We start from the raw sequence: 55516 nt of genomic DNA, 5'->3' as shown, positions 1-55516 counted from the left end.
CCTAGCCTGGCCGAACGCCGCCCAGGAGGATCGATCGTGACCAAGGACAATAAAGATACGCCGCGGCTCGACGAGCATCCCGGCGAAGGGGCCGTGCGCGGAACGCAGCGGATGGAGATTTTCGCAGACGCGGTGTTCGCGATCGCCTTCACGCTGCCGCTGCTGGAGATCAAGCTTCCCGAAGCCGGGCCGGATTTCGCCAACGAGCTGTTGACGCTGTGGCCCGCTTATCTGGCTTATCTTCTCTCGGTGCTGGTGATCGGCATCTATTGGGTGCACCACCATTTTTCAGGCGCCATCTACCGTACCACCGGGCATCATTTTCTGCTCGCGACGCTGCTGTTCCTTGCAATCATCGCCTTCATAGCATTTCCCACGCGCGCGTTTGCCGAGCGCTTGAGTGATCCCGGCTCCCGGGAAGCCGGCGCGATCTTCTATGTGGTCGCGCTGGCTGCGCTGTCGCTGGCCTGGTTGCTCAAGTGGCGAACCGGTTGCGCGACCCGCGACATCGACGACCGGCTCGATCCTGCTTATGTCGGCAGACTCACGCGGCGTTACCAATGGTCGACGGCGCTGCACGCGGCTTCGGCGGCAATCGCGTTCTTCATCTGGGAAGCCGGGCTTGCCCTGGCGGCGATCGTCACCCTGGCCAAGCTTCGCGCACCGGAGACTCCGAAATATCTCGACGAAGCGCCGGAGATCGACGGCGAGAGCTGATCTGCTCCCGCGCTCAGGCGGGCAGCGGCGTCCATGGACGCTCGCGATACCATTTGGTGATCACATATTTGACGCCCGCCTCGACCGGCATGCCGCTGTGCAGCGAATAGGGATTCGGTTGCCCGTATTCGTCCATGTTGTTCCACAGCAGCAGATTGCCCTGGCGGGGCGTGACCCGGACGTTGGCGTCCGGGAACCAGGTCTGGCCGCCGGCTTCGACGTCGTTCAGGAATACCATTGCCGTCCAGGTGCGCTGGCCGCCGCTCAGCTGCATGTCGTCCCAATAATCGGTGCCGGGATGGAAATAATCGTTGTGCGGCTTGAACTGCTGGCCGGGCGCGTAGCGCTGCCCCTGGATGGTCTCCCCATGCGCAGGCTGGATGCCGGTGAGATGATTGATCTTGTTCTGCACCTGCACGTTGATCGGATCGCTCATCCTCAGATGACAGCTCTCGCTGGTGCGGAATTCCGGATCGCCGCTCGGGGAGAGCAGGCCCGAGGGAATGCGATCCTTGTCGATCAGCTTCATCACCTGCTCGCACTCGCTGCGGGTCAGCAGATCGCGCACGACGAAGATGTCGAGGCCCTTCGCCGGGATCTGGAGGACGTTGGCGGTCCGCTTCATCCGATCCTTCACCCACGCGCCGATCTGCATCCGATAGAGCGCGTAGGGATCTCCAACCACGCTGTTCATTGGATCGTCCGTCCTCTCACCATCACGAAGTCCACCCTCTCCAGCGCATGCACGTCGCGGAGCGGATCGCCGCTCACCGCGATGATGTCCGCCGAATAGCCCGGCGCGATCCGCCCGATCTCGTTGTCCATGCCGAGCAACCGCGCCGCCCCCGTGGTCGCGGACGCGATCGCCTCGGCCGGGCTCATCCCGGCCTGATCGACCAAAAGGCCGAACTCCTGAGCGTTGCGGCCATGTTCGAACACCGCCGCGTCGGTGCCGAACACCACCGGCACGCCGGCGGCCCGCGCCGCGCGCGCCGCCTTGCCGACTTCGCTCAGCGTCTCGCGGACCTTGGCCTCGACCGCCGGCGTGTAGACGCCCTTGCCGAGCCGCTCACGAATGCCGGTGAACGCCATCAGGGTCGGCACCAATGTCGCGCCGCCGGTCTTCATCGCCTGGATCGCCTTGGCATCGGCGAAGGTGCCGTGCTCGATCGAATCGACGCCGGCGCGGGCGGCGGCCTCGATGCCGCGGGCGCTGTGGGCATGCGCGGCCACCTTGAGGCCAAGGCCGTGGGCGGTGTCGACGATCGCCTTCATCTCGGCGTCGGTGAAATGCTGGCCGAGGCCGCGCGCCTGCTGGGACAGGACGCCGCCGGTTGCAGTGATCTTGATCAGGTCGGCGCCGGCCCGGGAGAATTCGCGCACGCGGGCGGCGCATTGCTCCGGACCGGTGCAGGTGTTGTTCGCGCCCAGCACCGCGACCACTTCGGGCCGGAACCCGGAAACGTCACCATGGCCGCCGATGGTCGAGATGGCAGGCCCCGACGACACGATCCGCGGGCCTGGGATGGCACCTTCCGCGGTTGCGCGGCGCAAGGCGAAGCCGACCAGCGGCGGCGATCCGAGATCCCGGACTGTGGTGAAGCCGGCCAGCGCGGTGATCCGCGCGTTCCTGGCCCCGACCAGGGTCGCATATTCGTCGCTGTTGACCGCTTCGTCGCGATAATCGGATCCGGGATCACCGGAGAGATGGACATGGGTGTCGATGAGGCCCGGCAGCACCGTCTTGGACGAAAGATCGATCAGGCGGGCACCGGCCGGCGGCGGCGTCAGCCCCGCATCGATCGCTGTGATCCGGCCGTCCGCGACGGTGATCGTGGAAGGTCCGGCGACGGCGCGCGCCGGATCCGAAAGCAGATGGCCGGCATGGATCACGAGGATCTCGGCCGCAGCGGGCGAGGCGATCAGGCAGGCGGCGGCGAAAGCGAGAAAGCGCATCAAGACCCTCCGGAAACGCTCTTTTCATGCTGGCGCCGCCCGGCGCTGGCAAGCGAAAAGCCCGGAGCGCATGCGCCCCGGGCTTCCGATCCTTCGATCTGCGGCGTGACCGCTTACCAGAAGAAGTCGTAGATCGCGTCGATCACCTCGCCGGTATACATGTCGACGAGCAGCACGTCGTCATAATAGCGGACCCAGCGCGTGCCGGCATAAGCCGGCGGCAAGCGATACTGCCAGGGATCGCTGATCCAGTAGCGATCGCCGTAGAAGCCGGAGCCGAGCGAGAAGCCGATCGACAGACGGCTGTAGCTGTGATCACGATAGGGCGAGTAATAGCGTCCGATCCGGTAGAGATCGCGGTGGGCGTAGCGATAATTCTGCCAATCGTACCGCCGATCGTTGCGCCACTGGCGGTCCCAACGCTGCGCCTGCCGATAATCCCCGCGGTCGTTCTGCCAACCCCGGCGGTCGTCCCGGCGGTCGTTGCGCCAATCGCGGCGATCGTCGCGGCGGTCGCGGCGCTGGTCGCGAAGCCGCTCCTCGTAGCGCTGCTGGTTCCGCGCCGCCTGCCGCTGATAGCGGGGATCCAGACCTTCCGCGCTGCGCTGCGACGCTTCGCGAGTCGCGTCGATCCGCTGACGATAGGCCTCGCGCCGGGCGCCCCCTTCGCCACGCCGCCGCTCTCCGCTCTGCCAGTTGGACGCCGAGCGCTGGTCGACGCCCTGGTTGCCCTGCACCTGCACCGGCGCCTGCCGAGGCGCTTCGACGCGCTGCTGCCGCACGTCCTGACGTTCCTGGCGGACCGCCTGCCGTTGCTGCCGGGCCTCGACGCGTGCCTGATTGCGCTCGCCCTGCCGCTCGTAACGTTGCTGGATGCGCTCGGCCCGGCTGCCGCCGTGATTTTGCGCTTCCGCGGCCACGGGGGTAAGCACCGTTGCCGACATCACCAATCCGATCAATGCCTTACGCATCGAACACTCCTGTCTCCGCCCGGCGAAAAGCCGCCCTGCGATAATGACGACTTGTGCCGCAATGTCGATGAGCCGTGGCTGAACCGGTTCGACAACGTTCCGAAAGCTACCGCCGCCGTGCCGGGGCACCGCCGGCATCGAGCGCCGGCACCCGGCGCGCGGCGTCGCAGGGATCGATGTCGGGCGGCGGTGCCGCCGAAATCTGTTCCTGGCCGCCGCGCACCCGCGCCGCCCTGCGAATCGCCTCGCGGATCCTGGGATAGGTCCCGCACGGGCAGAGGTTGGTGATCGCCGCGTCGATGTCGGCGTCGCTCGGCGCGCCATTCTGCTCGAGCAACGCGGCGGCGGCCATGATCATTCCCGGCTGGCAGAAGCCGCATTGGGGCACCGACTCGGCAACCCAGGCCTGCTGGATCGGGTGCGAACGATCGGGCGACAAGGCTTCGATGGTGGTGACGAAGCTGCCTTCCAGTCGTCCGATCGGCATCTGACAGCTGCGCACCGCGCGGCCGTCGACATGCACGGTGCAGGCCCCGCACTGGCCGGTGCCGCAGCCATATTTGGTTCCGGTGAGATTGGAAGCGTCGCGCAGCGCCCAGAGCAGGGGCGTGTCCGGATCCAGCCGGTATTCGATGGGCTGGCCGTTCACCGTGAAGCGCGTCATGACAGGCTCTTAACGGGAGAGAGCAGGCGATGGGAAGCGAAAGGATCCGGGTCGATCGGCAGGGCGGGGTCGCCGCGGTCGAACTGGCACGCGGCGACAAGATGAACGCCATGGACGAGGCCATGTTCACGGCGATCGGCGAGACCTTCCGCAGCCTCGGCAGCGATGCCACGGTGCGTGCGATCGTGCTTTCGGGCGAGGGACGTCATTTCACCGCCGGCATCGACCTTCAATACGCGATTACCCAGTTCGGCCATGGCGGCGATCATGGCCGCGGCACCGAAAGGCGGCTGCGCGATATTCAGCGCCTGCAGGATGCGTTCAGCGCCATCGAAGCGGCGCGGCCGCCGGTGATCGCGGCCGTGCATGGCGGTTGCATCGGCGCCGGTGTGGACCTCGCCAGCGCCTGCGACATCCGCCTCGCATCGGCCGACGCCTATTTCGCGATTGCCGAAGTAGACGTCGCGATCACCGCCGATCTCGGCACGCTGCAGCGCCTGGGCCATCTCATCCCGCACGGCATCGTGCGGGAACTCGTCTATACCGGCCGGCGCGTGGAAGCGGCCGAGGCAGCGCGGCTCGGCCTCGTCAACCGGCTCTGCGAGAGCCGCGACTCGGTGCTCGCCGCTGCGCTCGATATGGCCCGGACGATTGCCGAGAAATCGCCGCTCGCCGTCGCCGGCGCCAAGATGAGCCTCAATTACAGTCGCGGACGGACGGTGGAGGACGGGCTGCGCCATGTCGCGATGTGGAATGCAGGCGCCCTCGTCAGCGCCGATCTTGGAGTCGCGCTCGAGGCGCGGCTCGCCAGGTCCGCGGCCCGATTCGAGGATCTCGATCCCTGATCGGGCGCTTTCCGGAGCGGTCCGACTCTCTTATCAAGGGGTTGCGCCTGGAATCGAAGCTTGAAATCGGGCGGCCCCGCTGGTAACGGGCGGCCCGTGCGGCGCAGGCTATGTCCTGCGGCGAACCTTATTTAATGCTTTGATGGCTTGATCTGGAGGCGCGTCGTTGAGGGCCGCCGCCTTGACCCATTTAACGGAGAGTGACGACCGCTTATGCAAATCCTCGTTCGCGACAACAATGTCGACCAGGCGCTGCGCGCCCTCAAGAAGAAGCTGCAGCGTGAAGGCGTCTATCGCGAGATGAAGCTGCGTCGTCACTACGAGAAGCCGTCCGAGAAGCGCGCGCGCGAGCGTGCCGCTGCGATTCGCCGGGCGCGCAAGCTCGAGCGCAAGCGGGCCGAGCGCGACGGCGTTCGTTAAGTCCGGCTCAGCCCGGGCTGCCGATTGCAGGCTTGCCAAGATCAGGGGCGGCGATAGTGGGTAGGTGAGAGCTGCGCGGCAGCTCTCCGTCGTGCCGGGCACGACGACCTTCCACCGCCGCCCCTTTTTTCATTTTCGAGGGAATCGTCATGTCGGTCACCGCCGTTCCGCTCCGTCCGATCCGGAAGGGCTCGGTCCTGAAGCTCTGGCTCGGGCTGATCCTGCTGTCGCTGCTCGCGGCCGGAGTGGCCTGGGCGGGGACCGCGCACCAGGTTCTCCAGAAAACGGCTTCGGGCCTCCAGTACCGGGTCATCAAAGAAGGCGAGGGCGCAAGCCCGACCTCCACAGACATCGCGTTGGTCATTTATACCGGTCGACTGTCCGACGGCACGATTTTCGACAGCAATGAGGGCCGCCAGCCGACGCCGATGCCACTCGCCGACGGCGCGCTCGTCAAGGGCTTCACAGAAGGCCTCAAGCTGATGCGCAAGGGCGCCAAATATCAGTTCCGCATCCCGCCCGAGCTTGGCTACGGCAGCGAAGGGCAGGGCGCGATCCCGCCGAACTCGACGCTCGAGTTCGATGTGGAGTTGCTCGAGTTCCTGCCGGAGGCAACGGTCCGCCAGATGATGATGCAGCAGCAGATGCAGCAGATGCAGGGCGGCGCCCCAGGCGGTGGCGGCGCGCCCGGTGGAGGCATGCCGGGCGGCCCCGGCGGCGAGTGACGGCGGATGGGGTGCCCACCGGGCGCCCCAGATACGCCCGTCCGCTGACCGCCGAGGCAGGCGTTCCTCGGCCGCCACGACTCGGCCGGTAATCCTTTGAACCGGGTCGAATCGCAGGTCGGATGAACGCTCCAGCCTAGATGATTAGCGCCGTCGCGCGATGAGGCCGTGGCCTGACCCGCCTCACGAGATCCGGTTCACGATCAGGATTCCCTGTCGGATTTCTCTTCCGAGTGGCGCTCGAGCGCGACCTTGATCATCGCGACGATCGGGTCGGCCAGGGCCAGGCCCATGAGCCCGAACAACGCGCCGAGCAGAAGCTGGGCGCCGAGGACAAGGGCCGGGGCGAGATCGACCGTCCTGCGCGCGACGTACGGCACGATCAGATAGCCGTCGACGAGCTGCACGATGAGGTAGACTGCGATCGCCCAAAGGCCGGCATTCATGGAGACGCTGAAGCCGGCCAGCACGATCAGGGCGCCCGAAACGATCGCCCCGATATTGGGGATGAAGGCGAGCAGGCCGGTGAGGATGCCGAGCAAGGCGGCCATCGGCACGCCGCCGACCATCAGCAGCAGCCAGGTGCCGACGCCTTCCACCGCCATGCCGACCAGACGCCCCGCCATCAGCCGGCGCAAGGTGAAGCCCATGGTCGCGGCCGTGGTATAGAAGCTGTCGCGAGAGCGCAGCGGCAGCATCCAGGCGAAGCCGCGCTGGTAGAGCCGCGGCTCTACCGCGACGAAGATGCCGATCACCAGGATCATGACGAAGCTGGTGATCGCGCCGAGCGCGCTGCTCACCGCCGAACCGAGGCGGCCGAGCGTGCCCATCAACTGGCCGCTCAGCTGGTCGATCTTGGCACCGCCCTGCATCACGCCGAGCGAGTGTCCCCAGGCAAGCACGCGATTCGCCTGCAGAGTAATCGCCTCACGAAGGCGCTCCGCTTCGCCCATCAGCGAACTGCCGGCGAAGTAGCAAGTCCAGATGATGAAAGCGACGGCGGCGAGCGTGACGATGGTCAGCCGCCAGCCGCGTCCGATCGGCAGCACCCGGCCGAGCAGACGGGTGCCGCCGTCGAGCATCGAGGCAAGCACGATGCCGGCGAAGATCAGCAGCAGGGGTTGGGCGAGGAAAATGACGCCGAGTATCGCCAGGCCCATGCCGAACCAGACGCCGGCACGCTTCATCTCCTGCCTGATCAGGGGATCGCGAAGTTCCGTCGGGCCCGGTTGCTCGACGTGACCACCGGGCCCGTCGCTCATTGTGCCTTGCCTTCCGCGGGGCGGAGCGACGTGCCAGCGCGGCCGCTCCGCAATGCCGTGAACCAGCTGATCGGGTTCAGATATTGGGTGGTGCCGTCGAGCGAGAAGGTGATGAACTCGGCGCGGCCGCCGATATTTTCCCAGGCCGCGGGTCCGCCGAAGCCCTGCTCCGCAACCGGGACGCGGCTGTCGGCCGACTTGTCGCGATTGTCGCCCATCACCCAGACATGGTCTTCGGGGATGGTGATCTTGGGAACGTCGTCGACCATGGGATTGTAGCCGAGATCGATCGTGTCGAACGAGCGACCATTGGCCAAGGTCTCGCGCACCACCGGCACTTCGCAGTAGAGCTTGCCGTCATCGCCTTGCACCCGGAAATCCTGGGCCTCGCCGAACACGCAGGGCACGTTGGCATCGACCGGCACGCGCATCGGCGGGCGGCGCTCCCGCTTCACCGGCTTGCCGTTGATGTAGAGCTGACCGGCGACCATCTCGACGGTGTCGCCGGGGACCGCGATCACCCGCTTGATGTAATCGGACGTGGCGCCCGGCGGCGTCAGGATGACGACGTCGCCCGGCGTCGGCATGCGCCCGAACAGCCTGCCGTGCATCTGGGGCAGGATGTGGAAGCTCGGCGACACCCAGGACCAGCCGTACGGATATTTGGTGACTACCAGCCGATCGCCCTTGAGCAGCCCCGGCATCATCGATTCCGACGGGATGTAGAAAGGCTTGGCGATGAAGCTGTGGATCGCCAGCACGGCGAGAACCAGCCAGAAGATCGCCTTGAACTCGGCCCACCAATCGGTGCCCTCCTTCTTGGCGGGAGCGGTGGCGGGCGCCTCTGTCGCCGTCGGCTGTCTCTCGTCGGTCATGGCAAATGCGGGGTCGCTGCTGCTCACCCTTCGCTCCTCGAAATCGGACTGGCAGTGATGATGACGAACGCCTGGGCGAACGGATGATCGTCCGTCATCGTCAAATGGATCTGTGCGAAGTGGCCTTCGGGTGTCATTGCGTCAAGCCTCGCTTTGGCGCCGCCGGTAAGCTCCAGCGTCGGGGCGCCGGAAGGTTGGTTCACGACACCTATATCGCGCATGAACACGCCGCGTTTGAAGCCCGTGCCGACCGCCTTGGAGAAGGCTTCCTTGGCGGCGAACCTTTTGGCGTAAGTGCCTGCCTTGGTGAACGGCCGGCTCTCCGCCTTCTGCCGCTCCTTGTCGGTGAACACGCGGTTGACGAACCGCTCGCCGAAGCGATCGAGCGAATTCTGGATCCGTTCGATGTTGCAGAGATCGGAGCCGATGCCGATGATCGTCATGCGGCCAGGCCCAATCGGCAATTTTCTCCCTCTCCTCTTGCGGCAGAGGGCAGCAAGAGGGGGCGGCCGCCGAAGCGGCCCGATGCCGCTGAGGCGGCCCCTGAAGCGCCCGGACCGGCGTCGAGCCGCACCGGCCGCTTCCCCTCTTCCCAACCCCTCTCCCACGAGGGGAGAGGGAGATGTTGCGCATTCTCCACCCTCATTCGCGCGCTTCCGCCATCAGGGCACGCATTCGGGAGACGCTTTCGCCGAGGCCGGTGAAGATGGCTTCGCCGATCAGGAAGTGGCCGATGTTGAGTTCGCGAATCTGCGGGATCGCGGCGATCGGCACGACGTTGTCGAAGGTGAGCCCGTGCCCGGCATGGGGCTCGATCCCGTTCTTGGAGGCAAGCGCGGCGGCATCGGCGATCCGGCGCAGCTCCACGGCGCGATCCTCGCCTTCGAGATGGGCGTAGAGGCCGGTGTGGAACTCGACGACGGGCGCCTTCAGTCGAATGGCGGCATCGATCTGGCGCGCGTCGGGCTCGATGAACAGGCTGACGCGGATGCCTGCCTCGGTCAGGCGGGCGATCATCGGCGCCAGATGATTGTCCTGCCCCGCGGCATCGAGCCCGCCCTCGGTGGTCCGTTCCTCGCGTTTCTCGGGCACGATGCAGACCGCATGGGGCCGATGCCGCAGGGCGATCGCCAGCATCTCCTCGGTTGCCGCCATCTCGAGATTGAGCGGCACTTCGAGGCGCTCCATCAGCGCGCTGATATCCTCGTCGCGGATGTGGCGGCGATCCTCGCGAAGATGGGCGGTGATGCCATCCGCGCCGGCCGCGGCGGCGGCAAAAGCGGCGCGGACCGGATCCGGATGATCGCCGCCGCGCGCGTTCCGGATCGTCGCGACATGGTCGATATTGACCCCGAGGCGGAGCGGGCCGCTCACGCTGCCTTGCGGCTCCCCGGCTTCTCGACCGGAATCGCGGCGAGTTCCTCGGGCACTGCGCCGGGCTCGTAGCTCGGAACGTCGATCCGGATCAGCGGAAAGAAGGGTATGCCGAGATCGGCAAGGCCGTTCGAGCGGTCGACCAGCGCGGCGGCGGCGATCACCTGCCCGCCGGCCGTCTCGACGGCCTTCATCGCCTCGCGCGAGCTGAGGCCTGTGGTGACCACGTCCTCCACCAGCAGCACCTTCTGGCCGGCCTTGAGGCGGAAGCCGCGGCGCAGCTCGAACGTGCCGGTCGGGCGCTCCACGAACACGGCCTCGAGCCCAAGCGAACGGCCCATTTCGTGGCCAATGATCACGCCGCCCATCGCCGGCGAAACCACCATCGATATCTGCGACTTGATCTCGATCGGCAGGCTGCGGGCGAGCGCGGACGCGAGCCGCGAGGCGCGCGAGGGATCCATCAGCACCCTCGCGCATTGCAGGTAGCGCGGGCTGTGCAGCCCGGAGGAGAGGACGAAATGCCCCTCGAGCAGAGCGTCCGCAGCGCGGAACTCCTCCAGTATCTCGTCCTGAGTCATCGGCTCCCGCGCTTTTTCGTTGGCTGTCCGCCTGATAGGCCCCGCTCCTCGCTTCATCAACCCGCGCCAAGAGCCTTGAGGCGCGTAACATCCCTGCCTATAAGCCGCCACAATTCGCGCGCTCCGGCGGCGAATCCGTCCCGCTCCGCTCGGAGGGTTCAAGGGGTTTAGATGAAGACTTCGCTCAAGCTTTTCGCCGTTGCCGCCGCCTTCGGCATGGCACCGGCAAGCGCCTTCGCCCAGCAGGCGCCGGCGGCGCCAGCACCGACGGCTGCGCCGGCCGCGGCCGCGGCAGCGCCTGCCCAGCAGCCCATCGACGCGGTCAGCGCCAATTCGCAGGCCGCGCCCGCGCAGCCTTCCGAGATCAGCCTCGCCAACACCAGCAGCGAGGAGCCGTCCAACGCCTCCGTGCTGAGCAGCTCCGTCACCCGGACCCTGCCCGACGCAACCGTCGGCCAGCCGACCGGCGAGCTGGGTTTTCAGCCGCAGGTGACGCCGATCGGCGAGGAAGCGTCGAGCTTCCACAATTACATCCTGCTGCCGCTGATCACCGTCATCTCGGTGTTCGTGCTGCTGCTGCTGCTTTACGTGGTGGTCCGTTTCCGCCGCAGCGCGAATCCGGTGCCCTCGCGCACGACTCACAACACGGTGCTCGAAATCGCGTGGACGCTGGTGCCGGTGCTGATCCTGGTGGCGATCGCGGTGCCGTCGATCCGGCTGCTCGCCCACCAATATTCGCCGCCCAAGGCCGATCTGACGATCAAGGCGACCGGCAACCAATGGTATTGGACCTACACCTATCCGGACAATGGCGACTTCGAGATCGTGTCCAACGTCTTGAAGGACGAGGATGCCAAGAAGCGCGGCGAGCCGCGCCTGCTCGCGGTCGATGAGCGGATGGTCGTCCCGGTCGGTGCGACGGTGAAGATGATCGTCACCTCGGCCGACGTGATCCACTCGTGGGGCGTTCCGGCCTTCTGGGCGAAGATCGACGCGGTCCCGGGCCGGCTCAACGAAACCTGGTTCAAGACCGATCGCCCAGGCGTCTACTACGGCCAGTGCTTCGAGCTTTGCGGTGCACGCCACGCCTACATGCCGATCGCCGTCGAGGTCGTGACCCCCGCGCAGTTCGCCGCCTGGGTGGCCTCGAAGGGCGGCACCATGCCCGGTGCGGCCCAGGCCAAGTCGGGCGACGAGACGGCGACGTCGCCGGTGACCAATCCGGCGGCGGCAGCGGCAGCGGCAGGGCCGGTCCCGACCGGCGGCGGCAGCGCGACCGAAACCAGCCCGGAACCGACCGGTCTCAATCCTGCCACGGGGACGCCAGCCGTCTCGACGCAGGGCGCCACCGAATCCAAGCGCGGAAACTGACATGACCGATACGACCGCAAATGCGACTCACTTCCAGACGCATGAGGCGCATGGCGCGCACCATGACGCCGATCACAAGCCCGGCTTCTTCGCGCGCTGGTTCATGTCGACGAACCACAAGGACATCGGCACGCTCTATCTGATCTTCGCGATCATCGCGGGGATCATCGGCGGCACCATCTCGGGCATCATGCGCGCCGAGCTGATGGAGCCGGGCCTGCAGGTCCTGCCGAAATGGGCCGGCGGCAATATCGACGAGGCGGCGTATCTCTGGAACGTGCTGATCACCGCCCACGGCCTGATCATGGTCTTCTTCATGGTGATGCCGGCGATGATCGGCGGCTTCGGCAACTGGTTCGTTCCGATCATGATCGGGGCACCGGACATGGCCTTCCCGCGGATGAACAACATCAGCTTCTGGCTCATCGTCCCTGCCTTCCTGCTGCTGCTCGGCTCGGCCTTCGTGCCGGGCGGGCTCGGCAATGGCGCCGGTATCGGCTGGACCGCCTATGCGCCGCTGTCGACCTCGGGCTCCTCGGGTCCCGCGGTGGACATGGCGATCTTCGCGCTCCACCTCGCGGGTGCGTCGTCGATCCTCGGCGCGATCAATTTCATCACCACCATCTTCAACATGCGCGCGCCGGGCATGACCCTGCACAAGATGCCGCTGTTCGTCTGGTCGGTGCTTGTCACCGCCTTCCTGCTGCTGCTGTCGCTCCCGGTTCTCGCCGGCGCGATCACCATGTTGCTCACCGATCGTAATTTCGGAACGCACTTCTTCGACGCGTCGGGCGGCGGCGATCCGATCCTGTACCAGCACCTCTTCTGGTTCTTCGGCCATCCGGAGGTGTACATCATGATCCTGCCGGGCTTCGGCATGGTCAGCCACATCATCGCCACCTTCAGCCGCAAGCCGGTGTTCGGCTATCTCGGCATGGCCTATGCCATGGTCGCGATCGGCGTGATCGGCTTCGTCGTGTGGGCCCACCACATGTTCACCGTCGGCATGGACGTGAACACCAAGATGTACTTCACCGCGGCAACGATGGTGATCGCGGTGCCCACCGGCATCAAGATCTTCTCGTGGATCGCGACGATGTGGGGTGGTTCGATCAGCTTCGAGACGCCGATGATGTGGGCGATCGGCTTCATCTTCATGTTCACCGTCGGCGGCGTCACCGGCGTCGTCCTCGCCAACGGCGGCGTCGACAACAACGTCCACGACACCTATTACGTGGTGGCCCACTTCCACTACGTGCTGTCGCTCGGCGCCGTGTTCGCCCTCTTCGCGGCCTGGTATTACTGGTTCCCGAAGATGTTCGGTAAGATGTATTCGGAAATCCTGGGCCAGGCCCACTTCTGGATCTTTTTCATCGGCGTGAACGTGATGTTCTTCCCGATGCACTTCCTCGGCATGCAGGGCATGCAGCGCCGTGTGCCGGATTACACGGATGCCTATGCCCATTGGAACCACGTCGCGACGATCGGCTACATGATCATGGCGGCGGGGATGATCCCCTTCTTCATCAACATCTTCTACTCGCTCGCGGCGGGCCGGAAGGCGGAAGGGAATCCCTGGGGCGAAGGTGCGACGACTCTGGAATGGACGCTGTCGAGCCCGCCACCGTTCCACCAGTTCGAGACTCTTCCGAAGATCGACTGACCTCACGCCGTGGGGACATAAACAGGGGGGCTGGGGCGTCGCGCGGGTTTCCGCCGACGGCCCGCCCCCCAAGTGCATAGAGGGGCTGGCGCCCCACCGAAGTGACTGACATGACAGCTACCGTGCTCGACACCGATCAAGCTCTGCCCGCCGAGTGGCGCGATCTCCTCGCGCTGACCAAGCCGCGCGTGATGACCCTGGTGGTCTTCACCGGCCTGTGCGGGCTGCTCGTGGCGCCCGTGCACATCCACCCGATCCTCGGCTTCACCGCGATCCTGTGCATCGCGCTCGGCGCCGGAGCGGCGGCCGCGCTCAACATGTGGTACGAAGCCGATCTCGACGCGCTGATGAAGCGAACCGCTTCGCGGCCGCTGCCGGCGGGGCGGATGGATCGCCAGTCCGCGCTGCATTTCGGAGTCGGGCTGAGTTTTTTCTCGGTGATCCTGATGGGGTTCGCCACCAACTGGCTGGCGGCGGCAGTGCTCGCGGTCTCGATCCTGTTCTACGTGCTCGTCTACACCGTCTGGCTGAAGCGCCGCACGCCGCAGAACATCGTCATCGGCGGTGCCGCCGGAGCGTTTCCGCCGGTTATCGGCTGGGCCGCGGTGACGGGCGACATCACGCTGCTCCCGATCCTGCTCTTCACCCTGATCTTCCTGTGGACCCCGCCGCATTTCTGGGCGCTGTCGCTGTTCGTCCGCTCGGACTACGCGGCGGCCGGCGTGCCGATGTTGCCGGTTGTTTCCGGACCCAAGGTAACGCGCCAGCAGATCGCGCTCTACACCTTGCCGATGGCGGCTGCCGCGGTGGCGCCATGGCCGCTCGGCCTCTCGGGTGCAATCTACGGCATTGCCGCAAGCCTGCTCAGCGTCGCCTTCTTCGTGTTGGCGCTGCGGGTGCTGTTCAACCAGGCGACCGATCCGGCCGGCATGAAGCCGGAGAAGCAGTTGTTCGCCTATTCCGTCCTGTACCTGTTCGCCATTTTCGGCGCGCTCGTCCTTGATCGCTGGATCCTTGCATGACCTTGAAAGAAGACCGTCTGACCGAGATCCGCCGCCGGCAGAAGAGCCGGGCGCTACTGATGGCGCTCCTTCTTGGTGCGTTCGTCGTGTTGATCTACGGCATCACCATCGTGCGGATGACCGGCAAATGACCGTGATTGCCGATCCGCGGCGAAACACGCGCACCGCGGCGGTGGCCTTCCTGGTCGTGGCCGCGATGGTGGGCCTCGCCTTCGCCAGCGTGCCGCTGTACCGGATCTTCTGCCAGGTGACCGGCTTTGACGGCACGACAATGCGGGCAACCGGCGACGCCCCAGGGAAGGTGGGCGACAAGCAGGTCTCGGTCCGATTCGATGCGAACGTCGCGCCGACCTTGCCGTGGCATTTCAAGCCGGTCCAGCAGACCGAAATCGTGTCGATCGGCGAACGCGAGATCGCTTTCTACACAGCCAAGAACCTGTCCGCGGTGCCGATCACCGGCTCCGCCTCGTTCAACGTTACCCCCACTTGGGCCGGCAAATATTTCAGCAAGATACAATGCTTCTGCTTCACCGAGCAGACGCTGAAGGCGGGCGAGGAGGTCCGGATGCCGGTGGTGTTCTACGTCGATCCGAAGATCCTGCAGGATCCGGATGCCAAGGATGTCAGCGAGATCACTCTGTCCTACACTTTTTACCCGGTGGACCAGCCGAAAGGCTGAGGCTAGAGGAACCGCAACCGCTGCCGCGGCGTCCTGCCTCGGCGGAGCGACACGTCAGGAAGGATGCCGGTCAGGGCCGGCGCGACAGAGGGAAAGCCGAACGATGGCCGGAGCGAAGAACCACCCCTATCATATTCTGCCGCCGAGCATCTGGCCCTTCGTGGGCTCCTTCTCCGCAATGGCGATGGCCGTCGGCGCGGTGATGTGGATGCACGACTACGCCTTCGGCGGCTACGTCTTCTTCGCCGGGTTGATCGCGGTCCTGTTCACGATGTTCAGCTGGTGGGCCGACGTGATCCGCGAGGCGCATGCCGGCGATCATACGCCGATCGTCCAGCTCCACCTGCGCTACGGCATGATCCTGTTCATCGCGTCGGAAGTGATGTTCTTCGTCGCCTGGTTCTGGGCCTGGTTCAATGCCTCGCTCTTTCCCTCGGCGGTCGAATCGATCGGCGGCGTGTGGCCGCCCAAGGGCATGCACGTGCTCGATCCGTTCGGCTTTCCGCTGCTCAACACCCTGATCCTGCTCTGCTCGGGCACGACGGTGACCTGGGCACACCATTCGCTGATCCACGGCGATCGCGAGGGCCTGAAGAAGGGCCTCTGGGCGACGATCCTGCTCGGCCTCGTGTTCAGCTCGATTCAGGCCTACGAATATGCGCATGCGCCGTTCGGCTTCGCCGACAACATCTACACCTCCGCCTTCTTCATGGCGACGGGCTTCCACGGCTTCCACGTCATCGTCGGGACGATCTTCCTGATCGTCTGCCTGATCCGCGCCTACAAGGGCGACTTCACGCCTCGCCAGCATTTCGGCTTCGAAGCCGCCGCCTGGTACTGGCACTTCGTCGACGTGGTGTGGCTGTTCCTGTTCATCTGCATCTATGTGTGGGGCGGCTGGGGCGCTCCGCTGCATTGAGACGCGAAAGGGGAGCGGCGATCGCTCCCCTTCTTCGTTGGAGCGGAGGTCCGTGATGGCGGTGAGCGGTGAGCCGAGCCCGCTTCGATCAGGGCTGCTGGGCCTGTGTCCACGCTGCGGCGCCAGAACCCTCTATCAGGGCGCAGTCCGCTTCGCACCGACATGCCGAGCCTGCGGCCTCGACTTCGGCGCATTCAACGTCGGCGATGGCCCGGCCGCGTTCCTGGTACTGATCGTCGGCGCAATCGTGACCGGGCTCGCGATCGCACTCGAGCTTGGCGCGAGCCCGCCATTCTGGGTCCACGTCCTGCTGTGGCTCCCGCTCACCGCCGTGCTCGTCGTCGGATCCCTTCGCGTCGCCAAAGGGTTTCTGCTGGCACTCGAATACCGGCACCGCGCCCGTGAGGGGCAGATCGTGGACGAATGATGCGCTGGCCAATCCTTCCAACCCTCATCGTCGCTGCCGCGATCGCGGCCATGACCGCCCTCGGCGTCTGGCAGCTGCAGCGCGCGCAATGGAAGAACGGTCTGATCGCGCAGCTCGACGCCAATCGCGGAAAGCCGGCAATCGCCTGGCCGGGCCTTGCGGCCGCCAAGGACGAGTCCTTGCTCTACCGGCGCGCGACCGGCTTTTGCCTGGAGCCAACGGCGTGGCGCGCCATTGCCGGGCGCAACCTTCAGGATCAGCCAGGCTGGAGCCACATCGCCTCGTGCCGCACCGGCGGGGCGGAAGGGCCCGGAATGGAGGTCGATGTCGGCTGGTCGAAGGCGGGTAAGGCGCCCGCCTGGAAGGGCGGGTCGGTCGAAGGCGTCATCGTTCCGGATCGGGAGCACCGCATTCGGCTGGTTGCGTCCAATGCGCCCGCCGGTCTGCCGCCCAGCCAGGCAGGGTTGCCATCCGACCTGCCGAACAACCATTTCTTCTACGCGCTGCAATGGTTTTTCTTCGCGCTCGCTGCGGGCGTGATCTACGTGCTGGCGTTGCGCAAGCGTCAGCAGAGCGCCGTGGCTCTGCCGCCGAGCGTAGCGGATGGGAAGCCCGAAGGCGGGCGCTGAGGCTTAGCTGCCGAGGACCAATTCGTGGCCAAAATTGAGGCCGATGCGCCCCTCACGGCTCCAGCGGACGAAGGCGTGCATGCGACTGCATTGGTCGAACTCGACGAGAACCGGCTCGCCAAGTCTTGTGTCGAGCGGGCATTCGATCATCGCGCCGCGTGAAGAGATGTTGAGACCCGGCACGCGGTAGGGCTTGCCGCGAAAGTGCAGAAGCGCGGTGTCGACGAGGTCGGCGAGGCGCGCCTCGCCGCGCCGGTCCGCCCAAGGATCCTGGAAGGTTCCGGTTTCCGCTGCCATCCCGCCAAACGCCATCTTTACTCCCTCCCCAGAGACAGCGCAGCAGTGCCATAAAGAGTTTACCGAAAGTTTAGCGCGATGCCGCCTGCAGCGGAGATCGCGCGATGGCGGTTGAAGCGTCGGCGCTCCAGCTTTGGGCGCGGCTGACCGACAGCCACTATTCCATTCTTAGGTCCATATTTTCGCTAATCTGTATCAGCGAGTCGCGATTTGCGGGAACCGCCGCTCTCGGCGGCGGGTTCGTGACGGTATCGTTCATTGCGAGACCGAAATCAGGATGACTCAAGACGAACGCACTGCGCCTCCGCTGCAGCTCTGGGGAGGCGTCGAATGCACGATCGTCCGGCTCGGCGACGAGTATCGCGATCAGACGGTGGAGACCGGTCACTTCGATCGACCGGAAGATATCGAACGGATTGCGGATCTGGGCGTGACCACCGTCCGCTATCCGATCCTCTGGGAAGCGATCGCACCCGAAAGCCTCGACCGCTGCGACTGGCGCTGGACCGACGAGCGTCTCGAGATGCTGCGCGCGCGCAATATCGACGTGATCGGCGGGCTAACCCATCACGGTTCCGGACCGAGGTATACGGAGCTTCTAGACCCGGCATTTCCGGAGAAGCTCGCCGCCTTCGCAGCCAAAGCGGCCGAGCGTTACCCGTGGATCGAGCAGTGGACCCCGGTCAACGAACCGCTGACCACGGCGCGCTTCTCGGCCCTGTACGGCCATTGGTACCCGCATACGCACGATCATGACGCATTCCTGCGGGCGTTGGTCAACGAATGCAAAGGCACCGCGGCGGCGATGCGCGCGATTCGCGCCGCCATTCCACACGCCAGGCTGGTCCAGACCGAGGACCTCGGCAAATGCTACTCGACGGAGAAGCTCGCCTACCAGGCCGCCTTCGAGAACGAGCGACGCTGGCTCAGCCTCGATCTGCAATGCGGCATGGTCGATGCCGGCCATCCGATGCGCTCCCATCTATTGAAGGCGGGCGTGACCGAGGCGGAGATCGATGCGTTCGCATCGCTGGACGCGAAGCCGGACATCATCGGCATCAACCATTATCTGACCAGCGAGCGATTTCTCGACGATCGGATCGAACTCTACCCCGGCCACGAAGTCGGCGGCAACGGCCGCGACCGATACGTGGATGCCGAGGCGGTGCGGGTGCAACAGCTTGATGGCGACACCGGCATCGTCGCGCGCCTTCGGGAAGCGTGGGAGCGTTACCGGCTGCCGATGGCGATCACCGAAGTCCATCACGGCTGCTTCCGCGACGAGCAGTTGCGCTGGTTCGTCGAGGTCTGGAACGGCGCCAAGCAGCTCCAGTCCGAAGGGGTGGACCTGCGCGCAGTGACCCTCTGGTCTATGTTCGGCAATGTCGACTGGCGATTCCTGCTCGCCCAGCGCCGCGGCTTCTACGATCCAGGCGTGTTCGACGCCCGTACCGGCACGCCGCGGCCGACCATCGTCGCAGAGGCGGCGCGGGCCATCGGGCACGGCCGGGACTTCGACCATCCGGTGCTCGACAGCCCGGGCTGGTGGCGCCGGCCGCCGCGCCTCTATCCCTGGAGCGGCTGCTGCGATCCGATGGATTGGGGCGGCCGCAAGCTCCTGATCACCGGCGCAACCGGAACGCTCGGCAACGCCTTCGCTAGGTCCTGCGAGCACCGGGCACTGTCATTCTGTCTCACCGATCGCGCCGCGCTCGACATCACGGACGAGCGTTCGATCGCGGCGGCACTCGCCCACCACAAGCCCTGGGCGGTCATCAACACCGCCGGCTTCGTGCGAGTCGCAGATGCGGAGCGAGAGCAGGATGCCTGCGTCGCCGCCAACACCGACGGTGCCGAAAAGCTCGCCCGCGCCTGCGCCGCCGCAGGCATCCCTTACGTCACCTTCTCGTCCGATCTGGTCTTCGATGGGCAGACGGATCGGCCGTACGTCGAAAGCGACGCTCCCAAACCCGCCTGCGTCTACGGCCTGTCCAAGGCCGCGGCCGAGGCGCGGGTGCTGGCGGCGATGCCGGACGCGCTGATCGTTCGTACCAGCGCCTTCTTCGGCCCCTGGGACCGGTACAATTTCGCCTGGCACGCACTGCGCGCACTGTCGAACGGCGAGGCCTTCAGGGCCTGCGAACGGACCCAGGTGTCACCGACCTACGTCCCCGACCTCTGCCATGCCGTGCTCGATTTGCTGATCGACGGCGCGAGCGGCATCTGGCACGTCGCCAACGAAGGGCAGGTCAGCTGGTACGAATTCGCGCGCCGCGTGGCCGATCGGGCCGGGCTCGATACGGGCCTGGTGGTGCCGCTCCAAGCTGACGTCGAGCCGGGTCTCAACGTCCTCGCCAGCGAACGGGGCGGCACGCTGCGCGCGCTCGACGAGGCGATCGACGATTATGTCCGCGCCGTCGCCAACCATCCGGACCTCGCGCGCCCGGCGCTGCCCCCGGAGATGCTGATCCAGATCGAGCCCGACGACGAACTCGTCGCGATCGACCTCGCCGCGGAATAGGCCGCCGCCGACGCGCCGGTCGGGGTCTGCCGGTCCGCGCCCTGGCTTGAGGTCCGCACATCGTCACGGAAGTGTAAACCCAGGCTCCTAGGGCAACGCGATCGGGCGTTGGCCGCTCGCCGCGTTTTTGCCAGAAGGCGGAAGCGACGCAGCGGCATCACCGGATCCGGGCGCGTGATACGAGGGAGCAAGCGAGTGAGTGGAAGTTGCAGGAAGAGTTCGCGCGCGCGCAGCGCCGTGCTCCGGGGGCTGCTCGCGGGTGGCGCATCGCTCGCCGGTGCTGCGGCGCAGGCGCAGACCGCCCGCAACGTGATCGTGTTTCTGGGCGATGCCGGGGGTGTGCCGACGCTCAGCGCCGCCGGGATCATGGCGCATGACCGCCCGCAATCGTTGTTCATCCAGTCCATGCCCAATGTCGGCCTGTCCGACACGTCCGCGCGGAATCAGTGGGTGACGGACTCGGCCGCGGGAATGACGGCGATCATGACCGGCCACAAGACCGACAACGCCATGGTGTCGGTAGTGCCTTCGCCGTCCGGCGGAGCGGTGGTTCCGGTCAAGACGCTGATGGAATATGCCGAGCAGCGCGGCCTTTCGACGGGCATCGTCACCAACATGCCGATCTGGGATGCGACACCAGCCGCCTGCTACGCGCACGTCGCGGCGCGCAAGGACAAGGACGAGATCTTCCGTCAGCTGCTGGCGCCGCGCTTCGGGAACGGAGTCGACATCCTGATCGGGCGTGGCCGGGCGGATGCGTCCGAGGCCTTTGCCGGGCGCGGGACCACGGCGGAGAAGGCGTTCACCGCGGCGGGCTATCGTTTTGGTGACGATCCCGCGGCCGTTCGGGGCACCGATCGTGCCGCAATCCTGCGGGATTCGGATTTTGCGCCGATCCCTGCGGTGGAGGCGACGCTCCAGGCGCTCGCCCGCAACCCGAAGGGCTACTTCCTGATGGTCGAGTGGGACATGCACACCGACGATCCGCATAAGGGCCTGCGCCACGTCGTCGAGATGGACGACATGATCCGCCGGATTAGCGCCTCCGCCGGCAAGGACACATTGATCCTGTTCACCGCCGATCACAGCTTCGGGCTCCGCATGGGCGGGGGCAGCCGGGAAACGCCGCTTGCAGAGCAATTTGCGCGTGAAGCAGCCAAGCCCGGGGTCACCGCCGCGAGCAACGAGATCATCTCGGTCGACGATACCCATACCGGCGAGGAGGTCATTGCGGCGGCGTCCGGACCAGGTGCAGAACAGGTTCGCGGCTTTTTTCCCAACACCCGCCTGTTCGACGTGATGCTGCGCGCATTGGGTTGGACGCGCGACGAATAAGCGGTTGCCTCTTCCGGCAGGCGGGGCGATTCAGCGTCGGCGACGAGCGGAGGATGTGATGGCGGGATGCAGGCACGTGACCACGATCAACAAGGTCACGCCCAGTGCGCGCGGCTGCGAAGAGTGCCTGACGACCGGCGACTGGTGGGTGCATCTGCGGATCTGCCGGTCGTGCGGCCATGTCGGCTGCTGCGATCAATCGCCGAACAAGCATGCGACCGCGCACTTCCACCAGAGCCACCACCCGATCATCGAGGGCTATGACCCGCCCGAAGGCTGGGGGTGGTGCTATGTGGACGAGGTCTTTCTCGATCTCGGCGGCGACACCACGCCCCAGCTCGGACCCATCCCGAAGTTCGTATGACGCCCGGAAAGGTTCGGCTCCGCACTCCGGGCACAAACGAAAAGGGCCCGCTCGCGCGGGCCCTTCCGTGTCCTTCGATCGACCGCCTTATTCGGCGGCTTCGGTCCAGATCGAGCCTTCGTTGGCGGCCTTGGCGGCCTGCCGCCTGGCGTCGATCTTGCGGAAGGCGGAAAGCGCCTGCCCGACGACCTGATCCATATTGTAGTAGCGGTATGTCGCGAGACGGCCGACGAACGTCACGTTCGGGGTCGCGTCCGCAAGCGCTTCGTACTTCTTGAACAGCTCCTGATTCTCCGGCCGCGGGATCGGATAATAGGGATCGCCCTCCGCGCTCGGATATTCGTAGGTGATGCTCGTCTTCTCGTGCTCCTGCCCGGTCAGATACTTGTACTCGGTAATCCGGGTATAGGGCACCTGCGGGTTCGGGTAGTTCACCACCGCGACCGGCTGGAACTCCTCCTGGTCGAGGATCTTGTGCTCGAAACGCAGGCTCCGATAGGGCAATTTGCCGTAACGGAAGTCGAAGAACTCGTCGATCGGACCGGTGAAGACGATGTGGCCGGCATCGACCTCGCTCATGATGTCCTTGTAATCGGTCGAGAGCAGGACATCGATGTTCGGATGCTCCAGCATCCGGTTGAACATCGCGGTATACCCGTCCTTCGGCATGATCTGATGCTTGTCGCCGAAATAGCGGTCGTCGGTGTTGGTCCGGGTGGGGATCCGCGCCGTCACCGCCTTGTCGAGGCCGCTCGGATCGATGCCCCACTGCTTGCGGGTATAGCCCTGGAAGAAGAGCTCGTAGAGCTCGCGACCGACGGCCGAGATCACCACGTCTTCCGAAGTCTTGATTTCCGCCACCGGCTCCGCTCGCGAGGCGAGATAGGCCGCAGCGTCCTCGTCGGTCTTGAGATCGAGATCGAACAAGGCGTTCAAGGTGGTGCGGTTGATCGGGATCGGCACCAGCTTGCCGCGCACTTCGGCGAGCACCTTGTGCTCGTAGGGGCGCCACGCCGTGAACTTCGACAGATAGTCGACGATCTCGTCCGAATTGGCGTGGAAGATGTGCGGGCCGTATTGGTGGATCAGCAGGCCGGCCTCGTCGAGATGGTCGTAGGCGTTGCCGGCGATATGCGGGCGCTTGTCGATGACGAGCACCTTGGCGTCGTGCTGGCTGGCGAGCCGCTCGGCCAGCACCGATCCGGCGAAGCCCGCACCGACGACCAGATAGTCGTATTTCTTGCGGGTATGCGCCTTGACGATGTTGGGGCCGGCGGTCGGCACCTTGATCGCTTCGCGGACCAGGCCGGCCATTCGGGCATAGGTCGTGTCCCAGCTGATGTTGGCGAGCTTCGCATCGACCTCGGCGAGCCACTCGCCTTCGGTGCGCGACAGATCGAGCGCCTTCTCGCAAGCCTGGATGAAGGCTTCGGTGCCGTCGGCAATGAAGACGGCCTCGAGATCGCTATAGTGGCGGATCACGTCGGTGATCGGCGTCGAGACCACCGGCCGGCCGCCGGCCAGATATTCCGGAGTCTTGGTCGGCGAGATGAACTTGGTCGATTCGTTGATCGCGAACGGCATCAGGGCGACGTCCCAGCCGCCGAGATAGACCGGGAGCTCCTCGTACGATTTGCCGCCGACATAATGGATGTTGGCGCGCAGCGGCAGGTCGGCGGGATCGATCTTCACGACCGGTCCGACCATCACGATCGACCATTCGGGATGGCTGTCCGCGACGGCGGCGATCAGATCGAGGTTCATGCGCTCGTCGATGACGCCGTAGAAGCCGAGGCGCGGGCGGCCGATCGGCGCCTGATCGTCGGGGCTGGCGTCCATCGCGCGGGCGCGGGCGAAATGGGCCCGGTCGACGCTGGACGGGAAGGGATGGATGTTGGCGTGACGGTCCTTCTTCGCCTCGTAGAGGCTGTAGCCGCCGGTGAAGACGACATCGGCGGCGTCGATCAGCTCCTGCTCGAGGGTCAGCAACTGCGGCGGCGCGAAGCGGAAGTTGGCAAGCTCGTCCATGCAATCATAGACGGTGCAGATCGATTCCACGTGCCGCGAGAAAGGCAGCATCATCGGCGTATAATACCAGCGAACGAACGGGCCCTGCTCGCCGGCCAGATAGCCGTTCAGCAGGGTCTTGAGCGCCGCGGTGCGTCCAGATTCATCGAGCGTTTCAGGCAAGGAGGGCGTGACCACGATGACGCCGGTTTCGGCGCAGGTGCGGACGCCGAGCGCAGGCTCGCAGCCTTCGGCGGCGACTTCGGGTTCTTCCCAGTAAATGACGCGACGATCCGCCGCGAATCGACTCATAAGATGCTGAGGTCGTTGAAAGACGAAGTTCCACCGCAGATGAGAAAAGCAGATCAGCGTGTGGGTATCGGCGATCTGGGGCGCGGACTGGCTCTGCCCCAGCTTGGAGGCGGTGGACAAGGTGATCAACGAAGGATTCCCCTTAGTTTCTGGACACCTTCAACAACGTGCCTCCACCGCAGGAAGTTCCTGCAGTGCAGCATGATTCACGTTGATTTGCATCAGCTCTAAGCTGGACCGTTTCGGCGCCGTACCCGAATCGACGCGCGGATCATGACTCTTCGAAGGCGCTCTTGAGCTCGTCCAGCCAGGGCTTGGCGGTGCCGTCGGCGGGCGCGCGCCAATCGCCTCTCGGGCTGAGGCTGCCGCCGGCGGAGACCTTCGGCGAATTGGGGATGGCGGTGCGCTTGAACTGACTGATCTGAAAGAAGCGGAACAGGAATACTTCAAGCCATTTGCGGATCGTCGCCAGATCGTAACTGCGCTTCAGCTGCTCGGGATATCCGACCGGCCACAGGCCGCGCTCGACGTCGCCCCAGGCCTGCCAGGCAAGAAAGGCGACCTTCGACGGCGCCTGACCCGATCGCAGGATGTGGAACAAGAAGAAATCGTGCAGTTCGTAGGGGCCGATCTTGTCCTCGGTCGACTGCATCTCCTCGTCCTCGCCGGCGGGGATCAGCTCCGGTGAAATCTTCGTCATCAGGATCGCGTCGAGGATCCGGTTGGTGTCTTCGTCGAACTGGCCGGTCTTGATCGCCCAGCGGACGAGATACTGGATCAGCGTTTTGGGCACGCCGGCATTCACGCCATAATGGCTCATCTGATCGCCGACCCCGTAAGTCGACCAGCCGAGCGCGACTTCGGAGAGGTCTCCGGTGCCGACGACGAAGCCGCTGCGCTGATTGGCGAGGCGGAAGAGATAGTCGGTGCGCAAGCCCGCCTGCACGTTCTCGAAAGTGATGTCGTAGACCGCCTCGCCCGTCTCGCCCCTGGCGAACGGATGGCCCATGTCGGTCAGCATCTGCATCGCGGCGGGCCGGATGTCGATCTCCTCGCCGACGATGCCGAGCGCCTTCATCAGCGCCCAGGCGTTCGACTTGGTGGTGTCGCCGGTGGCGAAGCCCGGCATGGTGAAGCCGAGAATGGTCGACCGGGGCAGCTTCAGATAGTCGCACATCTTCGCCGCGACGATCAGCGCATGGGTGGAATCCAGGCCGCCCGAGACGCCGATGACGAGATGCTTGCCCGAGGTCGTGGTGAAGCGCTTGGCGAGGCCCTGGACCTGGATGTTGAAGGCCTCGTAGCAATCCTGATCGAGCTGCTCGATGCGATTGGGCACGTAGGGGAAACGCCGCAGCAGGCGCTGGAAGCCGACGTCCTCGAAGCTCGGGCGATGCGCGAAGCGGATGCGGCGGACCCGCTTTTCCGGATGGCCGGCGGCGACGGCGTTGTCGTTGAAGGTCGGCATGCGCATGCGTTCAAGCCGGAGCCGCTGGACGTCGACATCGGCGACGCACAATTCCGGCTCCATGTCGAAGCGGTTCGATTCCGCCAGCAATTCCCCGAGCTCGTAGATCGCGCTCTGACCGTCCCAGGCAAGATCGATGGTGCTCTCGCCCGGCCCCGACGCGGCGTAGACGTAGGCGGCGCAGCAGCGGCTCGCCTGCGAGGCGCAGAGCAATTTGCGTTCGTCGGCCTTGCCGATGGTGATGTTCGAGGCCGAAAGGTTGCACAGGATCAACGCTCCCGCGAGCGCGCCGTGGGTGGAGGGCGGCTGAGGCGCCCAATAATCCTCGCAGATCTCGACGTGGAAGATGAAGTCGGGAAGGTCCTCGGCCTCGAACAGCAGGTCGGTGCCGAACGGCACGTTGCGCCCGGCCACCGCGATCGAAAGCCCCTCGAGCCCGACGCCGGACACGAACCAGCGTTTTTCGTAATATTCGCGGTAATTGGGCAGGAAGCTCTTCGGCACCACGCCCAGGATCTCGCCGCGCGAGACGATCACCGCGCAATTGTAGAGGCGGCCGTTGCGGCGGAGTGGCGCACCGAGCACCAATATGGGAGCAAGCGCCGCCGTGTCCGCGCAGATGCGGGCGACCCCCGCCTCGACCGCGTCCAGAAACGCCTCCTGCAGGAGCAGGTCGTCGACGGCGTAGGAGGAGATGTTGAGTTCCGGGAACACCACCAGGTCGCAGCCGCGCGCGTCGGCATCCCTGGCAAGGGCGATCGTCTGATCGATGTTGAAGGAGACGTCGCCGGCGGAGCCGGTCGGGCTGGCCGCCGCGGTCCGGACGAAGCCGTGGCGGTGAAGGGCGGCAAAAGCGGCGTTGGTCACAGCATCTCCGTCATCATTTCAATTGCCGTTTGCATGCATTTGACGCGTGTAGCACCGCGGCCGCCGGGGCCGAAATGCTCCTCGCGGTGGAGGGTGGTGCGTCCGGCCCGGGCGCAGCCGAAATGAACCAGGCCCGGTTCATCGCCGAAGTCGGCAAAGCCGGTGATCGACAGAGCGATGTTGGCGCGCGAGCGCGTCAGCGCGCCTTCGGCCATGGCGATCGCCACCTCTTTCGAGACGGCGCCCTTGTCGTCGATCAGGGCGATCGGCACGCCGAGCATCTCCGCCTTGGCTTCGTTGGTGTAGGTGACGAAGCCGCGATCGAAGGCATGGGCGACGCCTTTCACGTCGGTGAGGAGGGACGCGAGCATCCCGCCGGTGCAGCTTTCGGCGGTGGCGAACATCAGATCGCGCTCGCAGGCCTTGGCAAGCAGGCGCCTTGTGGCCTCCTCGGTTTCGTTCGGCAGGAGCGGAGAAAGGGTCTCGGTGTCGTTCAAGGCGTCCTCGCCGGGTCGTTTGGCACAGGGAACCCGGCGCTCGGCCCGAATGTTCCCGGCAGCAAGGATGGAGTCACTTGCTGGCTTCGAACTTGATTTCGCCCGCGGGCGTGCGTCTTGCCAGCAATGCGGCATTGATGCAGCAAGCGGACATTTGGGGGCGCGGAGAACGCGATCCCCGATTTTGACAGGGAGGTTTGAGCATGGCGTGGAGCCGTAATCGTACGATCGTCGGCGTGGCTGCGGCCGCCGCTGCCGGTCTTGGCTATTATGCGGTGCAACTCGTCCGCAGCCGCGGCGGGCTTGCGACGCTTTGGGGCGGCGGCACCCGGCCGCTGCACCGCGCGGGCAGCGCTGCGCTGGCGGGAGACGGCGCGGAGGGCGTGGTCGGCCATTCCGGTGCCGCCCGCGATGCAGGCGCGGACTCGATGCGGGATCCGCCGGAGCGGTGGAGCGCCACCGACGAAGCGATCGACGAGACTTTTCCGGCCAGCGACCCGGCGCCGGCCAAATTCGTCGACTAAGCTTCGATTCCGGCGATCGGATGCGGTTTCGGCCCCGCCGCGCGTCGCGGCGGGGCCGTTTTCTTGAGTCTGGAGCCGCGCCGTGCGGTCAGTAGGCGCGGGAGATCGCGAACTCGACCGCTTCGACCAGAGCCGCCTTGGCGCTGCCGTTCGGGAACGGGCCAAGCGCGTCGATCGCGCGCTGACCATAGGTCCGCGCCCGAGCGATGCTGTCCTCGATGGCGCGGTGCCGGTGCAGCAAGCCGGTCGCATGGGCGAGATCCTCGTCGCTGGTGCGGCTTCCTTCCATCGCTGCCCGCCAGAAGCGGCGCTCGTCCTCGTCGCCGCGCGCAAAGGCCAGGATCACCGGCAGGGTGATCTTGCCGTCGCGGAAATCGTCGCCGACGCCCTTGCCCATCGTCTCCGCGTCGGAGACGTAGTCGATCGCGTCGTCGATCAGCTGAAAGGCGATGCCGAGATTGCGGCCATAGCTGTCGAGCGCCTGCTCGGCCGCTTCATCGCGCTCGGCGACGACCGCCGCGATCCGGCACGCGGCGGCGAACAAAGCGGCGGTCTTGGCGCTGATGATCTCGAGATACTGGTCTTCGCCGGTCTCGACGCGGCGCTGGGCGGTGAGCTGGTTGACCTCGCCTTCCGCGATCACGTTGGAAGCGCGCGACAGGATCCGCAGCACCTTGAGGCTGCCGTCCTCCACCATCAGTTCGAAGCTGCGCGAGAACAGAAAGTCGCCGACCAGCACGCTGGCCGGGTTGCCCCAGATGATGTTGGCGGTGCGGCGGCCGCGGCGCAGGCCCGAACCGTCGACGACATCGTCGTGGAGCAGGGTGGCGGTATGGATGAACTCCACGGCGGCGGCGAGCTTGTGGTGGCGGGCACCGCCATAGTCCAGCAGCCTGGCGCAGGCGAGAGTCAGCATCGGCCGCATCCGCTTGCCGCCGCCGGCGATCAGATGACCGGCAAGCTCTGGAATGAGGGAGACGTCGCTCTGCATCCGGTCGAGGATGACGCTGTTGACGTGATGGAGGTCCGCGGCGACCAGCTGGATCATCGGATCGAGCGACGGGGCGCGTGCGGAACCGATGGGATGGACGGTGGCGCTCACGCGCGCGATGTGCGCGCTGCCTTCGCAAAAGGCAAGGCTGCTGGGGTGAAAGTGATGGCCGGGCAGGCGGGCCGTTACGCCGCGCAGAGCGGCAGTTTCAGCCGCGCGAGCAGGCCGCCCAGATCCTCGCTTTCCTCGAGCGCGATACCGCCGCCGTAGATTTCGGCGACATCGCGAACGATCGCGAGGCCGAGGCCGGTGCCGGGCTTGCCGGTGTCCAGCCGCGCGCCGCGCGCGAAGATCGAGACCCGTTCCGCCTCCGGGATCCCGGTGCCGTCGTCTTCGACTTCGACCTCGACGCATTTGGGCGTCGTCTTCACCGTCACGAAGACCCGGCCGCCGCCATATTTGGCGGCATTCTCGATCAGGTTGCCGAGCATCTCGTCGAGATCCTGACGTTCGACCCGAACCGCCGCCTTCTTGTCGCCGGCGAGATCGATCGTCACATTTTCATACAGCCTGCTCACCGCCCGTTCGACCGAGACCAAAGCGGGCCAGACGTCGGAGCGGGCCTGCGTGCTCGATCGGCGGCCGATCGCACGGGCGCGGGCGAGGTGGTGATCGACCTGGCGACGCATCGTCGTCGCCTCGCGGCACACCGTTTCCGGCAGGTCGGTACTGCCCGCCGTTGCCGCATTGGTGATGACGGTGAGCGGAGTCTTGAGCGCATGGGCGAGATTGCCGGCGTGGGTCCTCGCTTCTTCCGCCTGCTGCTCGTTATGCGCGAGCAAGGCGTTCAGCTCGTCCTTGAGCGGCTCGATCTCTCGCGGGAAGCGCTCGTCGATCCGCGAGCGCTCGCCGGAGCGAATCGCGACGATCGCCTGCCGCACGCGGCGCAGGGGCCATAGCCCGTAGACCGCCTGAAGCGCGGCGAGCACGAGCAGGCCGAAGCCGAGCACGCCGAAGGCGCGGACCAATGTCTTGCGCAGTTCGTCGATCTGATCGTCGAGGATCTCCCGGTTCTGCGCGACCTGGAACCGCCAGCGGAGGGCAGACCCCGGGATGCGCACGTCGCGCTCGACGATGCGCAGCGTTTCGTCCGGGAATTCCTGGCTGTTGTAGACGTGGACATCGAAATCATTGTGGCGGCTGCTCACCTGCAGCCGGCGGTCCCAGAGCGAGCGCGACGGGAAATCGAGATCGACATTGCCGGCGGCGCCGGTCGCGGCCTTGCCGCCGGCGACGCTGATCTGGAAATACAAACCGGAATTGGGCTCGATGAAGCGCTGGTCGGCGGGCGGCCGGTTGAGATAGGCCTCGCCGTCGGGCCCGATCTCAGCCGACGCAATCAGCGCATTCAGCGAATATTCGAGCCCGCCGTCGAACGAGCGGGTGAGTTCCCGGGTGAGCACGCGGTCGAGCGCGTAACCGCCGACGCCGAGCAGCAGCAGGATCCAGATCGCGGACACGACGATCATCCGCCGCGTCAGAGATCCGGTGCCGCCGGAGGCCTTGTTCTTGAACGTGCGCCAGCTCAGCACAGGCAGCTCCTGCGGTGCGATCGCGCGCGCGGCGAAAGGCAGTCGCCGGACAAGCTCAGCCGATCGGCTCTTCCAGCGAGTAGCCGAGGCCGCGGATGGTGGTGATCACGTCGGGGCCGAGCTTCTTGCGGATGCGGGTGACGAACACCTCGATCGTGTTCGAATCCCGATCGAAATCCTGATCGTAGATATGCTCGATCAGCTCGGTGCGGGAGACGACCTTGCCCTTGTGGTGCATCAGGTAGGAGAGCAATTTATACTCCTGCGCGGTGAGCTTCACCGGCTCGCCGTTCAACGTCACCTTGCCCGATCGGGTGTCGAGCCGCACGTCACCGGCGGTCAGCTCCGACGAGGCGTTGCCCGAAGCGCGGCGGATCAGCGCCCTGAGGCGCGCGATCAGTTCTTCGGTCTGAAAGGGTTTGGCGAGATAATCGTCTGCGCCGGCGTCGAGGCCGGCAACCTTGTCCGACCAGCTGTCGCGCGCGGTCAGCACCAGAACCGGAACCACCATGCCGTCCTTGCGCCACCGATCGAGAACGGTGAGCCCGTCCACCTCGGGGAGGCCGAGATCGAGAATGATCGCGTCGTAGGTTTCGGTCGACCCCAGATAATGGCCATCCTCGCCGTCGGTGGCGAGATCGACGGCATAGCCGGCGCCCTCCAGGGTGGCACGCAGCTGCCGTCCCAGATTAGGTTCGTCCTCGACGATCAGAACCCGCATTCCATTCCCCTATCCTGCACAACCGTCCCGTCCAACCAGCGCCAGCGCCAATTGGTTTCATCACCGAAAGAATGGAAATGCTGCGCCAGGGCGCCTTTGCCAAGGGGAATCAGAAACCGGACTTGCCGAGCACCTGCCCGGTGCGGGCGTCGACGTCGATCCAGACGACCTGCGGGCCGCGCATGAATTTGAGGCGATAGCGGCCGGCGGACGGATCCAGTTCCGGGCCGAGGTAGGTGAAGCCGCGCATCTGGGGCACAATGCGCGCTTCGATCTGCCGCAGCGGCACGAAGCTGCCGTCCTGCGTCGCCCTGAATGCCGCATCCTGCTCACGGTCGCGCGGGCGCGAATCCGCGCTCCCGGGGGCGAGACCGGAGACGGCGACGGCCAACAGCAGGGATGCGCGAAGAATCATCGAACAAGTTTCTCTATTTGCTTGCGGATTTGCATAAGGTTCGGCCCTTGAACAGCCTGTGAATGCAATTCCGGTTCGGCCGCGCCGAGGCGGCGCTCGAAATGCACCTGCCATCGGCTTTTCGCTTGGATCCGCGCCGCCGGCATGCTTGTGGCGGCGGCATGGCTGGACGGAGAGGATCAAGGATGCGGACGATCGGACGAATGGCGGCGCTTGGAACCGCGATGTTGGCCGCGGCCTGCGTGCCCAAGCCGCAGCCTGAAACCGCTCCGCCGCCCCGGCCCCAAGCGCCTGCACCGCTGGCTCCGCCGGCCGTGCCGCCGCCGCCACCGCGCGCGTGGTCGGATCTCGCGCTCACCCCTGGGAACTGGGCCTATGGCAGCGCCGCCGACGGCAGCCGCGCGACCTTCGGGCCGACGGCGGCCAATCCGCTTTTCGTCGTCCGCTGCGATCGTGCCGGCCGCCGGGTAATGCTCACCAGGTCCGGTGCCGGTACGGGCCAGATGGTGGTGCGCACCTCCTACGGCAGCCGTTCGCTTCCGGTGGCTGCCGGCGCTGGGGGCATCACCGCCACCTTGCCCGCCACCGATCCCTTGCTCGATCAGATCGCGTTCAGCCGCGGCCGCTTCACAATCGATGTCGCGGGCCTTCCCGAACTCGTGATTCCCGCCTGGCCGGAGCCGGCGCGGGTGACCGAGGATTGCCGAAACTGAGACTGAGGGGGAGTGCCGAGCTTTCGGCACGAAGCGAAAAGTCTAACGTCAAAAAAGATGAATACAAGACTTGCGGCGCGAATCGGGATGATTCATCCTTGCCCCGTACTCAACAAGCGAAAGGAGGTGATCCGATGTCTCATGGTTCAGCAGTGAGGTCGGTTCTGCTCGTTCGGGGGATGAAAGCGTAAGCTTTTCATAGTCTTCCGGGCTGGAGCTTCCGGCCGCTGACCATGTCTGCAAGGGCCGTCGGGAATACCCGGCGGCCCTTCGACGTACTTGGACCAGGATGTTCGCGCGGCCGGCTCCGCTTCGGTGAAGATTTGTCAGCGGCCTTGGCTGCGCCAGCGTTTGACGACGCGCTGAACCATCGCCTCCTCGTCGCCGGTCTGGCGCCACAATTCGGAGAAAGCAGGGTCGGACGAAGCGGGCCGGCGATCCCGCTCAAGATCGTCGAACGACACGCGGATCGGAATCGACACGCCCTCGCCGCACACGATGCACTCGCGGTTGCGCAGCGCCGGGATCGTATCGAGGAAGCCGCGCGCGCCTTCGGGCATGGCGCTCTTGACGAAGGCCTGGTCGCGTTCGTTGTTGAGGCGCATCGCGATGATCGTGCCGCATTGGGAAAGCACGCCCTCGGCAAGATCCGACGGACGCTGGGTGATGAGGCCGAGCGCGACCCCGTATTTGCGGCCTTCCTTGGCGATCCGCTCGAGGATCTTGCGCACCGCCTGACCGGCACTGGACGTGTCGGACGGAACGTAGCGATGCGCTTCTTCGCAGACCAGCAGAACCGGGCGCGGCACTTCGTTGCGAGACCAGATCGCATAATCGAAGACGAGCCGGGCCAGCATCGCCACCACCACCGAGACGATGTCGGACGGAACGCCGGAAACGTCGATGATCGAGATCGGCTTGCCGCGTGCGGGCAGTCGAAAGATCTTGCCGATGAAGGTGGTCATCGAATCGGCTATCAGCATGCCCGAGAACATGAACTGGTAGCGCGGATCGGCCTTGAGCTCGTCGATCTTGCCCTTGAGCCGCATGTAGGGCGCAGTGTCGGTCGCCTTGTTGAGCAGCCCCATCTCGTTGGTGATGGCGCTGGTCAGGTCCGACAGGGTGTAGGGGATCGGCGAATCGACCGTCAGCTTGTTGAGGCCCTCGGCCGCGCGATTCTTGGAGCGCGCCAGGAGCAGGCACTTGGCGAGGATGTCCATGTCCCGCTGCCGCTCGGCGCCCTGGGAAGTGATGAACACCTCGCAATGCTCTTCGAAGTTCATCAGCCAGTAGGGCATGGCGAGATTGTCGACGTTGTAGAGCTCGCCGGTCGATTTGAATGCCGCCGAATATTCGCCGTGCGGATCGATCATCACGATATGCCCCTCGGGGGCCAACTCGCAGATGCGATGCATGATCAGCGCCGCCGACGTCGACTTGCCGGTGCCGGTGGAGCCCAGCAGGGCGAAATGCTTGCCGAGCAGCGCATCCACGTAGAGCGCACCGCGCACGTCCTTGGTCGGGTAGACGGTGCCGATCTCGATATGGGCGCGTTCGTCGGCGGCGAACATCTGCTTCATGTCGTCGCCGCTGACGGGATGAACGCGCGATCCCGGCGAGGGATAGACGGTGATGCCGCGGCGAAAGTTGATCAGCCGGCCGCTCTGATCATGCTCTTCGCCCTCCCCGAGGAAATCGACGTCAGCGATCACCGAGGCGTTTTCGGCATTGCCGAGGCGGAGCGTGCGGACCGCGGCGAGCAGCCAGCGCGAGGCGACTTCGACCTTCACATGGCCACCGACCTGGCCCGACAGGGCCACCGACGGATCCGAGTCGAGCGAAAGCTGGTTCAGTCGATCGAGGTCGAGTTCGATGCGGGCGCCGCCGCCGCCGATCTCGCTGACTCGGCCGATCGGGCCTTGCTGCCGCCGCGGGGAAGGCATCGGCTGGATAGTCGGTGCGGTTTCCTCGCCGACATCGGCATGCGGAAAGCTCGGGAACTGGATCATGTCGGTCATAAGGTGAGGCGCGCTCCGGTCCGTGTCTCAGGCGGCGGCTCTACCGCGAAATGGGTAAACAACTGATTTCGGCGGCTTCTCTCCCGCTGCCGCGCACGGCCACGGCGCGTCCCTCCTCAGCTCGCGGCGGTAGTCCAAGTCACTGCGATCGCAGAGATTTCCTGCCTTCCGGAAGTGTGCCGGAATGCCGCGGCCACGATCAGCTTCGTCGGAAGAAGGCGCTGGCGGACCAGCCGAGGAAGAGGGAAAGCGAGACCGAGACGAGCCCGTAAGTGAAGGACCAGCGATCCGCCGCGGTCGCTACGAATCGCTCAAAGCCGAGCTTCTCGATTCGGATCTCCCGCACGGCACCGGCGAGGATGCGGCCGTCCCGGATCAGAAACGTCTCCGCCGTATAATTGCCGACGGGCACCCGGGCCGGAATGTTGACGCGGGCGCGGTAGAGAACGCCTTCGCTGATCTGAACCCCGCGCGGATCCTCGAAATAGAGCTGGCGGCGCTGCATCAGATCGATCAGCCCGGCTTCGAACCGCCGCTGGACATCCGGTGCGGCGCCCGTTCCGGGCGACAATTGCAGATTCTGCAGGCCGAGTTCGTAGATGGCGGCGGTGCGTTCGTCGACCATCTGGGACAGCGGGCGCGACGAGGCGACCGCGTAGAATGACGGCGCCGAGCGGAAGCGGGCACTCTCGACGTTCATCCAGATGCCGGCCACTTTCTGCTTCTCGCGGAGCACGAGCGGCTCGACGGGGCCCTTCACCACGACGACGATCTCGGCGCCCTCACGCGGTGGCCGCCCGCCGGGATAGACGATTGCGCCGAACAGCAGCAGTTCGGCGCCGGTGAACGAATATTGGATGTCGATCCGGCTCTGCGAGACATCGGGCACGAGCTTGGGTTCGGTCGCGCCGAGGACGAGTGGCAGCATCAGGGCAAGCAAGGCGCATCGCACCCTGCTCACAGCAGCTGCACCGTATAGATTTCCTCGGGCTTCCAGCCGAGGCCGATCGCCATGCGCGCTGCGACCGCAAGGATGATGATCGCCAGGAACATGCGCAGCAATTCCGGCTTCACCTTCTGCGCGAACCGGGCCCCGAACTGGGCGCCGATCACCGACCCTAGCAGAAGCAGACCGGCGAGGACGATGTCGACGGACTTGGTGGTGGTGGCGTGGATGAGCGTGGTCGCGGCGGTCACGAACAGGATCTGGAGCAGGGACGTGCCGACCACCACCTGAGCCGACATGCCGAGCATGTAGATCATTGCCGGGACCATGATGAAGCCGCCGCCGACGCCGAGCAGGACCGTCAGCATGCCGCCGACGATGCCGAGCAGCAGCGGCGCGAGAGGCGAGATGTAGAGGCCCGATTGGTAGAAGCGCCACCGCAGCGGCAGCATGGCGATGAGCGGATTGTGGCGGCGTGCCGGCTTGGTCGTCTGCTTCTTCCGGAAGAGTTCGAGTTCGGTACCCGATTCCTTGGCCATCAATATGCCGATGCTGCCGAGCAGGACGACGTAGAGGATCGCGATCGCCGTATCGATCTGGCCAAGCTGCTGGAGCAGGCGGAAGATCGCGCCGCCCGCGGACGCGCCGATCAGGCCGCCGACGATGATGACGCCGCCCATGCGATAGTCGACGCCTTTCCGCCGCCGATGGGCGAGCACGCCGGAGACGCTGGTGCCGGTGATCTGGGTGGTCGCAGAGGCGACCGCGACCGCCGGCGGAATGCCGTAGAAGATCAGGATCGGCGTGGTCAGAAAGCCTCCGCCGACGCCGATCATTCCGGTGAGCAGGCCGACCACGCCGCCAAGGGCGATGATCACCAACGCATTCACGGACAGCCCGGCGACGGGGAGGTAAATATCCACGGCGGGACGTTAGCCGCAGACGGAGCGCGAAAACACCCGGAATTCCGGGTTTCTCGGCGACGTGCCTCAGGTCAATGCGGCGGCAAGCCAGTTCGGGATGATCGCGCCGGCGAGATCATCGATGCGGCGATGCTCGACCGCCAGGCCGAGGTCCGGATAGTGGATCCGCGTCCGCTCGCCTGCACCGTCGGTCGGCACGACGACCAAGCGGCGATTGACCTTGGACCGATAATTCATGCGTGCCGTATTCTCCTGCCCGACATAGCAGCCCTTGGTGAAGCTGACGCCGTTCAGCTCGGCAGCATTGCATTCGAGCCAGAGCGTCTTGTCGGAGCCGAGCTCCGCCCGGCCTTCGGTGACGCCGAGCGCAAGCCGATGCGCGCGCCAGCCTTCGGCCGGCGCGTCGGCGGGGCCGAGCCAGCGGCGGCCGAGCTCCGCCAGGCGCGGATCCGGGACGCCCGCTTCGCCCTCGGGCGCCCAATGCACGGCCAAGGCCGGCTCCGGCTCGATCCGTATCTTGCGGCGCAGGCGGTACAGCGTCAGCCGCCGGGCGAGCTCGACCGCCGCGTCGGCCTCGCAATCGATCAGCACGTCGGCGCCGTCCTGCCACAGGATGAAATCGAACAACGCCTTGCCCTGGGGCGTGAGCAGGCCCGCCCAGGACGGGGTCTCCGGCGTCACTCGGGTCATGTCGTTGGTGACGAGGCCCTGAAGAAAGCCTGAAAGGTCCTCGCCCGACAGGCGGAGGAGCGAGCGGTCGATGAGGGTGGTCGCGGCCATGCTCCCTTGATAGGCACGGCGCGACCGAAACTGAAGCCGGGCAGCCGTCATGACCGATCCGAAGCGACTCATTCTCCGCCGCCCCGACGACTGGCACGTCCATCTGCGCGACGGCGCCATGCTCGATGCGGTGACCGCCTATACGGCGCGCCAATTCCGTCGGGCGATCGTGATGCCCAATCTCACGCCGCCGATCACCACGGTAGCCGCGGCGCAAGCCTATCGGGACCGGATCCGCGCCGCGGCCGCGGGCACCGCGTTCACTCCGCTGATGACCCTCTATCTGACCGACGATGCCGATCCTGCAGAGATCGAGGCAGGGCATGCTGCCGGGATCTTCACCGCCGCCAAGCTGTACCCGGCCAACGCCACCACCAATTCGGCGCATGGCGTGACCGATGTCCGCAACATCCGTGCTGCGCTGGAGACGATGCAGCGGATCGGCATGCCGCTTCTGATTCACGGCGAGGTGACCGATCCCGATGTCGATATATTCGATCGGGAAAAGGTCTTCATCGACCGGGTCTTCACCACCCTCTTGCGAGACTTCCCCGCGCTCAAGATGGTGTTCGAGCACATCACCACCCGGGATGCCGCCGAGTTCGTGGCAGCGACCGGACCGAACGTTGCGGCGACGATCACCCCGCAGCATCTCCATATCAATCGCAATGCGATCTTCGCCGGCGGGCTCCGGCCCCATTTCTATTGCCTGCCTGTCGCTAAACGAGAGGAGCATCGGCTTGCCGTCCGGCGCGCCGCCGTCTCGGGCTCTCCCAAATTCTTTCTCGGCACGGACAGCGCCCCGCACGCCGTCGAGCGCAAGGAATCCGGTTGCGGATGCGCCGGGATCTTCAACGCGCCTTATGCGATCGAAAGCTACGCCGCGGTCTTCGACGAGGAAGGCGCGCTCGATCGGCTCGAGGCGTTCGCCTCCGAGCATGGCGCGCGCTTCTACGGTTTGCCGCTCAATGAGGACCGGATCGTTCTGGAGCGTTCCCCGGCGCCGGTTCCCGACAGCCTTCCGGCCGCCGATACCCGCCTGGTGCCGTTCCACGCAGGCGAGACGCTGGCGTGGCGCTATGTCGGGCCCGCCTAGAGCAGGATTATATCAGCTGGATCAGCCTGATTCCGGGACCGCCCTCATTCCTGATGTAGAGCCTCATCCACATTCTAGGTCGGGGCTACGCGCCGACCTGAATTGATCAGGCTTGGGGCATCTGGAGCAGGCAAAGAAAAGGCCCGGTCACTGCACGAGTGACCGGGCCTTGACCGTTCAGGCTGAGGTCCGCTTACTGGAGCGGCTGCAAGTTCACGGCGGCAGTCTTGCCGCGGCGATCGACTTCCAGTTCGAACTCGACCCGGTCGCCCTCGTTGAGGCTGCTCATGCCGGCACGCTCGACGGCCGAAATGTGGACGAACGCATCGGGCTGTCCGTCGTCGCGGCTGATGAAGCCGAAGCCCTTCATCGCGTTGAAGAACTTGACGGTGCCCTGCGCCTTCTCGCCGGTCAGCTGACGCTGCGGGCCGCCGCCGAAGCCGCCGGCAGCGCCGCCCGGACCAGCGCGAGGCTCGCGCGGTGCGCGCTCTTCGACCGCCATCGGCTCGCCCTCGATCTTGAGGTCGGTCGCCGAGATCCGGCCGCCGCGATCGACCAGCGTGAACTCGAGCGGCTGGCCGTCGGCCAAACCGGTGAGACCTGCCTGCTCGACCGCCGAGATGTGCACGAACACGTCCTCGCCGCCATCGTCACGGACGACGAAGCCGAAGCCCTTCTGAGCGTTGAAGAATTTGACGACGCCCTTGCCTTGGCCGACGACCTGCGGGGGCATGCCGCCGCCGCCGCGGCCGCCGCCGAAACCACCGCCGCCGCCGCCAAATCCGCCGCCGCCGCCGCCACGATAGCCGCCGCCACCGCCGCCGCGATCACCGAAGCCGCCGCCGCCGCCGAATCCGCCGCGATCGCCGTAACCGGGACCGCTGCTGCGATAGCCGCCGCCACCGCGATCATCGAAGCCGCCGCCGCCGCCACCACCGTAAATGTCGTCGCCGCCGAAGCCGTCGCGCTTGTCTCTGCCGCGCCCGCCGCGCTCACCGCGGCGCCCTCTGTCAAAACCCATGCCGTCTAATACTTTCCAGCGCCCAACTTCTCCACCAGAACCACCGCGCTGGGCTGCTCGCGCAAAGGCCTTTTGCGCCAGTCTTCGGCGCATTGCCGTCTCTAATAACCCAAAAATCAGCAATGGGCGAGGGGATTCGGTTCACCGTGCATTGAAACTTCGCCTCTGCGCTGAAGGGCTGGCTCGGGCAGCTTCCGTCGTGCATGGATCGCTGAGGAAAAGCAGCTACGGAAAACAGAATGGACGGGATTTCTGCGCTTCTCGCCGATCCGGCCGCATGGGCCGCGCTCGTTACCCTGATCGTCATGGAGGTGGTGCTCGGCATAGACAATCTGATCTTCATCTCGATCCTGTCGAACAAACTGCCGGAGGCGCAGCGGCAAAAGGCGCGCAAGATCGGAATCAGCCTTGCGCTGATTCTTCGGCTCGCTCTGTTGTTCTCGATCGCCTGGCTGGTCGGCCTCAAGGCGCCGGTGTTCGATCTCGGCATCACCGGGCCGGTCGGCGCCCACGGCGAGCCCGCATTCGAGACCAGTTTTTCCTGGCGCGATCTGATCCTCATCGCCGGCGGCCTGTTCCTGGTCTGGAAGGCGACCAAGGAAATACACCACAATGTCGATCCGGAACCCAATGGAGACGTGTTCGACACGGCCAGGGCGACACTCGGCTTCGGCGCCGCGATCGTCCAGATCCTGATGCTCGACATCGTCTTCTCGATCGATTCGATCCTGACGGCCGTGGGCATGACGGAGCATGTCGCGATCATGATGGTGGCGGTGGTGGTCGCAGTGACCGTCATGCTGGTCGCCGCGGATCCGCTGGCGAACTTCATCAATCGCAATCCGACGGTGGTGATGCTGGCGCTCGGCTTCCTGCTGATGATCGGCGCGGTGCTGATCGCCGACGGCTTCGGCGTGCACGTGCCGAAGGGCTATATATATGCCGCGATGGCGTTCTCGGCCGGCGTCGAGAGCCTCAACATCTTCGCACGTCGCCGCAAGGCGCGTGCGGCCGACCAGAAGGCCGGAGGCGGGAGCGGGGACGTGACTCGCCATTAAGCCGGGCATTGAGCCGGGGCCGCCTTGCGCCTAAGTCGGCCCCATGACTGTTCATTTCCACGAAGAAGATCTTCCCGAGGGCGTTCTCGCCGAGGGCCCCGTTGCCGTCGATACCGAAGCGATGGGGCTCCACCCCGGCCGCGACCGGCTGTGCGTGGTCCAGATTTCCGATGGCCGGGGCGACGAGCATCTCGTGCGTTTCGGGCCGCAGAGCGACTATTCGGCGCCCAATCTCAAGGCGATCCTCGCCGATCCCGGCCGGCTCAAGCTGTACCATTTCGCGCGTTTCGATCTCGCGATCATGGAGGCGTATCTCGGTGTCACAGCCGGACCGGTTTATTGCACCAAGACGGCATCGCGGCTGATCCGGACCTACACCGACCGGCACGGTCTCAAGGAACTCGTGCGCGAATTGCTCGGCACCGAAATCTCGAAACAGCAGCAATCCTCCGACTGGGGCGCGCCCGAGCTATCCGATGCGCAGAAGGAATATGCCGCCTCGGACGTACGCTATCTGCACCAGCTCCGCGAGAAGCTGGACGAACGGCTCGCCCGCGAGGGGCGGACCGCGCTCGCCCAGGCGTGCTTCGATTTCCTGCCGCATCGTGCTCGGCTCGATCTGGCCGGTTGGCCGGAAATCGACATCTTCGCCCACATCTGAGCAGGATCGAAGCAAGACCATGGCCGCACCGGGTGATCAGGAGAAGGGCGTGAAGCGCAGCTGGGCCGCGCCCGGCGGCCTGCACGACGTCCTGGTCAAGGCGTTGAAGGTGCTGCTGCCGGCCGGGATCGGCGTGCTGCTCGCTTATCTGCTGCTCTCGCCGCTCAGCAAGGATCGCGAGATCAGCTTTCTGCTCGACAAGAACAAGGTCGACGTGGCGGGCGAGCGGCTGAAGGTCCAGTCGGCGCAATATCGCGGCCAGGACAATCAGGGCCGGCCCTTCATGGTCAACGCCAACCGCGCATTGCAGGCGACGTCCAAGGATCCGATCGTCGACATAGACGGCATGTCTGCGGGAATTCTGCTGAGCGACGGCCCGGCGCGGATCGCCGCACCGAAGGCACGCTACAATATGGACGATCAGAAGGTCGACGTGCTCGGCCCGATCCTGGTCACCGCCGCCGATGGCTATCGGCTGGAAACCCGTGACGTCCAGGTCGATCTCAATCAGCACAAGGTCGTCGGCAATCGCGGCGTCGCGGGACAGATGCCGCTCGGACGCTTCACCGCGGCGCAGATGCAGGCGGATCTGCCCTCGCGCACCGTGGTTCTGAGCGGCAGGGCGCGCTTGCATATCGTTCAAGGGGGGCTCAGATGACCGGCATGAAGACGTTCCTTCTTGCCTTCGGCGCCACCGCTGCCGCCCTGATCGCCGCCGTCCCGGCGATCAGCCAGAGTTCGGCGCTCAAGGGCCACAACAGCAATGCGCCGGTCGACGTCGCCGCCGACCGGATCGAAGTGCAGGATCGCGCCGACCGCGCCGTCTTTTCCGGCAACGTCGTCGTCAAGCAGGCCGAGCTCACGCTCACCGCGCCCCGCCTTACCGTCGCCTATTCGAACAGCGGCGGTATCGAGATCGAGCGGATCGACGGCAGCGGCGGGGTAACGGTGCGGAGCCCGTCGGAGACCGCGTCCGGGCAGTTCGCCATCTACGACATCAACAGCCGGCTGATCACGCTGATCGGCAACGTCCATCTCGTCCGCGGCGACAGCAACGTCAGCGGGGGCCGTCTCGTCATCAATCTGCGCGACGGCACCGCGGTAATGGATGGCGGCGCTCCGGCGGGGGTCAAGTCGCAAGGGGGACGGGTGACGGGGACGTTCACCGTTCCGCAGCGACGCGACTGAGCCACGGCTTGGCGAAAAGCGGCGGCGGCGAGGGCCGGTCGCACGCCTTGCCGGTTGAGGCGCAGCCGCGACTGGCTTAAGCCCTTGCGAGACACACGGGATCTTCATGAACGACGCCAGCTTGATCGAACGACCGGAGGGATCCGCTTTTGCGGCGGATCCGTCGCGTGGCCTGTCCGTGGTCTCGATCGCGAAGAGCTACGATCGCAAGATCGTGCTGAAGGACGTGTCGCTCGGCGTCGACCGCGGCGAAGTGGTCGGCCTGCTCGGCCCCAACGGGGCGGGCAAGACCACCTGTTTCTATTCCGTTATGGGGCTGGTCCGGCCGGACAGCGGGCGGATCATCCTCGACGGTCAGGACATCACCGGGCTGCCGATGTATCGTCGTGCGATTCTCGGCCTCGGCTACCTTCCGCAGGAAACCTCCATTTTCCGCGGCCTTACCGTCGCGCAGAACATCATGGCGGTGCTCGAGGTCGCGGAGAAGGACAAGGCCAAACGGCGGGCGCGGCTGGAGCAATTGCTCGAGGAATTCCACATCGGCCACCTTCGCGATGCGCCGGCGATGGCGCTGTCGGGCGGTGAGCGCCGCCGCTGCGAGATCGCGCGCGCTCTCGCAGCCAACCCTTCGATCATGCTGCTCGACGAGCCGTTCGCCGGCATCGATCCGATCTCGATCTCGGACATCCGCGACCTGGTCAAGGAATTGAAGAAGCGCGACATCGGCGTGCTGATCACCGATCACAATGTTCGCGAGACGCTCGACATCGTCGATCGCGCCTGCATCATCTATGACGGCCAGGTGCTGTTCGCCGGCAGCCCCGAGGCGCTCGTCGCCGATCCCAACGTGCGCCGCCTCTATCTCGGCGAGAGCTTCGAGCTGTAGCCATGGCGCTCGGGCCGCGCCTCGATCTCAGGCAGAGCCAATCGCTGGTGATGACGCCCCAGCTGCAGCAGGCCATTCGCCTGCTGGCGCTGTCCAATCTCGAGATCGAGAGCTTCATCGCCGAGGAACTCGACAAGAATCCGCTGCTCGAAAGCAGTGCCGGTCCGGACGATGGCCCCGATAGCGAAACCGCCGAGCCGCCGACGGCGGAGCGGGACGAGCCCGCAACGGTCGACGAGCTGGTCGTATCGGGCAGCGGCGAGGCCGCACTCGACATCGACGTCAACGATGAAAATCTGCATCAGGACAGCTCGGCCGATCGGATCGGAATGGACGGCGGCCTTGGTCTCGACGGGATCGGCGGCGGCTCCGGCGAAATCGGGGATGGGCCGGATTTCGACAGCTTCGCGACCGGCGATCTGTCGCTGCACGAGCATCTGGTCGCCCAGGCGGGGGAGCGTCTTTCCGGCGGCGACCTCCTCATCGCACGGGCGATCATCGAGCAGATCGAGGAAACTGGTTATTTTTTCGCCTCGTTGCTCGACATCGCCCATCGGCTCGGTGCTCCGCTCGGCGATGTCGAGCGGGTGCTCGCCATCGTCCAGAGCTTCGACCCGCCGGGCGTGGCGGCGCGCTCACTTTCCGAATGCCTCGCGTTGCAGGCCAAGGACGCCGATCGCTACGATCCGGCGATGGCTCGGCTGATCGACAATCTCGATTATCTGGCAAAGGGCAATTTGGGCGCGCTGCGGCGGATCTGCGGAGTCGACGACGAGGATTTGGGCGACATGATCCGCGAGCTGCGGGCCTACGATCCCAAGCCGGGTTGCCGCTTCGGCCACAGCGAGCGGGTCGAAGGGGTGGTGGCGGACGTGTTCGTCGGCCGCCGCGGCGGCGGCTGGGCGATCGAGCTCAATGGCGCCACGCTGCCGCGGCTGCTGATCAACCGCGCTTATTATCTCGAATTGTCCGACGGCGCCCAGGATCGGCAGTCCAAGGCCTGGTTGTCCGAATGCTTGGCCAGCGCCAACTGGCTGATGAAGGCGCTCGATCAGCGCGCAAGAACGATCATCAAGGTCGCCACCGAGATCGTCAAGCACCAGGACGGTTTCTTCCGGCATGGCGTCGCCCATTTGCGACCGCTGACGTTGCGGACCATCGCAGAAGCGATCGGAATGCACGAATCGACGGTAAGCAGGGTCACGTCGAACAAATACCTCTCCTGCGACCGCGGCCTGTTCGAACTGAAATATTTCTTCACCAGCGGGATTCAGAGTGCCGACGGTGGCGATGCGGTCTCTGCCGAAGCGGTGAAAAGCCATTTGAAGGCGCTGATCGCCGCCGAGAGCGCGGACGCCATCCTGTCGGACGACCAGCTCGTCGAGCTGCTGCGTGCGAAAGGGTTCGACATCGCCCGCCGCACCGTCGCCAAATATCGGGAGGCGGTGGGCATCGGCTCCTCGGTGCAGCGCCGCCGCCAGAAGGCGCTCGGCGCCGAGCGACCGCCGCAGGCGAGTGGCTGGCGCTGAGGTGACCCAGCCGCCCAGCATCCTGGTTCTCGCCGGCCGGCGGTCGTCGACCCTCGATCCGCTCGCCGCCGCGACGGGAGTGACCCACAAGGCGCTGGTTCCGGTGCGCGGCGAAGCGATGGTCGGGCGCGTGTTGCGCATTGCCGCCGAAACGTTCGTAGATGCACCGCTGTTCGTCTCCGTCGAGGACTTCTCGGTCATCGCCGAGGAGCCGAGCGTCAGCCGACTGCATGCGCAAGGACGGCTGACCGTCATCGAGGCGCAGCATCACATCGTCGACAGCATCGTTGCGGCTAGCCGCGTGACCGGCTTCCCGCTGCTCATCACCACCGCAGACAACGTGCTGATGACACCAGAGGGAATGCGGGCGATCGTCGCCGAAGGCGCGAAGGGACAGGCGGACACGATCGTCATGCTCGCCGAGCGGGGCGACATCATGGCCGCCCATCCAGACGGCCAGCGCCGCTTCTACCGCTTTCGCGGCGGCGCCTATTCGAACTGCAATCTGTTCTGGCTCGGCAGCGACCGCGCACTCGCGGCCACCGAGAGCTTCCGCTACGGCGGCCAGTTCGCCAAGCGCAAGAAGGACGCGGTGCGGGCGCTCGGCCTCACCGCTTTGTTCCTGTATCTCTTCCGGCTTGTCACGGTGGACGGCATGTTCCGGCATTTCTCGCGGCGCTTCGGCGTACGGCTGAGGCCGCTGGTGATGGACGACGGCCGGCTTGCCATCGATGTCGACAATGCGCGCACGCACCGCGTTGCCGAGGAGATCCTGGCCAGGGATACGAACGCCTGAGCTGCCGGTTGTGCCTCTCGCCCGCAAGAAGGAGAGAGACGATGACCGACAACAAGAAGAAGGGCGACTTCGACCAGTGGCAGAACAAGGACGAGGGCGGCGACAAGAAGCAGCGCGAGAACCGTAACGAGGACAGCCGCACCGGTGGCCAGAATAGCGGCCACGGCGGCCATCGCTGAGCGGCTGGCGGACACACAAGAAAGCGGCTCCGGCGAGGGGACGTTCGCCGGAGCCGCAGCATCCCGCACGCGTGCGGGAAAAGATCGATGCCGCCGGACCGTGGTCCGGCGCGCTCTTCAGAACTTCACGCCGACACCGAACAGGACTTGGTGGCGGGTGACGTCGGCTTCGTAATTCGAATAGCGATACTCGACCTTGCCATAGACCTTCTCGCCGAGATCGTGCTGATAACCGGCACCGAGGCGGAAGCCGTCGAGATTGGCGCCGTCGCTGGTGGTTGCTCCGGCCGGCGTCGTATAAGCGAACTTGACGCGGGCGTTGGTGTAGCCGGCAAGGGCATAGAGCGTGCCTTGATCGCTAACCTTGTAGCCGACGCGGACTGCGGCCGCGAGATCGCGGCCGGCGTCGAGGCAGGCGCGATCGTTGGCGAGGAGGACGCTGGTCTCGCACTCGTCGACGCTGCTGAGATCGGCGCTGAGATCGAGGCCGACGGTAGCGCGCTCGCCGACCGGAAGGTCGTAGCCGAGGCCGATGCCGTAGCTGAGCCCGCTCTCGCCCTGGTCGTCGGCGGAGACATGGTCCCAGCCGCCGTGGATTTCCGCGCGGAACCCTTCGGCAGACGCCGGCGTGGCGACAATCCCGAAGGCGGTGGCGGTGGCGAGAACGGCGAGATACTTCTTCACGATGAAACTCCCTTTACGTCCGCGGCTCTCTGGCGGCGGAGCGTCTTGTAGTGTGTCTGGACGATAGGGCCGTCCGTCCCGGCTGGTCAGCCGGCGGCACCGAGGCTGAGCGCCGTCAGGGTGCCGCTGAGGACGGTGGCGCAGCAACCGAGCATGGCCGCGGCAACCAGGAGGAGGCGAAGGCTCGCCTTTTGCGACATGTACATGGCTTTCTCCTTCGTGACGCAGCCTCTCCGGCTGGTGACGGTCCTCTGAGCCCGACCTGTTGCAGCGCCATGCCGCGCAACCGGCTTTTGTGTTTCGATTGTTACACTTGGTGCTGCCCCCGGAGACGGAGCATGCTATAGACGCCGCGCAGGCGCTTCTTGGGGGAGAAGTAAGTGGATCGGGACGTCGAGATGCCGTGCGCACTGGCCACGGTGATCGAATCTTCATTGAACGCGATCGTGATGATCGATGCGCGCGGGACGATCCTTGCGTTCAACCCGGCTGCCGTAGCGGCATTCGGTTATGCGCGCGACGAAATGCTGGGGCGGAACATCACCAGCTTCATCGTTGCCGATCCCGATCGCGTGGACGAGCAGCAGCATTTGCTGCGCTTCATCCAGGACGAGGGCAGCGCCCCCGGAGCGATTCGCGCGCATGTCGAAGGGAAGGTGAAAGCCGGCGGCACCTTGCCGCTCGAAGTCACCATCACCGGGCTCGAGATCGCCGGCGCCAAGAGATTCATCTGCACCCTGCGCGATCTTTCCCCCGAGCAGTCGCACGACGAGGCGCTGCAGGAATCGCGCCGCCGGCTGGAGCTTGCGGTGGAAGGCGCCAAATTGGGCACCTGGACGTTCGAGCTCGCGACGCAGCGCACCTGGTATTCGGATCGCTCGAAGCAGATGTACGGCCTGCCGCCGGAAACGGAGATGACCACGGATGTGATCCAGGCCGCGGTCCTGCCGGATTATTGGGACGAGATCTCCGATCCCTATCTCAACGGCTTCCGGGATCGCGACCGCGTCGAAGCGGAATATCGTGTTCGCTGCCCCGACGGATCGATCCGCTGGATCTACTCGCTCGGCGCCGCGATCCGCGACGAGGACGGCAACGCCGTCTCGGTGCATGGCATCCATCTCGACATCACCGACCGCAAGGATGCGGAGGAGGCGCTCGCGCGGACCCGGGACCAGCTGGAAATGGCCGTGGAAGGTGCCGAGCTGGGCATCTGGACGGTGGACCCGCGCAACGGCGACACCTGGTATTCGGATCGCTCGCGGGATCTATGGGGGGTCGGACGGGAGCTCAACCTCAACGCCAGGATGATGCGGCAATATATCCATCCCGACGATTGGGACGTCGTGCTGAAGCCGTATCGCGATGATTTCCCCAACGATTCGGTCAATTTCGAGCATCGGCTGGTGTGGCCCAACGGCGACGTCAAATGGGTTCAGTCGATCGGGCGGGCAATCCGCGGCGAGGATGGAATTGTCCACACGCTGAGCGGCATTCATCTCGACATCACCGATCGCAAGCGCAACGAGGTCGAACTGGCACGATCGCGAGAGGCGCTCCACCAGTCCGAGAAACTGGCGGCGCTGGGATCGCTCCTCGCGGGAGTCAGCCACGAGCTCAACAATCCGCTGGCTGCGATCGTCGGCCAGGCCGAAATGCTGGAAGAGGACAGCCGCGGCACCGTTTTCGAGGCGCGGGCCAAGAAGATCAGTGCCGCCGCCGACCGCTGCGCACGCATCGTCCAGACCTTCCTGGCGATGGCCCGGCGGCGCGAACCGCAACGCAATCCCGTCGATCCCAACGATCTCGTCTCGGCCGCACTTCAGCTTGCCGAATATGGCCTGAGGACCGGGGGAGTCACGGCGGTGACGGAGTGCGCGCCGAATCTGCCGCCGATCCGCGGCGACCGCGATCAGCTTCACCAGGTGCTCGTCAACCTGATCATCAATGCGCAGCAGGCGCTCGAAGAGGGCGAGGTGCTCGACAAGCGCCTCGTCATCCGTACCCGTTTGAACGAACATGGCAGGATCGTCATCGACATCATCGACAATGGGCCGGGTGTCCCGGCCGATCTCGCCGGCCGGATCTTCGAGCCCTTCTTCACCACCAAGCCGCAAGGCTCCGGCACCGGCGTCGGCCTGTCCTTCTCGCACGGCATCGTCGAAGCCCATGGCGGCACGCTCAAGGTCCTGCCCAGTTCGCGCGGCGCGACCTTCCGGATCGAACTTCCGGCCTCCGATCCCCCGCCCCCGCAGACCGTCGCCGAGCCTCTGGCACCGGCTTATGCCGTTGCCGAAATCCGGCGGACCGCTCTGGTGGTCGACGATGAGGCCGACATCGCCGAAACCATTCGGGAACTGCTCGAGCGTGAGGGCTTCGACGTGACCGTCGTCTCGGACGGTGCGGCCGCGCTGATGGCGCTCGATCACGGCGATTTCGACATCGTTCTCTCGGACTTGCGCATGCCGGGGGTGAGCGGGCCGGAGATGTTCGAGCGCCTGCGCGAGATCCGCCCGCAGCTGCTGTCGCGGATCGCGTTCGTCACCGGCGACACGCTGGGTGCGTCGATGGACGAGTTCCTGCGCACCAGCGGACGTCCGGTTCTGGAAAAGCCGTTTACCCGGGCCGGCGTCCGCTGCCTCGTCACCGCGCTGGCCGACGCATGAGCGGCCCCGCGCATGTGGTCGTGGTCGACGACGACGAGGATGTCCGTTCGACTGTTGCGGAATATCTGCGGCGCAACGGCCTTTCCGTAAGCGAAGCGGATGGCGGCGCGGCGTTGCGCGAGATCATGGGTGTGCGCCCGATCGATCTTGCCCTGCTCGACATCAACATGCCGGGCGATGACGGCCTTACCCTGGCGCGCGAGATCAGGGCCTCGGGCGAGGCCGGGATCATCATGCTCACCGCGAAGAGCGACGATGTCGATCGGATCATCGGCCTGGAGATCGGCGCCGACGATTACGTCACCAAGCCGTTCAACCCGCGCGAGCTGCTTGCCCGTGTCCGCTCGGTGTTGCGCCGCGCCAACCGCGGCGGCGAGGCGCCCGCGACCATGGGCCGCGAGATCCAGATGGGCAAATGCCGCCTCAATCTCGATGCCCGCAAGCTCTATGAGGCGGACGGCAGCGAAGTGCCGCTGACCGCCATGGAGTTCGATCTGCTGAAATGCTTCGCCGAGCACCCGCGGCGCGTGCTGAGCCGCGACCAGCTGCTCGATCTGGCGCACAGCAAGGAGATGGAGGCGTTCGATCGTTCGATCGACACCCGCATCACCAGGATCCGGCGCAAGATCGAGATCGATCCGTCCAAGCCCGAATGCCTGAAGACGGTGCGCGGCGCCGGCTACGTTTTCAATCCGGAGTGAAGGTCCGGCGCACGGGAGCGAGCGCGACGGGCGGCAAATAAGAGCGGTTCGCTGCAACAAAAGCCCGCCGGGTCTGTTCTGCGGTGCAACGGGATTTGATGCGGGTGGGGCTTGAAGGAGCCCAGCATGTTCCGGACTATGATTGCTGCATTTCTCCTCGCGGCTCCTTGCGGCGCGGCGTTGGCGCAGAACGAAGAAATGGGCGATTGGGCGCTGGCCGCCATGCCCAACGGCTGCATGGTGCAGGCGACGTCGCCGCAGGGCACGATGTTGTCGGTCTGGGGTTTCGCCGGGGAGGAGAAACTCGCCTTCCTGCTGCAGAACCGCGAATGGGACGCCCTTCGCGACGGCGACAATTACGATCTCAAGCTTGATTTCCTGGGGGTGCGCACGCTTCCGGTCGAAGCGATCGCGCGTCGTGAGATCGATCAGGACGGTCCTGGCCTGTTCTTCACGCTCGAGCCGGGCGGCAACGCCGGCAACGGCTTTCTCGATGCGTTCTCGACTGCCGATGGAATGCGCATCCGCCAGGATGGCGAGAGCGTCGATACCCTGCCGCTGGAAGGTGGGCGCGTGGCGATGACGGCGCTTGCCCGCTGCCTCGCCGATCGCTGGGCAGAGGGCAGCGTTGCCGCCGTTGCTCCCACCGACGAGGAGGAGGCCAGCCCCGCCGGCCTGACGATCTGATCGGCCTCAGTGGACTGCGCGTTGCTGGCGGAGGCCCTTGCTGGCGAGCGAGAAGCGGGGCTCTGGCGCGAAGTCCGGATCGAGCAGCAGGGAGGCGGCATAGCGTCCGACCGCCGGTCCGTGCTTGAAGCCATGGCCCGAGCCCGCGCCGACGAGGAGCAGGTTCGGCCGGTCCGGGTGGAAATCGATCAGCAGGTCGCCGTTGGCGCTGTTTTCATATTGGCAGACACGCGCTTCGTTCAGCGGAGCGCCCCGTAGGGCCGGAAAGCGGCGTTCGAGAAAGCGGCGAACGTCAGCCAGGGCATGCTCCGAGGCCGTACGATCGCCTGCGTCCGGGTCGATCGCCGGCCCGTGACGGTCGTGCGCGATCTTGATGCCGCGCCCCTCGAGATCCGGGAATCCGTAGTAGATGTCGCCTTCATTGAAATCGGCCCAGTTGGGCAGCCGGCCGACCGAGAAGCGGTCGTCTCCCGCCGGCGGCGCGAAAAAGAAGACCTCCTGGCGGGTCGGGAAGATCCGGGGACCGAGCAGAGCGGGGAAGAGCTTGGGCAGCCACGGCCCGCAGGCGAAGACGAAATTCGGCGCGGCGATCGACTCGCCGGCGGTCGTGACGATCCGCGCAAGCGGTCCGCGGCCGGGCTGCGGCGGCGCGATCGCGGCGCGGCGATAGCGCCCACCGGCGGCCGCGAATTCTGCGACGAGAGTCTCGACCGAGCGCCGTGCCATCAGCGCGCCGAATTCGGGTTCGTAGAGACCGATCTCGATGTCGGTGAAATCGATCTGCGGAAAACGGCGTGCCATCTCCTTCCGGTCGAGCAGCTCGGTCGGCAGCTTGAGCCGACGATGCGCTTCCATCGCCCTGATGGCATAATCCTCCCGGCGCGGAAAAAAGAACAGCACGCCGCTCCGGTGGAAGAGCGGGAGTTCGGCTCGGGCGGAGAGCGCGCGCCACTCGGCCAGCGAGTCCCACGCCATCCTCGTGTAGACCTCGTCGGCGCCGTAGCTGCCCCGCGTCATTCGTGATTCTCCGCCGGACGAAGCCCTGGCATGGGCGGGCGCCCACGCGTCGAGGAGCAGCACCTTGCGACCGGCAGCCTGAAGCGCGCGCGCCGTCCAGGCGCCGAAAACGCCGGCGCCGATCACGATCACGTCGGTTGCCGCGTCTGCCCGCACAGCGGGGGCCCCGAGGGCGTAGCCGAGCGTGGCGGCCCCCGCTTCGAGCGTGTCCCGGCGGGTCAGATCGGCCATCGCGCCATTTCCTCCGAAATGAAACCAAGTCGGAGCATTCCGGTGCCGATGATTGAAGTCAACGCTGTCATGTCACTTCGCTGCAACAGTCCAGCATCAATCCGCCGGATATGCTGCACTGCAGCTTGTCTCAAGTAACGGCGGCATAATAACCGTGCGTCACCAAAGAGAGGAAAGGTGGGCCATGACGTATCGGACCCCGCTGGGCGTGCTTCGTAGATCGTTTCTGTTTGCAACTACTTCACTAGGGGCTTTTCTGATCTTGGCGGAGCCGGTCGCCGCCCAAACGGAGACTGGCGGAACTGCTGCCGAGGAAGAGCGGGAGATCATCGTCACCGCCACCAAACGCGAGCAGACGTTGCTCGAAGTTCCCTTTTCGATCAACGCGCAGACCGAGGAAGACATTCAGCGCTCGGGTGCGTCGACGATCGAGGATCTGTCGCGCAACGTCGCCGGTCTCGCCGTGCAGAATCTCGGGCCGGGCCAAAGTCAGGTCTCGGTTCGCGGCGTCTCCGCCGGGCAGGTCGTGCGCGATCAGCCGGGCGTCAAGGAACAGGTCGGCGTCTACCTCGACGAATCCGTCATATCGCTGTCACTGTTCACCCCCGATCTCGACCTCTTCGATCTCAACCGGGTCGAAACGTTGCGCGGCCCACAAGGCACCTTGTTCGGCTCAGGCTCGGTCGGCGGCACGATCCGCTACATCACCAACCAGCCCAGTCCCGACGCGTTTGAAGCTGCGATCGAGGCGAATGCCAATCTCGTCGACGGGGATTCTTTCGGCGGTCATCTCAAGGGCATGATCAACGGCCCGATCGGCGAGAACGCCGCCGTCCGTGCCGTTGCCTATTCCACACGCTATGGCGGCTTCGTCAACGCCCGCCGGGAAGGCGGCGGCGTCGACGAGGACGTGAATACCGGCAAGCGGACCGGCGGGCGACTTGCCCTCATGTGGGAGCCATCGGCCGGCATCCGCCTCACCCCACGGATCGTTTATCAGATCACGGAAGCGAACGGCTTCAACCGGCAGGAGACGTACAGTCTCTTCGCCAACCCATTCACCACGACCCGGCCGGCGATCACTTTGGGCGAACGCGAGCAGTATCTGCTGCTGCCGGAGCGCTTTCGCGACCGCACCTTCATCGCCGATCTGACGGCGAGCGCCGATCTGGGCGCAGTCGTGCTCACCTCCGTTACCAGCTACATCGATCGCTCGATCCTGGTCAGCCGCGATGCCAGCGCGCTCAGCGGCAGCGTCTCGGTCGATCTCGGCTTTCCCACTTCGGCCGTGCTGCTGCCCTCCAACCTTCGCGACAACACCAAGCTCGAGCAATTTACCCAGGAGGTTCGGCTCTCATCGGGCGGCACCGGCCCGTTTCAATGGGTGATCGGCGGATTCTATTCCAGCATCGACCGGCAATATGATCAACGGCTGCCGACGCCAGGCTACGATGCCGCGACCGATGCGACGCTTGGCGCGGGAACGGCGGCTTCGGTCCGCAACGGCTTCCCGGCCGACAGCCCCTACAATTCGTCGCTGTCCTACGACATCACCCAGAAAGCGGTGTTCGGCGAGGCAACCTATGATTTCGGACGGTTCGAGCTGACTGCGGGCGGCCGCTATTACGATTTCAAGGAAGAACGCAGCTTCAAGTCGGGCGGGCTTTTCGCCAACGGAGACAATCGCACGGACGAGACCAGTTCCAACGGCTTCACCCCGCGCGTACTGGTCAGCATCGAGGCGAGCGAGGATATCCGCTTCAACCTCCAGGCATCGAAGGGTTTTCGGCTGGGCGGGGTCAACGATCCCCTGAACCTGCCCCTCTGCTCGCCGCAGGACGAGGCGATCTTCGGCGGGTTCCAGGATTATGACGATGAGACCCTGTGGAATTATGAGGCAGGGGTAAAGGGCGACTTTGGTCCGGTCTCCTTCAACGTCGCCGGTTTTTACACCGACATCAGCAACCTGCAGGTGACCCTCGATGCCGGCTCCTGTTCGTCACGCATCGTCTTCAACGTGCCCGAGGCGCACACGATGGGCGTCGAGCTCGAATTGTCGGCGCGCCCGGTGCGCGGCCTCGACATCTCGTTGATCGGCAGCCTGCTCGAGGCGGAATTCGATTCGACGGTGCTGAGCGGCGCCGGCGATGTGATCGGCGGCATCGAGAAGGGCAACCGTCTGCCGAGCGTGCCGCGGTTCCAGATGGCGGCGAGCTCCACCTACAGCTTTCCGATCGATCAGCGCGGAACCGAGGCTTTCCTCTCCGCTTCGGTCCAGCATGTCGGCAGCCGTTACACCCAGCCCAGCGACCAGGTCGACAATCCGCGGACCTTCCGTTCGGGCCTGCCGTTCGGCGGCGCGACCGGCAACGAGGCGACGATCATCGACCTGAAGCTGCCGGCCTATGAACTCGTCAATCTCAGCGCCGGCGTGGAGTGGCAGAACGGCCTGAGCCTGACTGCCTACGTGCACAATCTGTTCGACGAGAATGCCCTGCTCTCGTTCGATCGCGAGCGCGGCGGGCGCGCCCGTCTCGGCTTCAACATCGGCCAGCCCCGCACCTACGGCCTGACCATGCGCAAGACCTTCTGAGGCACCGCGCCGCGGCGGTGCCCTTACTCCGCCTTGAAGCGGAGCGCGGCACCGCCGGACGGGGCAAGGCGCAAGGTCAGCGGCTGGCGTGCGCCACGGCCGATCGCTGTTCGGGTGACCTTGAGTGCAGTCGGCGCCTCGCCGTCGGTCCAGGAGGTCAGCGCGAACTTGCCGTCCCCTAGGAAATCGAGCGGCAGCGTCACGTCGCGCCCGCTCTCGTTCGTCATCGCGCCGACATACCAGTCTCGATCCTTTCGACGTGCGACCACGACATAGTCGCCGATCGCCCCCGCGATCGCCCGTGTTTCGTCCCAGCTGACCGGCACGTCGGAGAGGAAGTCGACACCCGCCTCGCCGCGATAGGCATCCGGCGTGTCTGCGACCACCGAGAAGGGGCTCTCGTAGACGACGTACATGGCCAGGCCGTGTCCACGGGTGGTCTGCACATTCGGCGGTGCGTTCTGAATCGTGAAGTCTTCCGGACGCAGATTGCGGAAGCCGCCCGGCGTGTAGTCCATCGGCCCGAGCAACTGCCGGGTGAAGGCCAGAGTGACGTTGTGGCGCGCCGTCACCCGGCGGCTCCACTTATTATATTCCGCGCCCATTACCCCTTCCTGGGTGAGGTAATGGGGATAGGTGCGCGCGAGGCCGGTCGGATGATAGGCTCCGTGCAGATTGACCATCAATTTGTGGTCGGCGGCGCGGCGAAGCAGGCGGTGGTACCAGTCGACCATCGCCTGGTCGTCGCGATCCATGAAATCGACCTTGATGCCCTTGATGCCGAGCTTCTCGTAGAGGGCGAGCGCCTCGTCCATCTGGGCATCGAGCGCCTTCCAGTTGAGCCAGAGCCACAGACCGACGCCCCGCTTGCGGCCATAGTCGACCAGTTCAGGAAGATTGATCTCGGGGATCGACTTGGTGACGTCGACGCCGGGACGAACCAGACCGCCGCCGCCCGCGCCCATGTACCAGCCCTCGTCGATCAGCATGTATTGCAGGCCGGACGACGCCGCGAAATCGATGAATCGTTTGACCGTCTCGTCATTGGTGCCAGCGGTCTTGACGCCGGCGACGGTCGGCCCGTTCCACCAATCCCAGGCGGATTTGCCCGGTTTGATCCAGGCGGTGTCGAAATCGGGATCGGGATTGAGGCTGGCGATCAGGTTGGACTGCAGCAGCTTGGCCGGAGCGTCGGCGAGCATCACCACCCGCCAGGGCGAGAGCGTTTCCGATCCGATGCGGGTGCGCACCGCTACCAAAGGATCGTCGAGGCGAGGCGAGAGCTTGATCTGGGCGCCGAGGCCGCCGTCGCCGCGGCCCTGCAGGTACATGCCGGCATAATGTTTGAGGTCGGCCTCGGCGAGCGCGAAGCTGGTGCCGCCGTCTCCGGTGCTGCAGACCAAGGGCGCATCGTAGAGATTGTGTTCGCGCAGCGACGAGGCGCGGACGGGATCAAACTCGCCCTCGTGGCTCGATCCGAACTTGCCCAGGTTCAGTCCCCAGCATTGGTAATCGCTGGGGAAGTCGAAGCGAGTCATCTCGCCGGCAATGTCGGTGCCGGCGGTCTGCGCCTGAACCGGCAGGACGTAGCGGAAGGCGGCGCCGTCATCATAGGCGCGGAAGACGATGCGGAGTGTGCGGCCGGCCGCGCCGGGGTCGTTCTCCCGGAGGTCGACGGAGAGTTCGTTGAAGCGCTCCTGCACGTCGCGAGCCTTGCCGGCGAAGAGCGTGTAGCGGCGGTCGACCGATTGCCGCGTCGATCCGGTGACGGAGAGCCCGTAGGAGAGGCGCCCGCCCTTCACGAGATCGAGGCCCAGCCCCGACGGCGCGATCACCGGCTTGCCGTCGAACGAGACGGCATAGGTCGGCTGCCGCTGCGCACTGATGCCGACGACGATCTCGACCCTGCCGTTCGGCGAGGCGAGGCGCAGATCGGCGGCGAGTGCCGGCGACGATGCCACAGTGAGCAGGGCTGCAAGGACGATGCGCGTCTTCATCTGTGATTTCCCCCGTTTCGTGGCCGCCACTTACTGCCCTGCCTGCACCGTTTGCGGAACCACGTTCCAGCCGCGCAGGGTCAGCCCTGTTGGTGCGGTGACCGAGGCGGGATAGCGGATGGTGATCGTCTTGCT

General features: G+C 65.6%; 57 protein-coding genes (1 of these 57 only partly in view). 30 read left to right on the top strand and 27 right to left on the bottom strand.

Annotated elements, in window-relative coordinates; genetic code table 11:
- Positions 1–36: 36 nt before the first annotated feature.
- Positions 37–717, top strand: coding sequence for a TMEM175 family protein (locus ETR14_RS09390; protein ID WP_129384366.1), 681 nt, complete (start codon positions 37–39; stop codon positions 715–717).
- A gap of 13 nt (positions 718–730) precedes the next feature.
- Here ETR14_RS09390 and ETR14_RS09385 read toward each other — a convergent pair whose 3' ends face one another.
- The 4 genes from ETR14_RS09385 to ETR14_RS09370 form a co-directional block, all read right to left on the bottom strand.
- The gene (locus ETR14_RS09385; RefSeq protein ID WP_129384365.1) at positions 731–1411 is read right to left on the bottom strand and encodes a 2OG-Fe(II) oxygenase; all 681 of its coding nucleotides are present in this window, start codon (positions 1409–1411) and stop codon (positions 731–733) included.
- Positions 1408–2673 (bottom strand): amidohydrolase family protein, encoded by a 1266-nt coding sequence (locus tag ETR14_RS09380; RefSeq protein WP_129384364.1) that lies wholly within the window; start codon positions 2671–2673, stop codon positions 1408–1410. The genes ETR14_RS09385 and ETR14_RS09380 overlap by 4 nt, the downstream gene beginning before the upstream one ends.
- A gap of 113 nt (positions 2674–2786) precedes the next feature.
- Positions 2787–3644: an RcnB family protein gene (locus ETR14_RS09375; RefSeq protein ID WP_165356391.1), complete on the bottom strand. Its 858-nt coding sequence runs from the start codon at positions 3642–3644 to the stop codon at positions 2787–2789.
- A gap of 106 nt (positions 3645–3750) precedes the next feature.
- Entirely contained in the window at positions 3751–4308 is a 558-nt protein-coding gene (locus ETR14_RS09370; protein WP_129384362.1) for a (2Fe-2S)-binding protein, read from the bottom strand.
- A gap of 29 nt (positions 4309–4337) precedes the next feature.
- Here ETR14_RS09370 and ETR14_RS09365 point away from each other — a divergent pair, with 29 nt between their 5' ends.
- Positions 4338–5153 carry a crotonase/enoyl-CoA hydratase family protein gene (locus tag ETR14_RS09365; RefSeq protein WP_129384361.1) on the top strand — a complete coding sequence of 272 codons (816 nt, stop codon included), beginning with the start codon at positions 4338–4340 and terminating at the stop codon, positions 5151–5153.
- 213 nt (positions 5154–5366) lie between these two features.
- The gene (gene rpsU / locus ETR14_RS09360; protein ID WP_106515466.1) at positions 5367–5573 is read left to right on the top strand and encodes a 30S ribosomal protein S21; all 207 of its coding nucleotides are present in this window, start codon (positions 5367–5369) and stop codon (positions 5571–5573) included.
- A gap of 7 nt (positions 5574–5580) precedes the next feature.
- Here rpsU and ETR14_RS28315 read toward each other — a convergent pair whose 3' ends face one another.
- Complete coding sequence (locus ETR14_RS28315) at positions 5581–5733, bottom strand: hypothetical protein (RefSeq protein WP_165356390.1); 153 nt, start codon at positions 5731–5733, stop codon at positions 5581–5583.
- On the opposite strand from ETR14_RS28315, the gene ETR14_RS09355 reads away from it, so the two are divergent.
- Complete coding sequence (locus ETR14_RS09355; RefSeq protein ID WP_129384360.1) at positions 5723–6298, top strand: FKBP-type peptidyl-prolyl cis-trans isomerase; 576 nt, start codon at positions 5723–5725, stop codon at positions 6296–6298. The two genes, ETR14_RS28315 and ETR14_RS09355, sit on opposite strands and share 11 nt — an antisense overlap.
- Positions 6299–6501: 203 nt before the next feature.
- Here ETR14_RS09355 and ETR14_RS09350 read toward each other — a convergent pair whose 3' ends face one another.
- From ETR14_RS09350 to pyrE, 5 genes are all read right to left on the bottom strand, one after another.
- Positions 6502–7560 (bottom strand): AI-2E family transporter, encoded by a 1059-nt coding sequence (locus ETR14_RS09350; RefSeq protein WP_129384359.1) that lies wholly within the window; start codon positions 7558–7560, stop codon positions 6502–6504.
- Positions 7557–8435: a signal peptidase I gene (gene lepB / locus ETR14_RS09345; protein WP_129391624.1), complete on the bottom strand. Its 879-nt coding sequence runs from the start codon at positions 8433–8435 to the stop codon at positions 7557–7559. The genes ETR14_RS09350 and lepB overlap by 4 nt, the downstream gene beginning before the upstream one ends.
- A 23-nt stretch (positions 8436–8458) precedes the next feature.
- Complete coding sequence (gene acpS / locus ETR14_RS09340) at positions 8459–8878, bottom strand: holo-ACP synthase (RefSeq protein ID WP_129384358.1); 420 nt, start codon at positions 8876–8878, stop codon at positions 8459–8461.
- A 199-nt stretch (positions 8879–9077) separates the two neighbouring features.
- Positions 9078–9809 (bottom strand): pyridoxine 5'-phosphate synthase, encoded by a 732-nt coding sequence (locus ETR14_RS09335; RefSeq protein ID WP_129384357.1) that lies wholly within the window; start codon positions 9807–9809, stop codon positions 9078–9080.
- Complete coding sequence (gene pyrE, locus ETR14_RS09330; protein WP_129384356.1) at positions 9806–10390, bottom strand: orotate phosphoribosyltransferase; 585 nt, start codon at positions 10388–10390, stop codon at positions 9806–9808. The genes ETR14_RS09335 and pyrE overlap by 4 nt, the downstream gene beginning before the upstream one ends.
- Before the next feature lie 171 nt (positions 10391–10561).
- Between pyrE and coxB the strand changes: the two genes are divergently transcribed.
- From coxB to ETR14_RS09295, 8 genes are all read left to right on the top strand, one after another.
- Positions 10562–11761 (top strand): cytochrome c oxidase subunit II, encoded by a 1200-nt coding sequence (gene coxB, locus ETR14_RS09325; RefSeq protein ID WP_129384355.1) that lies wholly within the window; start codon positions 10562–10564, stop codon positions 11759–11761.
- A gap of 1 nt (position 11762) precedes the next feature.
- Positions 11763–13424: a cytochrome c oxidase subunit I gene (gene ctaD / locus ETR14_RS09320; protein WP_129384354.1), complete on the top strand. Its 1662-nt coding sequence runs from the start codon at positions 11763–11765 to the stop codon at positions 13422–13424.
- 110 nt (positions 13425–13534) lie between these two features.
- Positions 13535–14446, top strand: a complete 912-nt coding sequence (locus ETR14_RS09315) for a heme o synthase (protein WP_129384353.1) — start codon at positions 13535–13537, stop codon at positions 14444–14446.
- Positions 14443–14577, top strand: a complete 135-nt coding sequence (locus tag ETR14_RS29530; protein WP_256370198.1) for a hypothetical protein — start codon at positions 14443–14445, stop codon at positions 14575–14577. Before ETR14_RS09315 ends, ETR14_RS29530 begins: the two co-directional genes overlap by 4 nt.
- A complete protein-coding gene (locus tag ETR14_RS09310; RefSeq protein WP_129384352.1) occupies positions 14574–15125 on the top strand; it encodes a cytochrome c oxidase assembly protein in 552 nt (183 codons plus the stop codon). Before ETR14_RS29530 ends, ETR14_RS09310 begins: the two co-directional genes overlap by 4 nt.
- A gap of 103 nt (positions 15126–15228) precedes the next feature.
- Positions 15229–16044, top strand: coding sequence for a cytochrome c oxidase subunit 3 (locus tag ETR14_RS09305; RefSeq protein WP_129384351.1), 816 nt, complete (start codon positions 15229–15231; stop codon positions 16042–16044).
- Positions 16045–16099: 55 nt separating this feature from the next.
- On the top strand, positions 16100–16471 hold the full coding sequence (locus ETR14_RS09300; RefSeq protein ID WP_129384350.1) for a DUF983 domain-containing protein: 372 nt from the start codon (positions 16100–16102) through the stop codon (positions 16469–16471).
- 50 nt (positions 16472–16521) lie between these two features.
- The gene (locus ETR14_RS09295) at positions 16522–17100 is read left to right on the top strand and encodes an SURF1 family protein (RefSeq protein WP_243455839.1); all 579 of its coding nucleotides are present in this window, start codon (positions 16522–16524) and stop codon (positions 17098–17100) included.
- A gap of 3 nt (positions 17101–17103) precedes the next feature.
- Here ETR14_RS09295 and ETR14_RS09290 read toward each other — a convergent pair whose 3' ends face one another.
- A complete protein-coding gene (locus ETR14_RS09290; protein ID WP_129384348.1) occupies positions 17104–17412 on the bottom strand; it encodes a PilZ domain-containing protein in 309 nt (102 codons plus the stop codon).
- 262 nt (positions 17413–17674) lie between these two features.
- On the opposite strand from ETR14_RS09290, the gene ETR14_RS09285 reads away from it, so the two are divergent.
- The 3 genes from ETR14_RS09285 to ETR14_RS09275 all read left to right on the top strand — a co-directional run bounded on the left by ETR14_RS09285 (position 17675) and on the right by ETR14_RS09275 (position 21617).
- Positions 17675–19918: an SDR family oxidoreductase gene (locus ETR14_RS09285; RefSeq protein ID WP_129384347.1), complete on the top strand. Its 2244-nt coding sequence runs from the start codon at positions 17675–17677 to the stop codon at positions 19916–19918.
- A 195-nt stretch (positions 19919–20113) separates the two neighbouring features.
- Positions 20114–21253, top strand: coding sequence for an alkaline phosphatase (locus ETR14_RS09280; RefSeq protein ID WP_243455838.1), 1140 nt, complete (start codon positions 20114–20116; stop codon positions 21251–21253).
- Between the two features lie 76 nt (positions 21254–21329).
- A complete protein-coding gene (locus ETR14_RS09275; RefSeq protein WP_243455837.1) occupies positions 21330–21617 on the top strand; it encodes a UBP-type zinc finger domain-containing protein in 288 nt (95 codons plus the stop codon).
- Between the two features lie 87 nt (positions 21618–21704).
- Here the strand turns inward: ETR14_RS09275 and glf are convergent, their stop codons facing one another.
- From glf to ETR14_RS09260, 3 genes are all read right to left on the bottom strand, one after another.
- Positions 21705–23936 carry a UDP-galactopyranose mutase gene (gene glf / locus ETR14_RS09270; protein WP_129391619.1) on the bottom strand — a complete coding sequence of 744 codons (2232 nt, stop codon included), beginning with the start codon at positions 23934–23936 and terminating at the stop codon, positions 21705–21707.
- Between the two features lie 271 nt (positions 23937–24207).
- A complete protein-coding gene (locus ETR14_RS09265) occupies positions 24208–26271 on the bottom strand; it encodes an NAD(+) synthase (RefSeq protein ID WP_129384345.1) in 2064 nt (687 codons plus the stop codon).
- Positions 26268–26768 carry a CinA family protein gene (locus ETR14_RS09260; protein WP_243455836.1) on the bottom strand — a complete coding sequence of 167 codons (501 nt, stop codon included), beginning with the start codon at positions 26766–26768 and terminating at the stop codon, positions 26268–26270. The genes ETR14_RS09265 and ETR14_RS09260 overlap by 4 nt, the downstream gene beginning before the upstream one ends.
- Positions 26769–26971: 203 nt before the next feature.
- Here ETR14_RS09260 and ETR14_RS09255 point away from each other — a divergent pair, with 203 nt between their 5' ends.
- A complete protein-coding gene (locus tag ETR14_RS09255) occupies positions 26972–27292 on the top strand; it encodes a hypothetical protein (RefSeq protein ID WP_129384343.1) in 321 nt (106 codons plus the stop codon).
- An 88-nt stretch (positions 27293–27380) separates the two neighbouring features.
- Here ETR14_RS09255 and ETR14_RS09250 read toward each other — a convergent pair whose 3' ends face one another.
- The 4 genes from ETR14_RS09250 to ETR14_RS09235 all read right to left on the bottom strand — a co-directional run bounded on the left by ETR14_RS09250 (position 27381) and on the right by ETR14_RS09235 (position 31011).
- Positions 27381–28340, bottom strand: a complete 960-nt coding sequence (locus ETR14_RS09250; RefSeq protein WP_129391616.1) for a polyprenyl synthetase family protein — start codon at positions 28338–28340, stop codon at positions 27381–27383.
- A 128-nt stretch (positions 28341–28468) separates the two neighbouring features.
- A complete protein-coding gene (locus tag ETR14_RS09245) occupies positions 28469–29812 on the bottom strand; it encodes a HAMP domain-containing sensor histidine kinase (protein ID WP_129391613.1) in 1344 nt (447 codons plus the stop codon).
- Between the two features lie 118 nt (positions 29813–29930).
- Positions 29931–30596, bottom strand: a complete 666-nt coding sequence (locus tag ETR14_RS09240; RefSeq protein ID WP_129384342.1) for a response regulator transcription factor — start codon at positions 30594–30596, stop codon at positions 29931–29933.
- 109 nt (positions 30597–30705) lie between these two features.
- Complete coding sequence (locus ETR14_RS09235; RefSeq protein ID WP_243455835.1) at positions 30706–31011, bottom strand: PepSY domain-containing protein; 306 nt, start codon at positions 31009–31011, stop codon at positions 30706–30708.
- A gap of 185 nt (positions 31012–31196) precedes the next feature.
- On the opposite strand from ETR14_RS09235, the gene ETR14_RS09230 reads away from it, so the two are divergent.
- Positions 31197–31724, top strand: a complete 528-nt coding sequence (locus ETR14_RS09230) for a hypothetical protein (protein ID WP_129384341.1) — start codon at positions 31197–31199, stop codon at positions 31722–31724.
- A 326-nt stretch (positions 31725–32050) separates the two neighbouring features.
- Here ETR14_RS09230 and ETR14_RS09225 read toward each other — a convergent pair whose 3' ends face one another.
- The 4 genes from ETR14_RS09225 to ETR14_RS09210 all read right to left on the bottom strand — a co-directional run bounded on the left by ETR14_RS09225 (position 32051) and on the right by ETR14_RS09210 (position 36391).
- Positions 32051–33667, bottom strand: coding sequence for an ATP-binding protein (locus tag ETR14_RS09225; RefSeq protein WP_129391607.1), 1617 nt, complete (start codon positions 33665–33667; stop codon positions 32051–32053).
- Between the two features lie 274 nt (positions 33668–33941).
- Positions 33942–34670, bottom strand: a complete 729-nt coding sequence (locus ETR14_RS09220; RefSeq protein ID WP_129384340.1) for a TIGR02186 family protein — start codon at positions 34668–34670, stop codon at positions 33942–33944.
- A gap of 29 nt (positions 34671–34699) precedes the next feature.
- Positions 34700–35611: a sulfite exporter TauE/SafE family protein gene (locus tag ETR14_RS09215; protein ID WP_129384339.1), complete on the bottom strand. Its 912-nt coding sequence runs from the start codon at positions 35609–35611 to the stop codon at positions 34700–34702.
- A gap of 66 nt (positions 35612–35677) precedes the next feature.
- Positions 35678–36391 carry a folate-binding protein YgfZ gene (locus ETR14_RS09210; protein WP_129384338.1) on the bottom strand — a complete coding sequence of 238 codons (714 nt, stop codon included), beginning with the start codon at positions 36389–36391 and terminating at the stop codon, positions 35678–35680.
- Positions 36392–36440: 49 nt separating this feature from the next.
- Between ETR14_RS09210 and pyrC the strand changes: the two genes are divergently transcribed.
- Positions 36441–37487, top strand: coding sequence for a dihydroorotase (gene pyrC / locus ETR14_RS09205; protein ID WP_129384337.1), 1047 nt, complete (start codon positions 36441–36443; stop codon positions 37485–37487).
- 193 nt (positions 37488–37680) lie between these two features.
- Here the strand turns inward: pyrC and ETR14_RS29640 are convergent, their stop codons facing one another.
- The gene (locus tag ETR14_RS29640; protein WP_129384336.1) at positions 37681–38508 is read right to left on the bottom strand and encodes a cold-shock protein; all 828 of its coding nucleotides are present in this window, start codon (positions 38506–38508) and stop codon (positions 37681–37683) included.
- A gap of 239 nt (positions 38509–38747) precedes the next feature.
- On the opposite strand from ETR14_RS29640, the gene ETR14_RS09195 reads away from it, so the two are divergent.
- The 8 genes from ETR14_RS09195 (at position 38748) to ETR14_RS28310 (ending at position 44805) form a co-directional block, all read left to right on the top strand.
- Positions 38748–39566 carry a TerC family protein gene (locus tag ETR14_RS09195; protein WP_129384335.1) on the top strand — a complete coding sequence of 273 codons (819 nt, stop codon included), beginning with the start codon at positions 38748–38750 and terminating at the stop codon, positions 39564–39566.
- 43 nt (positions 39567–39609) lie between these two features.
- Complete coding sequence (locus tag ETR14_RS09190; RefSeq protein WP_129384334.1) at positions 39610–40227, top strand: ribonuclease D; 618 nt, start codon at positions 39610–39612, stop codon at positions 40225–40227.
- A gap of 19 nt (positions 40228–40246) precedes the next feature.
- On the top strand, positions 40247–40885 hold the full coding sequence (gene lptC, locus ETR14_RS09185) for an LPS export ABC transporter periplasmic protein LptC (RefSeq protein WP_129384333.1): 639 nt from the start codon (positions 40247–40249) through the stop codon (positions 40883–40885).
- Positions 40886–40890: 5 nt separating this feature from the next.
- Positions 40891–41415, top strand: a complete 525-nt coding sequence (locus ETR14_RS09180; protein WP_129384332.1) for an LptA/OstA family protein — start codon at positions 40891–40893, stop codon at positions 41413–41415.
- A gap of 106 nt (positions 41416–41521) precedes the next feature.
- Entirely contained in the window at positions 41522–42301 is a 780-nt protein-coding gene (gene lptB, locus ETR14_RS09175) for an LPS export ABC transporter ATP-binding protein (protein WP_129384331.1), read from the top strand.
- Between the two features lie 2 nt (positions 42302–42303).
- Positions 42304–43830, top strand: a complete 1527-nt coding sequence (rpoN, locus tag ETR14_RS09170; protein ID WP_129384330.1) for an RNA polymerase factor sigma-54 — start codon at positions 42304–42306, stop codon at positions 43828–43830.
- Between the two features lies 1 nt (position 43831).
- Positions 43832–44626, top strand: coding sequence for an NTP transferase domain-containing protein (locus ETR14_RS09165; RefSeq protein ID WP_165356389.1), 795 nt, complete (start codon positions 43832–43834; stop codon positions 44624–44626).
- Positions 44627–44667: 41 nt separating this feature from the next.
- Positions 44668–44805: a hypothetical protein gene (locus ETR14_RS28310; protein ID WP_165356388.1), complete on the top strand. Its 138-nt coding sequence runs from the start codon at positions 44668–44670 to the stop codon at positions 44803–44805.
- Between the two features lie 117 nt (positions 44806–44922).
- Here the strand turns inward: ETR14_RS28310 and ETR14_RS29135 are convergent, their stop codons facing one another.
- Positions 44923–45489 (bottom strand): outer membrane protein, encoded by a 567-nt coding sequence (locus ETR14_RS29135; RefSeq protein WP_243455833.1) that lies wholly within the window; start codon positions 45487–45489, stop codon positions 44923–44925.
- A gap of 380 nt (positions 45490–45869) precedes the next feature.
- Between ETR14_RS29135 and ETR14_RS09155 the strand changes: the two genes are divergently transcribed.
- The 3 genes from ETR14_RS09155 (at position 45870) to ETR14_RS09145 (ending at position 49543) form a co-directional block, all read left to right on the top strand.
- Positions 45870–48155 carry a PAS domain S-box protein gene (locus ETR14_RS09155; protein ID WP_129384327.1) on the top strand — a complete coding sequence of 762 codons (2286 nt, stop codon included), beginning with the start codon at positions 45870–45872 and terminating at the stop codon, positions 48153–48155.
- Complete coding sequence (locus tag ETR14_RS09150) at positions 48152–48856, top strand: response regulator (RefSeq protein WP_129384326.1); 705 nt, start codon at positions 48152–48154, stop codon at positions 48854–48856. Before ETR14_RS09155 ends, ETR14_RS09150 begins: the two co-directional genes overlap by 4 nt.
- A gap of 126 nt (positions 48857–48982) precedes the next feature.
- Positions 48983–49543, top strand: a complete 561-nt coding sequence (locus ETR14_RS09145) for a hypothetical protein (protein WP_129384325.1) — start codon at positions 48983–48985, stop codon at positions 49541–49543.
- 6 nt (positions 49544–49549) lie between these two features.
- On the opposite strand, the gene ETR14_RS09140 is transcribed toward ETR14_RS09145, so the two are convergent.
- Positions 49550–50791, bottom strand: a complete 1242-nt coding sequence (locus ETR14_RS09140) for an FAD-dependent oxidoreductase (RefSeq protein WP_129384324.1) — start codon at positions 50789–50791, stop codon at positions 49550–49552.
- A gap of 184 nt (positions 50792–50975) precedes the next feature.
- Here ETR14_RS09140 and ETR14_RS09135 point away from each other — a divergent pair, with 184 nt between their 5' ends.
- Complete coding sequence (locus tag ETR14_RS09135; protein ID WP_129391604.1) at positions 50976–53384, top strand: TonB-dependent receptor; 2409 nt, start codon at positions 50976–50978, stop codon at positions 53382–53384.
- A gap of 23 nt (positions 53385–53407) precedes the next feature.
- Here the strand turns inward: ETR14_RS09135 and ETR14_RS09130 are convergent, their stop codons facing one another.
- Together ETR14_RS09130 and ETR14_RS09125 are read right to left on the bottom strand one after the other, a co-directional pair.
- The gene (locus ETR14_RS09130) at positions 53408–55381 is read right to left on the bottom strand and encodes a glycoside hydrolase family 97 protein (protein WP_129384323.1); all 1974 of its coding nucleotides are present in this window, start codon (positions 55379–55381) and stop codon (positions 53408–53410) included.
- 30 nt (positions 55382–55411) lie between these two features.
- A protein-coding gene (locus ETR14_RS09125) for a LamG-like jellyroll fold domain-containing protein (RefSeq protein ID WP_206186005.1) crosses the window boundary here: on the bottom strand, positions 55412–55516 show its final stretch. The gene runs 3312 nt beyond the window's last position; the window shows 105 of its 3417 coding nt (coding positions 3313–3417); the start codon falls outside the window, past its right edge; its stop codon occupies positions 55412–55414.

The organism is Sphingosinicella sp. BN140058, from assembly GCF_004135585.1.
Taxonomy (GTDB): domain Bacteria; phylum Pseudomonadota; class Alphaproteobacteria; order Sphingomonadales; family Sphingomonadaceae; genus Allosphingosinicella.
This window is presented reverse-complemented; position numbering and strand designations above follow the sequence as displayed.

What these genes read in the sequence shown, in the direction of transcription:
- ETR14_RS09385 (WP_129384365.1), bottom strand. Translation starts at nt 1,411, where the DNA reads ATGAACAGCGTGGTTGGAGATCCCTACGCGCTCTATCGGATGCAGATC.
- ETR14_RS09380 (WP_129384364.1), bottom strand. Translation starts at nt 2,673, where the DNA reads ATGCGCTTTCTCGCTTTCGCCGCCGCCTGCCTGATCGCCTCGCCCGCT.
- ETR14_RS09375 (WP_165356391.1), bottom strand. Translation starts at nt 3,644, where the DNA reads ATGCGTAAGGCATTGATCGGATTGGTGATGTCGGCAACGGTGCTTACC.
- ETR14_RS09370 (WP_129384362.1), bottom strand. Translation starts at nt 4,308, where the DNA reads ATGACGCGCTTCACGGTGAACGGCCAGCCCATCGAATACCGGCTGGAT.
- ETR14_RS09365 (WP_129384361.1), top strand. Translation starts at nt 4,338, where the DNA reads ATGGGAAGCGAAAGGATCCGGGTCGATCGGCAGGGCGGGGTCGCCGCG.
- rpsU (WP_106515466.1), top strand. Translation starts at nt 5,367, where the DNA reads ATGCAAATCCTCGTTCGCGACAACAATGTCGACCAGGCGCTGCGCGCC.
- ETR14_RS09355 (WP_129384360.1), top strand. Translation starts at nt 5,723, where the DNA reads ATGTCGGTCACCGCCGTTCCGCTCCGTCCGATCCGGAAGGGCTCGGTC.
- ETR14_RS09350 (WP_129384359.1), bottom strand. Translation starts at nt 7,560, where the DNA reads ATGAGCGACGGGCCCGGTGGTCACGTCGAGCAACCGGGCCCGACGGAA.
- lepB (WP_129391624.1), bottom strand. Translation starts at nt 8,435, where the DNA reads ATGACCGACGAGAGACAGCCGACGGCGACAGAGGCGCCCGCCACCGCT.
- acpS (WP_129384358.1), bottom strand. Translation starts at nt 8,878, where the DNA reads ATGACGATCATCGGCATCGGCTCCGATCTCTGCAACATCGAACGGATC.
- pyrE (WP_129384356.1), bottom strand. Translation starts at nt 10,390, where the DNA reads ATGACTCAGGACGAGATACTGGAGGAGTTCCGCGCTGCGGACGCTCTG.
- coxB (WP_129384355.1), top strand. Translation starts at nt 10,562, where the DNA reads ATGAAGACTTCGCTCAAGCTTTTCGCCGTTGCCGCCGCCTTCGGCATG.
- ctaD (WP_129384354.1), top strand. Translation starts at nt 11,763, where the DNA reads ATGACCGATACGACCGCAAATGCGACTCACTTCCAGACGCATGAGGCG.
- ETR14_RS09315 (WP_129384353.1), top strand. Translation starts at nt 13,535, where the DNA reads ATGACAGCTACCGTGCTCGACACCGATCAAGCTCTGCCCGCCGAGTGG.
- ETR14_RS29530 (WP_256370198.1), top strand. Translation starts at nt 14,443, where the DNA reads ATGACCTTGAAAGAAGACCGTCTGACCGAGATCCGCCGCCGGCAGAAG.
- ETR14_RS09310 (WP_129384352.1), top strand. Translation starts at nt 14,574, where the DNA reads ATGACCGTGATTGCCGATCCGCGGCGAAACACGCGCACCGCGGCGGTG.
- ETR14_RS09305 (WP_129384351.1), top strand. Translation starts at nt 15,229, where the DNA reads ATGGCCGGAGCGAAGAACCACCCCTATCATATTCTGCCGCCGAGCATC.
- ETR14_RS09300 (WP_129384350.1), top strand. Translation starts at nt 16,100, where the DNA reads ATGGCGGTGAGCGGTGAGCCGAGCCCGCTTCGATCAGGGCTGCTGGGC.
- ETR14_RS09295 (WP_243455839.1), top strand. Translation starts at nt 16,522, where the DNA reads ATGACCGCCCTCGGCGTCTGGCAGCTGCAGCGCGCGCAATGGAAGAAC.
- ETR14_RS09290 (WP_129384348.1), bottom strand. Translation starts at nt 17,412, where the DNA reads ATGGCGTTTGGCGGGATGGCAGCGGAAACCGGAACCTTCCAGGATCCT.
- ETR14_RS09285 (WP_129384347.1), top strand. Translation starts at nt 17,675, where the DNA reads ATGACTCAAGACGAACGCACTGCGCCTCCGCTGCAGCTCTGGGGAGGC.
- glf (WP_129391619.1), bottom strand. Translation starts at nt 23,936, where the DNA reads ATGAGTCGATTCGCGGCGGATCGTCGCGTCATTTACTGGGAAGAACCC.
- ETR14_RS09255 (WP_129384343.1), top strand. Translation starts at nt 26,972, where the DNA reads ATGGCGTGGAGCCGTAATCGTACGATCGTCGGCGTGGCTGCGGCCGCC.
- ETR14_RS09250 (WP_129391616.1), bottom strand. Translation starts at nt 28,340, where the DNA reads ATGATCCAGCTGGTCGCCGCGGACCTCCATCACGTCAACAGCGTCATC.
- ETR14_RS09245 (WP_129391613.1), bottom strand. Translation starts at nt 29,812, where the DNA reads ATGATCGTCGTGTCCGCGATCTGGATCCTGCTGCTGCTCGGCGTCGGC.
- ETR14_RS09240 (WP_129384342.1), bottom strand. Translation starts at nt 30,596, where the DNA reads ATGCGGGTTCTGATCGTCGAGGACGAACCTAATCTGGGACGGCAGCTG.
- ETR14_RS09235 (WP_243455835.1), bottom strand. Translation starts at nt 31,011, where the DNA reads ATGATTCTTCGCGCATCCCTGCTGTTGGCCGTCGCCGTCTCCGGTCTC.
- ETR14_RS09230 (WP_129384341.1), top strand. Translation starts at nt 31,197, where the DNA reads ATGCGGACGATCGGACGAATGGCGGCGCTTGGAACCGCGATGTTGGCC.
- ETR14_RS09225 (WP_129391607.1), bottom strand. Translation starts at nt 33,667, where the DNA reads ATGCCTTCCCCGCGGCGGCAGCAAGGCCCGATCGGCCGAGTCAGCGAG.
- ETR14_RS09220 (WP_129384340.1), bottom strand. Translation starts at nt 34,670, where the DNA reads ATGCTGCCACTCGTCCTCGGCGCGACCGAACCCAAGCTCGTGCCCGAT.
- ETR14_RS09210 (WP_129384338.1), bottom strand. Translation starts at nt 36,391, where the DNA reads ATGGCCGCGACCACCCTCATCGACCGCTCGCTCCTCCGCCTGTCGGGC.
- pyrC (WP_129384337.1), top strand. Translation starts at nt 36,441, where the DNA reads ATGACCGATCCGAAGCGACTCATTCTCCGCCGCCCCGACGACTGGCAC.
- ETR14_RS29640 (WP_129384336.1), bottom strand. Translation starts at nt 38,508, where the DNA reads ATGGGTTTTGACAGAGGGCGCCGCGGTGAGCGCGGCGGGCGCGGCAGA.
- ETR14_RS09195 (WP_129384335.1), top strand. Translation starts at nt 38,748, where the DNA reads ATGGACGGGATTTCTGCGCTTCTCGCCGATCCGGCCGCATGGGCCGCG.
- ETR14_RS09190 (WP_129384334.1), top strand. Translation starts at nt 39,610, where the DNA reads ATGACTGTTCATTTCCACGAAGAAGATCTTCCCGAGGGCGTTCTCGCC.
- lptC (WP_129384333.1), top strand. Translation starts at nt 40,247, where the DNA reads ATGGCCGCACCGGGTGATCAGGAGAAGGGCGTGAAGCGCAGCTGGGCC.
- ETR14_RS09180 (WP_129384332.1), top strand. Translation starts at nt 40,891, where the DNA reads ATGAAGACGTTCCTTCTTGCCTTCGGCGCCACCGCTGCCGCCCTGATC.
- lptB (WP_129384331.1), top strand. Translation starts at nt 41,522, where the DNA reads ATGAACGACGCCAGCTTGATCGAACGACCGGAGGGATCCGCTTTTGCG.
- rpoN (WP_129384330.1), top strand. Translation starts at nt 42,304, where the DNA reads ATGGCGCTCGGGCCGCGCCTCGATCTCAGGCAGAGCCAATCGCTGGTG.
- ETR14_RS28310 (WP_165356388.1), top strand. Translation starts at nt 44,668, where the DNA reads ATGACCGACAACAAGAAGAAGGGCGACTTCGACCAGTGGCAGAACAAG.
- ETR14_RS09150 (WP_129384326.1), top strand. Translation starts at nt 48,152, where the DNA reads ATGAGCGGCCCCGCGCATGTGGTCGTGGTCGACGACGACGAGGATGTC.
- ETR14_RS09145 (WP_129384325.1), top strand. Translation starts at nt 48,983, where the DNA reads ATGTTCCGGACTATGATTGCTGCATTTCTCCTCGCGGCTCCTTGCGGC.
- ETR14_RS09140 (WP_129384324.1), bottom strand. Translation starts at nt 50,791, where the DNA reads ATGGCCGATCTGACCCGCCGGGACACGCTCGAAGCGGGGGCCGCCACG.
- ETR14_RS09135 (WP_129391604.1), top strand. Translation starts at nt 50,976, where the DNA reads ATGACGTATCGGACCCCGCTGGGCGTGCTTCGTAGATCGTTTCTGTTT.
- ETR14_RS09130 (WP_129384323.1), bottom strand. Translation starts at nt 55,381, where the DNA reads ATGAAGACGCGCATCGTCCTTGCAGCCCTGCTCACTGTGGCATCGTCG.